Here is a 57,266-nt window from a genome sequence, read left to right on the forward strand (position 1 = left end):
CAGTCGTACGGCCCCGCCGAGGCGCTCCATATGCTTTCGCCCATGACCGACAGCACCGGGATCAGCCCCGAGGACAGCAAGATCATCACGCTGGCGCGCAGCGCCCGGGCCCGCAACGGCGTGCCCGAGGGTGCGGCGGTCCGGGACGAAACGGGCCGCACGTACGTCGCCGGGACCGTGGAGCTCCCCTCCCTCCGGCTGAGCGCGCTCCAGACCGCGGTCGCGATGGCCGTGGCGAGCGGCGCCGAGTCCCTCGAAGCCGCGGCCGTGGTCGGCACGGCCGACGCGGTGGCCGACAGCGACCGCGCCGCGGTACGCGACCTCGGCGGCCCGGACACCCCGGTCCTGCTGGCCGCCCCGGACGGCACGCTCCGCTCGACCACGCCGGCCGGCGCCTGACCCCGGAGCCCGCAAACCCGGCCGCCGGCGTACGCGTCGGCGGCCCGTGCCCGAGTCGGCGGCCCGCGCTGTTGCACAGCGGTGTGCGCGCAAGCCGCCGCCGGCGGGGCATACGGACGGGCCCGGGCCCCGGTTGCGCCCCCCGGCTAGATCGCGGCGGCGGCGTCGGCCGCCGCGGCCGGCCGGCGGCGGATGACCATCGCCATCATGGCGGCCACCGCGCACAGTGCCCCCGACGCGTACCAGACCACGTCGTACGAGCCGAACGCGTCGCGGGCCGCACCGCCCAGGAACGCCACCGCCCCGGCGCCCACCTGGTGGGAAGCCAGCACCCAGCCGAAGACGATCGCACTGTCGTCCCCGTAGTGCTCGCGGCACAGCGCGATCGTCGGCGGGACGGTCGCGACCCAGTCCAGCCCGTAGAAGACGATGAAGAACAGCATCGGCGGGTGCACCGTCGGCGCCAGCAGCACCGGCAGGAACAGCAGCGACACCCCGCGCAGGGCGTAGTAGACCGCCAGCAGGCGCCGCGCCTCGAAGCGGTCGGTGAACCAGCCCGACGCCACGGTGCCGACCACGTCGAAGACACCGATCACCGCCAGTAGCCCGGCGGCCGCGGTCACCGGCATCCCGTGGTCATGGGCGGCCGGTACGAAATGCGTCTTGACCAGGCCGTTCGTCGAGGCGCCGCAGATCGCGAAGGTGCCCGCCAGCAGCCAGAACGGCCCGGTCCTGGCCGCCCGGAACAGGACCGCCACCGCACGCCGCGCCGCGCCCGGTACCGGCGCGGGCTTGGCCGTGTACGGCCCCCCGTACGGGGCGAGGCCCACGTCCGCCGGGTGGTCACGCAGCAGGAGCCAGACGAACGGCACGACGGACAGCGCCGCCAGCGAGACCGTCAAGGCCGCGGGCCGCCAGCCGTGGTGCTCGACCAGCCAGGACAGCAGCGGCAGGAAGACCAGCTGGCCGGAGGCCCCGGCCGCGGTCAGGACCCCGGTGACCAGGCCTCGCCGGGCGGTGAACCAGCGGTTGGTCACAGTGGCCGCGAACGCCAGCGCCATCGAGCCGCTGCCCAGGCCCACCAACACGCCCCAGAACAGCACCAACTGCCAGGCGGCGGTCATCCACACCGTGGCGACCGACCCGGCGGAGATGACGAGCAGGGCCAGTGCCACCACCCGGCGGATGCCGAAACGGTCCATCAGGGCGGCGGCGAACGGCGCGGTGAGCCCGTAGAGGGCGAGGTTGACGGAGACGGCGAAGCCGATCGTGCCCCGCGACCAGTCGAACTCCAGGTGCAGCGGCTCGATGAGCAGCCCGGGCAAGGAGGCGAAGGCGGCGGCGCCGACGATCGTCACGAAGGTGACGGCCGCGACGAACCACGCGCGGTGGACGCGTCCCGGGGCGGCGGGAGGTGGGACGGGTGCGGGGGCGGTCGTGGCACCGGGGCTGGCCGGGGGCGGCGACGAGGGCGAGGGACCGGGCGAGGGGGCGGGGGCTGACTGGTTCACGCCGACAGCCTCCGGCCAGGGCGCCGCCCCGCGACAGTGGCCTGACCGACACCCTTCGATACGATCGGGCCATGGCTGCTGCCCCGCACCGTGTCGTCGTCCTCGCGCTCACCGGGCTGCTCCCCTTCGAGCTGGGCATTCCGCACCGGATCTTCGGCCGCGCCAGGGACGCCTCCGGGGCGCCCCTGTACGAGATCCTGACCTGCGGCCTCACCTCCGGCCCGGTCAGGACGGACGCGGACTTCGCGATCCAGGTGGAGCACGGCCCCGAGCTGCTCGCCACCGCCGACACCGTCGTCGTCCCGGCCGCGTACGAGCTCGGGCCCGTGTACGAGGAGGGCAGGCTGACCGAGGAGCTCGCCGTGGCACTGGCCCGCATCAGGCCCGGCACCCGGCTCGTCTCGATCTGCACCGGTGGCTACGTGCTGGCCGCCGCCGGATACCTCGACGGCCGCCCGGCCACCACGCACTGGTTCCACGCCGAGCACTTCCAGCGCCTCTTCCCGGCCGTACGGGTCGACCCGGGCGTGCTGTACACGGACGACGGGAACGTGCTGACCTCCGCCGGGGTCGCCGCCGGCATCGACCTCTGCCTGCACATCGTGCGCAAGGACCACGGAGCGGCCGTCGCCAACGACGTGGCCCGGCGGACCGTCGTACCGCCGCACCGGGACGGCGGCCAGGCCCAGTTCATCGAACGCCCCGTGCCACAGCCGCAGCTGGCCAGCACCGCGGCGGCCCGGGCCTGGGTGCTGGGACGGCTGCACGAGCCCGTGCGGCTCGCCGACCTGGCCCGGCAGGAGTCCATGTCGGTCCGCACCTTCACACGCCGGTTCCGGGAGGAAGCAGGCACCAGCCCCGGCGAATGGATCACCGGGCAGCGGGTGGAGCGGGCCCGGCGGCTGCTGGAGCAGACGGACCTGCCGGTGGAACGGGTCGCGCGTGAGGCGGGCTTCGGTACGGCCCAGTCGTTGCGCAAGCACGTGCAGGCCGCGCTCGGGGTGAGCCCGACGGCGTACCGACGGACGTTCCGGGCGGCGGGCGGTAACGGCGGCCCGCGCGGTAACGGCGGCCCGCGCGGGAACGGCGGCCCGGGCGGCGCCACGGGCTGAGGGGGGCTGCGCGTAGGCGGGTGGGCGACATCCTGCCGCTTCCTGATGGGCCATCAGGTGCGGGCTGGTGCCGGCATTGACTTGTTGCGCCGCACGCCCGTCAATGGCGCCCTGTCGTGGCCAAGGAACCGGGGAGCGGCCAGTGCGCGCAGCGGCGGGCAGCAGGAGGTGGTCGGCGGCTTTCGGCCTGGCCGTGCTCGCGGCCGTCGCCGGGGGTGCGCTGGGCCCGCCCGCCGCAGCCGAGGAGGAAGGGCCCCCGGGGCGGGTGGAGTTCCCGACGCGGTGCGTACCTCCCCCTGAGGCCGGACTCCCGCCCGTCGACGGGGTCACCGGGGCCCTGATCACCCTCGACCGGCCCGCGCCGCGGATCGGCGACACGGTCACCGTGACCTACCGGGTGGCTCGGACCCCCGCCGCGGGCCCGGCCGGCGCTGCGACCCCCGCCGGTGCGCCCGCTGCGGCCGGGCGCGTCCTGCTGGGCGGCGCGCAGAGCGGGGAGGTCGCGGTCGCGGCGGCACGGGCTCCCGAGGACGCAGGGCCTCCGGACGCGGGTACGGGAGTGGGCGCGCCTCCGGTCGCGGTCGCTGGTGTCGGTGCGGACGCGGATCCGGACGCGGATCCGGGCGCGGATCCGGGCGCTGGCGCGGATGCGGATGCTGTCCCGGAGGCCGCCGAACTGGCCATGACGGGGGCGTTCACCGTCACCGCGCCCGGCGAGATCACCCTCACCCCGGGCGGCTACACCCTGCCCACCGGCACCGTCTGCGCCCCCACCGGGCCGCCGGCGCCGGTCTCCGCACGCCTCGCCGCGCCCCCGCTGCCCCGTCCCAACCTGCGCTCGGTCTCGCTCGCCGCGCACCGAGGCGCCCCGGGTGCCCGGGTCAGGGTCACCGGCATCGGCTTCACCCCGGGCGCGGCCGTGACGGTGGCCGGACGTGCGGGCAGCGACGAGACCGCGGACCGGGCCGCGGCGGCGGCGGATGCGTGGGGCCGGCTCGCCGCCGAACTGCCGGTGGCGGACCGGGCGACCACCGCGGTCGTGGCGTACGAGGGCCCGGCGTGGACGCCGCAGGAGGGCTCGCGCCCGGCGCCGTACACGGTGCTCGACCCCGCTCCCGCCCCGGCGCCCGCGCCGCCCGCCGGGCTGTCCCTGACCCAGGCGGGCGCAGCGATCACCCTGGGTGCGGTCGGGTACGGGGCGGGCGGCGCGGCTCCCGGCCGGATCGGGACGGTCACGGTCACGGACACCCGCGGCGGAGCGGCGGGATGGACCCTGACCGGCAGGATCACGGAGCTCACCGGCCCGGGCGGGATCCGAGTCCCCGGGGCGTCCCTGAGCTGGATCCCGTCCTGCACCGCCGCGCCGCCCGCCCCGCCCGCGCCGCCCGCCCCGCCCGCCCCCGGCGGCTCCCGGAGCCGTTGTACGCCCGGCGCCCCCGGCCCGGTCGGCCAGCAGGGCGCGGTCTTGGCATCCGGGCCCGGTACCCCGGAGGCCGGGGGCGCGGCGGCCTTCACGGTGGACGCAGAGGTCTCCCTGAGCCTCCCGCCGTACACCCCGCCCGGCGCGTACCGGGCGGTCCTCATGCTGACCCTGTCGTGATCCCGGCGGCGGCCCCGGCCGACGGCCTGGTCGGCGCCCCGGGCGGCATCGGGGAGAATGGCCCGTATGAGCGATCGTTCCCCCGAGTCCCACCGCCCGCACCGTGCGGGCTTCGCCTGCTTCGTCGGCCGCCCCAACGCGGGGAAGTCGACCCTGACCAACGCACTCGTGGGCACCAAGGTCGCGATCACCTCCAACCGGCCGCAGACCACCCGCCACACCGTCCGCGGCATCGTGCACCGCCCCGACGCCCAGCTGGTCCTGGTCGACACCCCCGGCCTGCACAAGCCGCGCACCCTGCTCGGCGAGCGGCTGAACGACGTCGTGCGGACCACCTGGGCCGAGGTCGACGTCATCGGCTTCTGCCTGCCCGCGGACCAGAAGCTCGGCCCCGGCGACAAGTTCATCGCCAAGGAGCTCGCGGGGATCAAGAAGACCCCCAAGATCGCCATCGTGACCAAGACCGACCTGGTCGAGTCCAAGCAGCTGGCCGAGCAGCTCATCGCGATCCAGCAGCTCGGTGCCGAGCTCGGCATCGAGTGGGCCGAGATCGTCCCCGTCTCGGCGGTCGGCGACAACCAGGTCCAGCTGCTGGCCGACCTGATCGCGCCGATGCTGCCGGAGAGCCCGCCGCTCTACCCGGAGGGTGACCTCACGGACGAGCCCGAGATGGTGATGGTCGCGGAGCTGATCCGCGAGGCCGCCCTGGAGGGCGTCCGCGACGAGCTCCCCCACTCCATCGCCGTCGTGGTCGAGGAGATGATCCCCCGGGAGAACCGCCCGGCGGACCGGCCGCTGCTCGACATCCACGCCAACGTCTACATCGAGCGGCCCAGTCAGAAGGGCATCATCATCGGCCCCAAGGGCTCCCGGCTGAAGGAGGTCGGGATGAAGTCGCGCAAGCACATCGAGGCGCTGCTGGGCACCCCGGTCTTCTTGGACCTGCACGTGAAGGTCGCCAAGGACTGGCAGCGCGACCCCAAGCAGCTCCGCAAGCTCGGCTTCTAGACCGCCGGACCGCCGGACCGCCTGACCGCCTGACCGCCGGACCGCCGGACCGCCGGGCCGGCGGCTAGGGGAGTCGACGCACCTTCACGGTGTTGTCCGCACGGGTCCCGGCCCGCCCGTCGGGGCTGGCCTGCTCCCGTGCGTACTCCTCCCTGCGCAGGACTTCCCAGGCGCCCTCGGGCAGCTCCAGCTGGGCGAGCACCTCGTCGGGGGTCGGGAAGTCGATCTCCGGGTGCGCCTCGTCCTCCTGCCAGGTCGCCCACCCGCCGTGGCCGACGACCAGCAGGATCCCGCCGGGGGCCACGGCGGCCGCGGCGGTCCGCAGGACCCTGGCGCGCGGGAAGTCCCCGTAGTTGTGCAGGAAGCAGGCGGAGACGAGGTCGAACTCGCCGGAGGGGAAGGACTCGGCGAGGTCGTGCCGCTGGAGGTCGACGCGGTCGGCGACGCCCGCCTCGGCGGCGTGCGCTGCTGCCCGCTCCAGCGCCACGCCCGAGATGTCGGTCCCGGTGACCCGCCAGCCCCGGCGGGCCAGCCACACGGCGTCGGCGCCCTCGCCGCAGCCGAGGTCGAGGGCGCGGCCGGGGGCGAGGTCGGCGGCCTCGCGGACCAGGGCCGCGTTGGGCTTGCCGCTCCAGATGCGGTCGCTCTCGCTGTAACGGGAGTCCCAGAACTCCTGGTCCCCGGTCGGCGGTTCGGACGGGGTCCGGCCGTGGGCGTCGCCATGGTGGTGGCCATGGTGGTGGGAGTGGTCGTGGGCGTGCTGGGGGTGGGGGTTGGCGTGCTCGGGCATGGGGTCCCTTCCATAGGGGGCCACGGGGCCACGGGGCCACGGGGCCGCGGGCCGGGGTGGGGCCGGACGTGCCCGATGCTGCGCCGCCCGCCGCCGCACGGCCAAGCACCTTTGCCGTTTCGGCAAGCCGCCGCGGAGCCGTGCCCCGCTACGCCGCGCCCGTCCCCCCGTCCGCCGGGGGTTCCGCGATCAGGGTCGTGGCCACCGTACGGAAGCCCGCCCGGGCGTAGATACGGGCCACCGCCTCGTCCCCGGCCGACAGGAAGACCGTACGGGCGCCCCGTGCGAGGGCATCGGCGACCAGCGCCGCGGTGACCGCGAGTGCCAGGCCCTGGCGCCGGGCCCACGGCAGGGTGCCGACCCCGGCCACCTCGGCGACGTCGCCGACCGGGTTGCACTGGCCCGCTGCGAGGACCACCCCGTCGCGCACCGCTGCAGCCAGGGCCGTCCGCCCCGACGCCAGCCGCTCGGCCACGGCGCTCCGGTGGGCCGCGACGGCCGGGTCGGCCGTCGCCACGGCCAGCTCGGCCGGGCCCGCGGCGCCCACCGCCGTCCCCGGGGCCGCGAAGGCCATCCGCTGGACGGTGACGGCCGCCGTCAGCAACTCGTCGTCCGCGCCGAGGAGCCGGACCTCCGGATGCACGGGCAGCCGCGGCGCGGACGGCTCCAGCACCATCAGTGGATGCGCATGGACCCGCAGTCCCGCGGCCTCCACCGGGGCTCGAAGCCAGGGGCTGGTTTCGGCCACCCATTCGAAGGCTTCGGGGACGCCCAGTTGCCGCTGCCGGGCGAGGACGCGTTCGACGTCGGTGGCGGCGGCACCCGTGCTGCCGAGTGCGGGCCGCGCGTAGTACGGCCAGCCCGCACCCTCCCGGACGAAGAGGGTCAGCGGGCCGAAGTCCTCGGCCCGCGCGCCCCCGACCCGCGGCACGGCGTCGTAGTACTGCTCCAGCCGGGACAGGAGTGTCGGTGTCATCCGGCCATCCAAGCAAAGACGCCCTGCTCAGGCACCTTCTTTCAGGAGCCGGGTGATCAGTTGGCGCTGTGCTTCCGACAGGTCCGGCTCCTGGCAGGTCACCGTCCGGCCGTCGACCGTGATCCGGTACGAGAACCCGTCCCGGATCCGGTCCGCCCCGGGAGAGGCCGCGACGGGCCGCAGCGCCAGCTGCGCCAGGGCCTGCCACTCGTCCTCGTCCGGCCGGCCCGAGGTATCCACTTCGGCCCGGCGCTCGATGCCCGCGAAACCGCCCGTCCGCACCACCTGAATCCGCATGACCGTCTTCCTACCCCGCGGGGGCCGCCTATCCCAGGCCCACCGCCGACCATGCCTTCTGCAGTGCCTGGTGTTCCGTGCCGCCCTCCCCGTAGCGGGCCGCGGCGGCCGCCGCCGACAGCCGGGCGAAGTCCTTGAAGTCGGCGTCGGGGGCGAGCTCGCCGCCGGTCAGCGTGTCGTACCAGATCTGCCCCGCTCGTTCCCACGCCTTGCCGCCGAGGTCGGTGGCGACCAGGTAGAACGCGTGGTTCGGGATGCCGGAGTTGATGTGGACACCGCCGTTGTCCCGGTTGGTGCGCACGTAGTCGTCCATCGTGGCCGGCTGCGGGTCCTTGCCGAGCTCGTCGTCGTCGTACGCGGTGCCCGGGGCCTTCATCGAGCGCAGCGCGACCCCGGTGACGTCGGGGCCGAGCAGCCCGGCGCCGATCAGCCAGTCCGCCCGGTCGGCCGTCTGGTCCAGGGTGTACTGCTTGATCAGCGAGCCGAAGACGTCGGACATCGACTCGTTGAGCGCGCCCGACTGGCCGTAGTACTCCAGGTTGGCCGTGTACTGGGTGACGCCGTGCGCGAGCTCGTGCCCGATGACGTCCACGGCGACGGTGAAGTCGAGGAAGAGGTCGCCGTCGCCGTCGCCGAAGACCATCTGCTCGCCGTCCCAGAAGGCGTTGTTGTAGTCCTGCCCGTAGTGGACGGAGGCGTTCAGGGGCAGACCGGCATCGTCGATCGAGCGACGCCCGAAGGCCGTCAGCAGGAGCTCGTACGTGGCCCCCAGCCCGGCGTAGGCCCGGTTGACCGTGGCGTCCCCGGACACCGGGTCGCCCTCGCCACGGACCTCCTTCCCGGGCAGCCGGGTGCGGTGCTGGGCGTCGTGGATGGTCCGGCGGGGTCCGTCCGGTACGGGCGCCCCGAGCGCGGGGGGCGTGAACCCGCGGACGGTGGTGATCCGGCGCCGGGTGCGCAGGGAGCCGTCGTGTTCGAGGGTCCGCAGGGCGGCCCCGGCGCGCCGGGAGTCCTCGGACCGGGCGATCCGGTCGAGCAGGTGCGGCGGCACGACGGTGCAGAAGACCGGGTGGCGGGGGGTGCGGCCGTCGGAGTGGTGGTGAACGTGGGAGGCATCCATCCCGGCAATGTGGCAGTGGGTTACGTTGCTGTCACTAGCTGCAACCATGATTCATTCGGTTGTCTGAAAGCTGCCGGGCGGTGTTGACGCTTCGACCGGACCTCGGCGATCGAAGGAGATGTAGCTCACAAAGGGTACAAATCGGACATGGGGGTCCCGCATACTGAAACGGTCCCTCGCGCCACGGCGCGGCTCGGCTAGGCTCGGCCCATCATGCGTTTCGGGCTGCTTCTGCTTAGCTGCCGCGGCGAGGGTCTGTAGTCGTAGGTCGACCCCCTCCCCGCGGAGTCTGGTGTTGCGGTTTACGACCGCCGTCGGCCGTTCCAGCGATACCCACGCGGACACCCGAGGAGCCCTACGCCATGAGTCAGCACACCTTCGTCGGTCGCCCCACGCCCATCACGAACGCGACCCGCACGCAGCAGCCCTCCGGGATGCCGATCCACAAGTACGGCCGTTACGAGCAGGTCGACCTGCCGGACCGCACCTGGCCGGACGCGCGTGTGACCGAGGCGCCCCGCTGGCTGTCCACCGACCTGCGCGACGGCAACCAGTCGCTGATCGACCCGATGACGCCGGCCCGCAAGCGCGAGATGTTCGACCTGCTGGTACGCATGGGATACAAGGAGATCGAGGTCGGCTTCCCGTCCTCCGGCGAGACCGACTTCGCCTTCGTCCGCTCCATCATCGAAGAGGGCGCGATCCCGGACGACGTCACCATCTCCGTGCTGACCCAGGCCCGCGAGGACCTGATCGAGCGGACCGTGGAGTCGCTGGTCGGCGCCAAGCGCGCCACCGTCCACCTGTACAACGCGACCGCCCCGACCTTCCGCCGGGTCGTCTTCCGCGGCTCCAAGGAGCAGATCAAGCAGATCGCCGTCGACGGCACCCGCCTGGTCATGGAGTACGCCGAGAAGCTGCTCGGCCCCGAGACGGTCTTCGGCTACCAGTACAGCCCGGAGATCTTCACCGACACCGAGCTGGACTTCGCCCTGGAGGTCTGCGAGGCCGTCTGCGACGTCTGGCAGCCCGGTCCCGGCCGCGAGATCATCCTGAACCTGCCCGCCACCGTGGAGCGTTCGACGCCGTCCACGCACGCGGACCGCTTCGAGTGGATGGCCCGCAACCTGACCCGCCGCGAGCACATCTGCATCTCCGTGCACCCGCACAACGACCGTGGCACCGCCGTCGCCGCCGCCGAGCTGGCCCTGATGGCCGGCGCCGACCGCATCGAGGGCTGCCTGTTCGGGCAGGGCGAGCGCACCGGCAACGTCGACCTGATCACCCTGGGCATGAACCTGTTCTCGCAGGGCATCGACCCGCAGATCGACTTCTCCCAGATCGACGAGATCCGCCGCACCAGCGAGTACTGCAACCAGATGCCGGTCCACCCGCGCCATCCCTACGCGGGCGACCTGGTGTACACCGCCTTCTCCGGCTCCCACCAGGACGCCATCAAGAAGGGCTTCGACGCGATGGAGGCCGACGCGGCCGCCCAGGGCAAGACGGTGGACGAGATCGAGTGGGCCGTGCCGTACCTGCCGATCGACCCCAAGGACGTCGGCCGCTCCTACGAGGCCGTCATCCGCGTCAACTCGCAGTCCGGCAAGGGCGGTGTCGCCTACGTCCTGAAGAACGACCACAAGCTGGACCTGCCGCGCCGCATGCAGATCGAGTTCTCGAAGATCATCCAGGCCAAGACCGACGCCGAGGGCGGCGAGGTCACGCCGAAGGCGATCTGGGACATCTTCTCCGACGAGTACCTGCCCAACCCCGACAACCCGTGGGGCCGCATCCAGCTGCGCGCCGGCTCGACCGCCACCGACAAGGACGGCACCGACACGCTGACCGTCGAGGCCGTCGTGGACGGCGTGGAGACCGTCCTGAACGGCACCGGCAACGGCCCGATCTCGGCCTTCTTCGATGCGCTGGCCGCCATCGGCATCGACGCCCGCCTGCTGGACTACACCGAGCACACGATGAGCGAGGGCGCCTCCGCCGTGGCCGCCTCGTACATCGAGTGCGCGATCGACGGCCGCGTCCTGTGGGGCATCGGCATCGACGCCAACACCACGCGCGCCTCGCTGAAGGCGGTCGTCTCCGCCGTCAACCGCGCCGGCCGCTGACCCGTCGGCCCGGTCGGCCGAACGCCGGAGAACCGCTGCGCCGCCCCGCCCTCCGACCGGAGGTGCGGGGCAGCGCCGTCCCGGGGCCCACGCTCAGCGGGCGAGGTAGCCGCCGTCCACCGGGAGGACCGCGCCCGTCACGAACGAGGCCGCGTCCGACGCCAGGAACGCGATCACCCGGGCCACCTCGTCCGGCTCCCCGAGCCGCCCCATCGGGTGCGCGGCGGACACCTCCGCGAGGTACTCCGGGCCGCCCGGCTCCTGCGACAGCGCCAGCACCCGCTCCGTCCGGATGGTCCCCGGTGCCACCGCGTTGACGCGGATCCCGTGCGCCGCCCACTCCACCGCCAGGTGCTTGGTCAGCCCAGACGCCACGAACTTCGCCGGCCCGTACGCGGCTTGCCGTGCCTGACCGGCCACCCCGGAAATCGAGGAGACGCAGACCAGCGCACCCCCGGGGTCGGGCTGCGCGAGCATCTCCTCGATCGCGTACTTGCAGGTCAGGAACATGCCGCGGCCATCCACCGCCATGACCCGGTCCCAGTCCTGGGGACTGGTCTCGCGTACGTCCGAAAGGGGGAGCACCCCGGCGTTCGCCACGGCCACGTCGAGTCGCCCGTACGCCGAGACCGCGGCCCCGACCATCGCGCGGTTGTCCTCCGGATCGGCGACGTCACCGGTCACCACGGTGACGCCGAACCCCTCGGCGGCCAGTTCCGTACGCAGGTCCTCCAGCCCGGGGCCATTGGTGTCGGCCGCGGTCACCCGGGCGCCGGAGCGGGCCAGCAGCCGGGCCGTGGCCCGGCCGATCCCGCTCGCGGCTCCCGTGACCAGACAGGATTTCTCGTTCACGCGGGCGAGCGTAGGGACAACGGGCCGGCCGCCGTGGGAGGCGCAGGGGTACGGACCGGCCAAGTGCCGCGGGCGGGGGATGTTGTCTTGTCACACGGCTGACGCATCCTCACCGATGTGGCTAACATCACGCCAACCCGGCGATGCCGCCTGGAGGTCCCGCCCGTGCCCGCACGGCCACGGGGGAGTTACGGAGGTGCGACGTGCTGCCAGTTCGGGGTGGGGACGGCCGGAAGCCGGCGGTCTGGGGCATCCGTACCACGTGGAGCACGGTGGGCGACGGGGAGTTCTTCTGCCCGGGCTGCGGCGGCGACCGCAACTACCGCCGGCGCACCGGACGCCGCCGGTTCACCGTCCTCGGCGTCCCACTGCTGTCGCGCGGCGAGGCCGGACCCGTCGTCGAATGCCAGGGCTGCCGGGAGCGCTTCGACCCCGACGTCCTCGACCAGCTCACCACCACCCGCTTCTCGGCGCTGCTGCGCGACGCCGTGCACACCGTGGCCCTGGCCGTGCTGGCGGCGGGCGGGACCTCCGCGCGCGGCGCACTGGAAGCCGCCGTGTCGACCGTACGGGCAGCCGGCTTCCAGGACTGCACGCAGGAGCAGCTGGAGTCCCTCGTACAGGCACTGGCCAGCGAGGAGGGCCGGCTCGGCCTGTACGACGCCCCCGACTGCTGCGGCGCCGCCCTGGCCATCGAGCTGCACGAGGCGCTGGAACCGCTGGAGCCGCACCTGGCCGGACCCGGACGGGAGTCGATCCTGCTCCAGGGCGCCCGGATCGCCCTCGCGGACGGCCCGTACACCCCCGCCGAGCGCGAGGTGCTCACCAGGGTCGGCGCGGCGTTGCGGATGGGCTCCGACGAGGTGGCGCGCCTGCTGTCGGCCGTGCGCGCCCCCTGACGGGCCCGCCGCGACGCGGCCCGGGCCGCAGCGGCACGGCGGGCCCGGCCGTATACGGAGCGCAACGCCCGGCCGGGCCGGGGTGCCCAGGGTGGTGCTCCAGGCGGCCGAAACGGCCCGGCCGAGGTAACGATCCGGCCTCACGGGGCCGAAATCGCATCGCGGGACGGGTGAACTCCGCCCTCCGCCGGTGCCGGTGGTCCCACCAGGTGGACACCGGAGCGGTCCGCTCTTCTTTGCCGTCCGCACGCCTGTGAAGCGCATCGTCGCACGTCGCGAGGGGAGGCTTCGCGGGTGCGCAGGAGGGGGCGGGTTTCGGCAGCGCGCGGGCCATATCCCGCTACGGGGGCGTACGCCACTGGAGGAACCCACAGATCCGGTCCGCCCATCGATCAACAATTTGTGGAAGTCGACGATATCTGCGAGGCCTCCCACAGGCGTTCAATTCCGGACACACGCCGAGACGCCGCCGGTAACACAGCGGGGCTTCGATTCACGTGAACGCACTGCCAACCCTGGCGAACCAACGGGGTAGCGACCCACTTCGCCCAGGGATAACCAGCTTCCACTCGTTCACCACCTCTTGAAGGGCAAGGTCGATGGCACGTGTCGCCGCCCGGCTCTCCACCGACGGAGAGCAGAGCACCCACCCGGTCGACGAGGTGCTCCCCGTCCCCCAACTCGCCCTCTACGGCTTCCAGCACGTACTCGCCTTCTACGCCGGTGCGGTGATCGTCCCGATCATCGTGGGCGGCGCACTGAAGCTGAGCCCCGAAGAGCTGGTCTACCTGATCAACGCAGACCTGTTCACCTGCGGCATCGCCTCCATCATCCAGGCATGGGGCATCGGCCGGATCGGTGCCCGCCTCCCGCTGATCCAGGGCGTCACCTTCACGGCCGTCTCCCCGATGATCGCCATCGGCCTCGGCGCCGGCGGGGGCACCGCAGCCCTCTTGGTGATCTACGGAGCCGTCATCACGGCCGGCATCGCCACCTTCGCCTTCGCTTGGCTGCCCGCCAAGGCGTTCAGGGCGGTCATGCGGTTGTTCCCGCCGGTCGTCACCGGCACGGTCATCACGGTGCTCGGCATCGTCCTGCTGCCGGTCGGCCTCAACGACGCGGCGGGAGGCCTCGGCAGCCCGGACTTCGGCGACCCCGAGCACTTCGCCTACGCGGGCGGCACCATGCTCTTCATCCTGCTGCTGATGAAGCTGGGCAGGCCCTTCCTCTCCTCGATCGCCATCCTGCTCGGGCTCGTCGGCGGAACGGCCGTCGCCTTCCTCCTGGGGGACGCGAAGTTCGGCAGCGTTGCCGATGCGGACTGGATCGGCATCACGACCCCGTTCCACTTCGGGGCGCCGAAGTTCGAGTGGTTCCCGATCCTCCTCATGCTCATCGTCATGCTGATCACCATGGTCGAGACGACCGGTGACACCTACGCCGTCGGCGACATCGTCGGCAAGGAGGTCGACAGCGAGACCGTGGCCCGCGCCCTGCGGGCCGACGGCGCCGCCACCGCGCTCGGCGGCGTGCTCAACTCCTTCCCGTACGTGGCCTTCGCCGAGAACGTCGGCCTCGTGCGGATGACCAAGGTCAAGAGCCGCTTCGTGGTCGTCGCGGCCGGCGTGTTCATGATCATCCTGGGGCTGCTGCCGAAGGCCGCCGCGATCGTCGCCTCCGTCCCGCACGGGGTCCTCGGCGGAGCCGCGACCGTCATGTTCGCCATGGTCGCCCTGGCCGGTATCCAGACCCTCGCCAAGGTCGACCTCAAGGAGGAGAAGAACGCGCTGGTCGTGGGCGTCTCCCTGGCCTTCGCCCTGCTCCCGGCCACGGTCCCGGTCCTGTTCAAGGACCACATGGACCCGGACCTCTCCTCACTGCTCAACAGCGGTGTGACGCTCGGTGCCACGGCGGCGATCGTGCTCAACCTGGTCTTCAACGGCCTGGCTCGGGATGACGCGCACACCGCCGCCCTCCCGGCGGAGCTACCCGCACAGGCGGGCGCCCCCGTCGTCCCGGCGAGCGCCCCTACAGCGCCGGCCGACCCGGCTGCCCCTGCGGCCCCCGCCCCGGCTCCGGCCGCCCCGTCCGCGGCCGCCCCCGCCGGGCCGGAGGCGGAACCCGACGCCGAGGGCGCGCCCGCACCCGCCTCCTGACCTCCCCACGGGCGGCGGCCCCCGTCCGGACCGGTGTCCGGGCGGGGGCCGTCGCTGCCCCGGCAGCGGGCGACAATGGGCGCATGAGTCTGTTCCGCGACGACGGCATCGTGCTGCGCACCCAGAAGCTCGGGGAGGCGGACCGCATCATCACGCTGCTGACCCGCGGCCACGGACGGGTGCGGGCCGTTGCCCGCGGCGTGCGGCGCACCAAATCGAAGTTCGGCGCCGGGCTGGAACCTTTCTCCCACGCCGACGTGCAGTTCTTCGCCCGCGGCAGCGAACTCGTCGGCCGCAGCCTGCCCCTGTGCACCCAGACCGAGATCATCGCCCCGTACGGCAACGGCATCGTCACCGATTACGCCCGCTACACCGCCGGCACCGTGATGCTGGAGACCGCCGAACGGTTCACCGAGAACGAGGGCGAGCCCGCCGTCCAGCAGTACCTGCTGCTCGTCGGGGCCCTGCGCACGCTTTCCCGCGGCGAGCACGCCCCGAACCTGATCCTGGACGCCTTCCTCCTGCGCTCGCTCGCGGTCAACGGCTACGCGCCCAGCTTCGACGACTGCGCCAAGTGCGGAATCCACGGCCCCAACCGCCACTTCTCCGTCTCCGCGGGCGGGGTAGTCTGCGGCGACTGCCGGGTGGCCGGCAGCGTCGTACCATCTGCTGAGGCCATCGGGTTGCTCAGCGCCCTGCTGACGGGGGACTGGGCGACCGCCGACGCGGCGGAGCCGCGGTACGTGCGCGAGGGGAGCGGACTCGTCTCCGCCTATCTGCACTGGCATCTGGAGCGCGGACTGCGCTCCTTGCGTTACGTAGAGAAGTGACCGAGATCGGAGACCACAGCGCCATGGCAGTACGCGGATTCCTGGGACGCTCCCGCCGCGAGTACACGCTTCCCGAGCCGCACCCCTCCGGTGCCCGGCCGCCGAAGATCCCCGGTGAGCTCGTCCCGGAGCACGTCGCCATCGTGATGGACGGCAACGGCCGCTGGGCCAAGGAGCGCGGCTTGCCGCGCACCGAGGGCCACAAGGTGGGCGCCGAGCGGGTCCTCGACGTCCTCCAGGGGGCCATCGAGATGGGCGTCGGCAACATCTCCCTGTACGCCTTCTCCACCGAGAACTGGAAGCGCTCGCCCGACGAGGTGCGCTTCCTGATGAACTTCAACCGCGACTTCATCCGCAAGACCCGGGACCAGCTCGACGAGCTCGGCATCCGGGTCCGCTGGGTGGGCCGCATGCCCAAGCTGTGGAAGTCGGTGGCCAAGGAGCTCCAGATCGCGCAGGAGCAGACCAAGGGCAACGACAAGCTGACGCTGTACTTCTGCATGAACTACGGCGGCCGCGCCGAGATCGCCGACGCCGCCAAGGCCCTCGCCGAGGACGTGAGGGCCGGCCGGCTGGACCCGTCGAAGGTCAACGAGAAGACCCTCGCCAAGTACCTGTACTACCCGGACATGCCGGACGTGGACCTGTTCCTGCGCCCCAGCGGCGAGCAGCGCACCTCCAACTACCTGATCTGGCAGAGCGCGTACGCCGAGATGGTCTTCCAGGACGTGCTGTGGCCGGACTTCGACCGCCGCCACCTGTGGCAGGCCTGCCTGGAGTACGCCCAGCGCGACCGCCGCTTCGGCGGCGCCGTTCCGAACCAGGTGGAACCCCCCGTCTCCGCGGGCTGACCCTGCACGCCCCGGCTTCCGTGCCGTGACCACGGAAGCCGGGGCTGTGGCGGGACCGGCTGTCCGTTGAGGTGCACCACGGGGCGGCCCGCCGCCATGACCGGGGCCCGCGGGCGGCCGCGGTTGTAGGCTGCTGTCATGTCCATGCAGGGAATGGAACGCCCGGGCGCGCCCGGGGACCGGGAAGCGGCCGTCGAGCTCGTCTACGAGGTGACCACGGCCGATCTGGCGCAGGCGTTCCGGGTCCGGAACACCGCCACGCCGGCGCTGCGCCGGCAGCGCTGGCTCGTGCCCCTCGTCGGGATCGCGCTGGTGGTCCTGGGCGGCGAAGCGCTCGCGGCCGGGCAGCCGGGGCCCAACGGCCTGCCCGTGCTCGCCGGCGGGCTGCTGCTGTGCGGGCTCGCCGTGTGGGGGCCGCGGCTGAGGGCGCGCGCGTTCGCCGGGCTGCTCGCGAAGGCGGGCGCGACCCGCACGGTCGTCGACGGGACCGGGATCCAGGTGACGACGGCGCGCTCCTCGACCCGGATGGAGTGGGGCGCGCAGCCCGTGTACGCCGAGACAGCCGACACCTTCGTGCTGCTGGACGTGGCGAAGGGGGCGGCGGCCATAACGGTGATCCCCAAGCGCGGCGTCCGGGGGCCCGGGGACGTGAACCGGCTGCGGGCGCTCCTGGACGCCCGCCTGCGCCGCCTGTAGCCCTCGCGGACCCACTAGACCGGAGTCAGAACCGGACTGGGCCGTTCAGGACGCTGCGGCGGCCGCGCAGTCGGCGCAGGTGCCGAAGATCTCCACCGTGTGGGCGACGTTCACGAAGCCGTGCTCGGCCGCGATGGACTCCGCCCACTTCTCCACGGCCGGGCCCTCGACCTCCACGGCCTTGCCGCAGCCGCGGCAGACCAGGTGATGGTGGTGGTCGCCGGTGGAGCAGCGCCGGTAGACGGACTCGCCGTCGCTGGTCCGCAGCACGTCGACCTCACCGGCGTCGGCGAGGGACTGGAGGGTCCGGTAGACCGTGGTCAGGCCCACGGAGTCGCCGCGGTGCTTGAGCATGTCGTGCAGCTCCTGGGCGCTGCGGAACTCGTCCACCTCGTCCAGTGCTGCCGCGACGGCTGCCCGCTGCCGGGTGGATCGTCCTCGTACTGGCGCGGTATTCGTCTCGCCAGGCGCAGTCGCCACCGGTTCCTCCTCGTGTCGGCCTCGCGCCCATTGTGCCAGGCTGCGATCCGTCCCCCGCCGTCCTAGACCTTTACGTCGTCCCGGGAGCAGACCGCCTCGGCGGCGCGGGCGGCGTTCGCCCGGCGCCGGGCCAGCGGCGCGGACAGCGCGGTCATCACCATGAAGACGCCGATGGCGAGCAGCACGATGGTGCCGCCGGAAGGGGCGTCGATGTAGTACGTGGTCACCGTCCCGGACAGCGAAACGAGCACGCCGATGGCCATGGCCGTCGCCAGGGTGGCGGTGAACCCGCGGGTGACGCGCTGGGCGGCTGCGACGGGGATCACCATCATCGCGCTGACCAGCAGCAGGCCGACGATCCGCATGGCCACGGTGACGGTGACGGCGGCGGTGACCGCGATCAGCAGGTTCAGCAGGCGCACCGGCAGGCCGGTGACCCGGGCGAACTCCTCGTCCTGGCAGACGGCGAACAGCTGGCGGCGCAGACCCAGGGTCACGGCGACCACGAAGGCCGCGAGGACCACCACGGCGGTGACGTCCTCGGCCGAGACGGTGGTGATGGAGCCGAAGAGGTAACTGGTCAGGTTGGCGGTGGAGCCGCCCGGAGCCAGGTTGATGATCATGACACCGCCGGCCAGGCCGCCGTAGAAGAGCATGGCGAGCGCGATGTCGCCGCTGGTCCTGCCGCGGGAGCGGATGAGCTCCATGCCGACCGCGCCGACGATCGCGACGAGGGTCGCGATCCACACCGGGCTGGCGTTCAGCAGGAAGCCGAGCGCGACACCGGTCATGGCCACGTGCCCGATGCCGTCCCCCATGACGGCCTGGCGGCGCTGGACGAGGTACGTGCCGATGGCGGGCGCGGTGAGGCCGACCAGCACGGCCGCGATCAGGGCCCGCTGCATGAAGGCGTAGGTGAGGAGGTCCATCAGCTCAGCAGTCCCGTCCGCAGGGGCTCGGCGTCGTGCGCCGCGTGGGGGTGTACGTGGTCGTGGCCGGGCAGGGCGTGCTGGCCCACGGCTTCGGGGGGCGGCCCGTCGTGGACGACGCAGCCGTCGCGCAGGACGACGGCGCGGTCGATCAGCGGCTCCAGCGGGCCCAGCTCGTGCAGGACGAGCAGGACGGACGAGCCGGCCGCGACCTGCTCGCGCAGGGCGGTGGCGAGGACCTCCTGGTTGGCGAGGTCGACGCCGGCCATCGGCTCGTCCATGATCAACAATTCGGGTTCGCCGGCGAGCGCCCGGGCGATGAGCACGCGCTGGTGCTGGCCGCCGGAGAGGGCGTTCACGGATGCGTGCCCGTGCGCGTCCATGCCGACCAGGGCCAGGGCCCGCTCGACGGCGGCCTTGTCGGCCTTGCGCAGGAGGCCGAAGCGGGAGCGGGCCAGGCGGCCGGCGGAGACGACCTCGCGGACGGTGGCGGGGACACCGCTGGCGGCGGTCGTGCGCTGCGGGACGTAGCCGATGCGCGACCAGTCCCGGAAGCGCTTGAACTCGGTGCCGAACAGCCACAGCTCACCGCCCGACAGGGGCACCTGGCCGACGACGGCGCGCACGGCCGTGGACTTGCCGGATCCGTTGGCGCCGAGCAGGGCGACGACCTCGCCGCGCCGGACGGTGAGGTCGACCCCGCGCAGCACGGGGCGCGAGCCGAGCGAGGCGACGGCCCCGCGCAGGGATATGACGGGCTGCTCTGCTGCCTCGGCGGGCTGGGACTCCATGGCACGCGCCTCCGTTACTGCCACTACTTGCTCCCGAGCGCCTTCTGCAGGTTCTTGAGGTTGGACCGCATGACCTCGAAGTAGTCAGCGCCCTGGGAGGTGTCGGTGATTCCCTCGAGCGGGTCGAGGACGTCGGTCTTCAGGCCCGTGTCGGCGGCGAGGCTCTTGGCCGTCTTGTCGCTGGCCAGGGTCTCGAAGAACACGGTGGAGACATTCTCCTTCTTCGCGAGCTCCTGGAGCTCCTTCATCCGGGCGGGGCTCGGCTCGGACTCCGGGTCGACGCCGGAGATGCCCTCCTGGTCGAGGCCGTAGCGCTCGGCGAGGTAGCCGAAGGCGGCATGGGTGGTGATGAAGGTCTTGGACCCGGTGTTCTTCAGGCCGTCCTTGAACTCCGTGTCGAGGGCGGTCAGTTTGCCGACGAGCTCGTCGGTGTTCTTCTTGTAGTCCGCCGCGTGACCGGGGTCGGCCTTCTCCAGGGCTGCCCCGACGCCCTTGGCGACCTCGGCGTACTTCGTCGGGTCGAGCCAGATGTGCGGGTCGCCGCCGGCCTCGCCCTTGCCGTGGTCGTGGCCGTGCTCGTCCGCGTGGCCGTGCTCGTCCGCGTGGCCGTGCTCGTCGGTGTGGCCCTGCTCGCCCTCGGGGGCGTGGCCGTGGTCGTGGCCGGCGGAGCCGTGGGCCTCCAGCGTCGTGAGGGAGGCGGCGTCGACGACGTTCTTCACGCCGGACTGGGCGACGGCCTTGTCGACGGCGGGCTGGAGGCCCTTGAGGTAGAGGACCACGTCGGACTCGCCGAGCTGGCCGGTCTGCTTCGGGGTGATCTCCAGGTCGTGCGGCTCGACGCCCGGCTTGGTCAGGGAGGTGACGGTCACGTGGTCCTTGCCGATCTGTTCGGCGAGGAACTGCATCGGGTAGAACGACGCCGTCACGGCGAGCTTGCCGTCCTCGCCGCCGCCCGAGGCGGCCGCTCCGGAACAGGCGGTGAGGGCCGTGGCGCCGAGGGCGACGGCTCCGGCGAGGGCGGCGGTGGGTATGAGGCGGCGTACGTTCATGACATCCATTTTCATCAGGAATGGAAACCGTTGTCAAAAACCCAGGTGGTCGGGGGGCGGGCGGACCGTCAAAGGGGATACCGATTTGAAAGGGAGGGTGCGGGCGCCGCTACTCTGAGGCATTCGCGTTCGTCCTCGTCATGAAGAGAGCACCGTGGCCGCCGACAAGATCGAAACCATCGTCAGCCTGAGCAAGCGCCGTGGCTTCGTTTACCCGTGCAGTGAGATCTACGGTGGCTCCAGGGCTGCCTGGGACTACGGTCCGCTTGGTGTTGAGCTCAAGGAGAACATCAAGCGCCAGTGGTGGAAGGCGATGGTCACCGGCCGTGAGGACATCGTCGGCATCGACTCCTCCGTGATCCTGGCCCCCGAGGTCTGGGTGGCCTCGGGCCACGTCGCCACCTTCTCGGACCCGCTGACCGAGTGCACCTCCTGCCACAAGCGTCACCGCGCCGACCACCTGGAAGAGGCGTACGAGGCCAAGCACGGCCGCCTCCCCGAGAACGGCCTTGCCGACATCAACTGCCCCAACTGTGGTGTGAAGGGCCAGTTCACCGAGCCGAAGCAGTTCTCCGGCATGCTGGAGACCCACCTCGGCCCGACCCAGGACACCGGCTCCAAGGCGTACCTGCGCCCCGAGACCGCCCAGGGCATCTTCACCAACTTCGCCCTCGTCCAGACCTCCTCGCGCAAGAAGCCGCCGTTCGGCATCGCGCAGATGGGCAAGTCCTTCCGCAACGAGATCACGCCCGGCAACTTCATCTTCCGCACCCGCGAGTTCGAGCAGATGGAGATGGAGTTCTTCGTCAAGCCGGGCGAGGACGACCAGTGGCAGGAGTACTGGATGCAGGAGCGGTGGAACTGGTACCGCGACCTGGGCATCCGTGAGGAGAACATCCGCTGGTACGACCACCCGAAGGAGAAGCTCTCCCACTACTCGAAGCGCACCGCCGACATCGAGTACCGCTTCAACTTCGGCGGCAGCGAGTTCTCCGAGCTGGAGGGCATCGCCAACCGCACCGACTACGACCTCAAGGCCCACTCCGCGGCCTCCGGTCAGGACCTCACCTTCTTCGACCAGGAGGCCGGTGAGCGCTACACCCCGTACGTCATCGAGCCGGCGGCCGGCGTCAACCGCGCCATGCTCGCCTTCATGCTCGACGCGTACAACGAGGACGAGGCCCCGAACGCCAAGGGCGTCATGGAGAAGCGCACCGTGATGCGCCTCGACCCGCGCCTGGCCCCGATCAAGGTCGCCGTCCTGCCGCTGTCCCGCAACCCGCAGCTGTCGCCGAAGGCCAAGGGCCTCGCCGCCGACCTGCGCAAGCACTGGAACATCGAGTTCGACGACGCGGGCGCCATCGGCCGCCGCTACCGCCGCCAGGACGAGATCGGTACGCCGTTCTGCGTGACCGTCGACTTCGACACCCTGGACGACAACGCGGTGACCGTGCGCGAGCGCGACACCATGAAGCAGGAGCGGGTCTCCCTGGACCAGATCCAGGCTTACCTCGGCAGCCGCCTGCTCGGCTGCTAGGTTCCGCCGGAACGGCCGGTGGCCCGGTGCGCGTGCTGCGCACCGGGCCACCGTCGTTCCCGGCCGGGTCAGCCCGCGGACGCCCGGGTGGCGGCCGCGGCCGCGGCGCGGCGCTCGCCCTGGGCCTTCGAGCGCTTGCCGTAGAGGGCGGTCCACAGCGCCAGCGCGCCGAGCACCCCGTAGATCAGGATCGGGCTGAGGACGACCATGGTGTCGGTGCTCAGGACGTACGCCAGGGCGATGCGCACGCCCGCCTCCGCGAGGTACGCCACGCCCCACACCGTCGTCATCACGTTCATCGTGCGGCGAAAGCCCTCGAACTGCCACAGGCCGTTCCACCAGGCGGTGCTCTCACGGGTGCCGTCGGTGGCGAACTTGCGGCCGAAGTAGAACATCAGCGGCCGCGGCGCGAGCAGCGTGGCGAGGCAGAGCAGACCGAACAGGCCGGTCACGCAGGAGTCCTTGACCATCAGGGCTCGGGCCGAGTGCGCCCCGACCAGCGAGACGACGGCCGTGATCGCCATGAACACCAGGGTGACGATGGCGAACTCGTCGAGCTTCCGGCGCCAGGCCACGTGGATGGCGCTGTCCAGGACGGGCCAGGCGCCGCTGGCCAGTAGCGCCGCGAACTCGCTCCAGCCGTGGTCGCGCAGCTGGTGGTACGTGATGATCGGCGCCACGACGTTGAGGCCGATCGTCACGATCCAGCCGAGCGCGGCTGCGCCCCCGGACCGGGCCGGAGGCTCCGGTCGTGTCACCTGAGATGTGTCGGCGGACAAGGTTCCCCCTGCAACTGCTTGATGATGTGCGGTAGGGGAACCGTAAAACTTGACGGGGTGTGAGCGAGTGCGGGCCGCTCAAAATGATCATCAAATCGTCCGGAGTGGCCGGTTGGGGCTGAGGCGCCCGAGGTGGGTAGGGGCCGCGTCAGGCGCGCAGGCCCCGGATCACGAGGCGGGTGACCGCCTCGAACTCCTCGGTGATCGTGGGCGAGTTCCACTCGGCCGCGTACTGGGGGTCGTGGAAGCGCCCGGTGGCGTCGAACACCGCGCGGGCGGCGGCCGGGACGTCGGCGGCGGCGAGCGTGCCTGCCTCGACCCCTTCGGCGATGATCCGGCCCAGTTGTGCGATCAACTGGCTCAGGTGGTGGTCGACCACCCCGCTGTTCTCGGCGAGCAGCACCGTGTACGTCGCGAACAGCTCGGGATCGTCACCCGCCTTGTGGCGCTTGGCGTCGAACAGGGCCTCCAGCCATGCCTCCAGCTTGGAAGGGGCGCTCTCGCCGGAAGCGGAGGTGATCCCCTCCAGGCGGTCGACGCTCTTCGCGAGCCAGCGGTCGGTGACGGCCTCCCGTAGCGCCGCCTTCGACGGGAAGTGCCGGTAGACACTTCCGTGGCTGACGCCCAGGGCCCGCGCCACGTCCACCACCGTCGCCTTGGTAGGGCCGTAGCGGCGCAGCACCTCCTCGGTGGTTTCGAGGATGCGCTCGGGGGTCAGGGGCTCGGCGGCAGCGGGTGACATGGGTACGACCGTACAGCCGCCTCAGCGCTCGCTGTCGAGGTGGGCCATCTGGGCCACCGGATAGCGCTCGCCGGCGGCGGCTCCGACCGGGACCGCGTCTTCAATGGCTGTGAGGTCGGCCGGTGTCAGCTCAACGTCCATGGCACCGAGTGCCTCGGCGAGGCGGTCCCGGCGGCGGGCACCCACGAGCGGAACGATGTCCTCACCGCGCGAGAGAACCCAGGCGATGGCGGCCTGGGCCACGCTGATGCCCCTACCGTCGGCGACCTTGCGCAGTGTCTCGACCAGGTCGAGATTGCGCTGGAGGTTCGTGCCCTGGAAGCGGGGACTCATACCGCGGAAGTCCCCCGGAGCCAGCTCGCGGTCGCGCGGGAAGTGGCCGCTGATCAGGCCACGGGAGAGGACCCCGTACGCGGTGATGCCTATGCCGAGCTCGCGGGCGGTCGGCAGGATCTCCTGCTCGATGCCGCGGGAGACCAGTGAGTACTCGATCTGGAGGTCCGCGATGGGCGCCACGGCCGCAGCCCGGCGCAGGGTTTGCGCACCGACCTCGGACAGGCCGATGTGCCGCACGTGCCCCGCCTCGACCGCTTCGGCGATGGCGCCCACCGTCTCCTCGATCGGCACGTCCGGGTCCACGCGGGCGATCCGGTAGATGTCGATGTGGTCCCGGCCCAGCCGCTGGAGCGAGTAGGCCAAGAAGTTCCTCACCGCCTCCGGGCGGCCGTCGTAACCGGTGAATCCGCCCTCGACCGTGCGCAGCGCGCCGAACTTCACGCTGGTCAGCGCCTGCTCGCGGGCGGCGGCCGGCGCGGTGCGCAGGGCCTCGTTGATGAGCAGCTCGTTGTGGCCCATTCCGTAGAAGTCGCCGGTGTCGAGCAGCGTCACGCCGGCGTCCAGCGCCGCATGGATGGTCGCGATCGACTCGTCCCGGTCGGCCTCGCCGTAGAGCGCGGACATCCCCATGCAGCCGAGGCCGAGCGGGAAGACGGCGGGGCCGGTGGCGCCGAGGGTGCGGAGGCGGTGGGGGGAGGTCTGAGTGGTGCTCTGGTTCGTGTCCATGGAACGAGAATGGCATGACGGGTGACAGATTTCAATATCTGTCACCCGTTGGTGTTGGGGGGTGGGCGGGCGAGGGCGTCCACGAGGGGGAACGGGAGGGTGTGTCGATGGTGGGCGCTGTGGCTATGCCGCCGCCCGCTCCAGCCTGCGGGCCGTGCGCCGGGCCGTCGCCATGGCCCAGCGGCCGCTGGTCGCGGCTCCCACGACCAGCACGAGCAGGCCGAAGGCGGTGATGATCCACCAAGCCGGTCCGGCTGCCGAGGCGAACCGCGCGGGGTCCGTCAGGCCACCGGTGCCGCCGTTGCCGCCCGCGCCCCCGGACGCCAGGACGGCGCCGATCACGGCGACGCCCAGCGCGGCGCCGGTCTGCCGGCCCGTCGAGGCGACCGCGGCCGCGACGCCCGCCTGCGCCCGCGGCATCCCGGAGACGGCCGTGTTCGTCACGGGCGCGTTGACCAGGCCGAAGCCGAGCCCGAACAGGGCGTACCCGGTGAACATCAGCGGGTACGAGGCGGCCGCCGGGAACGCCGCGAACAGCAGCCCGCTGGCGGCCATCGCGGCCCCGGCCAGCAGGAGCGGGAGCCGCGGCCCGCGGGAGGCGACCAGCAGGCCGGACAGGGGCGAGCACACCAGGGCCGGCGCGGCCACGGGGAGCATGAACAGCCCGGCGTGGAGCGCGTCCAGCCCCCGCACGTCCTGGAGGTAGAGGGTGTTCAGGAACAGGAACCCGGACAGTGCGGCGAACGCGCTGACCGCGATCACCGTGGCCCCGCTGAAGGGGGCGCTGCGGAAGAACCGCGGGTCGATCAGCGGCTCGGGCCGCCGGCGCTCGTACAGCAGGAGCCCCACCAGCGAGGCTGCGGCGAGGAGGAAGCAGCCGACGATGACCGGGGAGCCCCAGCCCGCGGACGGCGCTTCGATGATCCCGTACGTGACCGATCCGAGCAGGGCGATGACCAGCAGCTGGCCGACCGGGTCCGGGCGGCGTGGCCGGTCCGCCCGCGACTCCGGCACGTAGCGCAGGGTCAGGGCGAGGGCCAGCAGCCCGACCGGGAGGTTGACCCAAAAGACCGACCGCCAGCCGACGGTGTCCACGAGCAGCCCGCCCACCGGGGGCCCGGCCGCCATGGACAGGCCGGCCACCGCGCCCCAGACGCCGATCGCGCGGGCCCGTTCGCGTGCGTCGGTGAAGGTGTTGGTGATGATCGACATGGCGACGGGGTTCAACATCGAGCCGCCCGCGGCCTGCACCATCCGGAAGGGGACGAGCCAGTGCAACCCCGGGGCGAGCGAGCACAGCAGCGATCCGGCCGTGAAGAGGACCAGACCCGCGGCGAACACCCGGCGGCGCCCGATCCGGTCCGCGGTGGAGCCGGCCAGGATCAGCAGGGAGGCCAGGACCACGGCGTAGGCGTCGATCGTCCACTGCAGGCCGGCGACCGAGGCGTCCAGCTCGCGGCGCATCGAGGGCAGCGCGACGTTCAGGACGGTGCTGTCGAGGCTGACCATGAGCAGGCTCATGCAGCAGATCGCCAGCACCAGAATCCTCCGGCGGCGGCTCGGCTCCTGCACGCTTCCGATAGTACGCCTAACTAAAGAGATGTGTGCCGAGGGGCCGCTGGGCGACAATGGGGGGATGACCACGCTCCCCGCGCCCCTCGCGATCGGCCCGCACACCGTGCAGCCCCCGGTGGTGCTCGCGCCCATGGCCGGCATCACCAACGCCCCGTTCCGCACCCTCTGCCGCGAGTTCAGCGGCGGCAAGGGGCTGTTCGTGAGCGAGATGATCACGACTCGCGCGCTGGTCGAGCGCAACGAGAAGACCATGCAGCTGATCCACTTCGACGAGACCGAGAAGCCCCGCTCGATCCAGCTGTACGGGGTCGACCCCGCGACGGTCGGCAAGGCGGTCCGCATGATCGTCGAGGAGGACCGCGCCGACCACATCGACCTCAACTTCGGCTGCCCGGTCCCCAAGGTGACCCGCAAGGGCGGCGGCTCCGCCCTCCCCTACAAGCGGAACCTGCTGCGCGCCATCCTCCGCGAGGCCGTCGCTGGCGCCGGCGACCTGCCGGTGACCATGAAGATGCGCAAGGGCATCGACGACGACCACCTCACGTACCTGGACGCCGGCCGGATCGCGGTGGAGGAGGGCGTCACCGCCATCGCCCTGCACGGACGCACCACCGCCCAGCACTACGGCGGCACCGCGGACTGGGAGGCCATCGCCCGGCTGAAGGAGCACGTCCCGGAGATCCCCGTGCTGGGCAACGGCGACATCTGGTGCGCCGAGGACGCGCTGCGCATGGTCCGCGAGACGGGCTGCGACGGCGTCGTGGTGGGCCGCGGCTGCCTGGGGCGCCCGTGGCTGTTCAACGACCTCGTGGCGGCCTTCGAGGGGCGCCCGGAAGACTTCCACCGCCCCACGCTGCGCGAGGTCGCGGCGACCATGCACCGGCACGCCGAGCTGCTGGGGGAGTGGATCGGCGACGAGGCGCGCGGGGTGATCGACTTCCGTAAGCACGTGGCCTGGTACCTGAAGGGCTTCTCGGTGGGTTCCGAGATGCGCAAGAAGCTGGCGGTCACCTCCTCCCTGGCCGAGCTCGACGCTCATCTGAGCGAGCTGGACCTGGACCAGCCCTGGCCCGAGAGCGCGGACGGCCCCCGCGGCCGGACGTCCGGAAACAACCGGGTTGTCCTCCCGGAGGGCTGGTTGAAGGATCCGTACGACTGCGCCGGAGTGAGCGAGGACGCCGAACTGGACACGTCCGGGGGCTGAGAATCAGCTGACAAATTATGCCGTCGGCGGCGTGACATACGCCACGCATGGGTGGGGTTGCGCTCACATGAGCGCGAGAATCACGGCTAAGACTTCCAAAGGGTGGCACTGGGTGCCACCCTTTGTTTGTTCAACTCTTGAACGCAAATGTATCGATGATCGCTCATTCGAGCGAAGTCAAGCCGGAGTGGGCGTGTCACCCTTCGGGAGGTGAACGGTCTTCGTAGGTTTGGGCTACCCGTGGGTTACTTTCGATCCGGGGGCGCACGAGTGGTTACGGCCGTATGACGGCCAAGTGGACGTACCCAGAAGCCTTCGATCTGGGTATGTTCCTCGCCGTCAGGGCAGCCACCGAGTCCTCGAGGAGTCGAGACCCGTGTCGGAAAACAAGAACCAGAAGTTCGTCTACGACTTCACCGAGGGGAACCGCGACCTCAAGGACCTTCTCGGCGGCAAGGGAGCCAACCTCGCCGAGATGACCAACCTGGGTCTGCCGGTCCCTCCCGGCTTCACCATCACCACCGAGGCCTGCAAGGTCTACCTGGAGAGCGGTGAGGCCCCGGCCGAGCTGCGCGACGAGGTCAGCGCGCACCTCGCCGCCCTCGAAGCGAAGATGGGCAAGAAGCTCGGACAGTCGGACGACCCGCTCCTGGTCTCCGTCCGCTCCGGCGCCAAGTTCTCCATGCCCGGCATGATGGACACCGTCCTCAACATCGGCCTCTCCGACGCCTCCGTGGTCGGCCTCGCCGCCCAGGCCGACAACGAGCGCTTCGCGTGGGACTCGTACCGCCGCCTCATCCAGATGTTCGGCAAGACCGTCCTCGGCGTCGAGGGCGAGCTCTTCGAGGACGCCCTCGACGCGGCGAAGGAAGCCAAGAAGGTCACCGTCGACACCGACCTCGACGCCGCCGACCTGAAGAAGCTGGTCAAGGTCTTCAAGAAGATCGTCGCGAAGGAGGCCGGCCGCGAGTTCCCGCAGGACGCCCGCGAGCAGCTCGACCTCGCCGTCGAGGCGGTCTTCAACTCCTGGAACACCGACCGCGCCAAGCTCTACCGCCGCCAGGAGCGCATCCCCGGCGACCTGGGCACCGCGGTCAACGTCTGCTCGATGGTCTTCGGCAACCTCGGCCCCGACTCCGGCACCGGCGTCGCCTTCACCCGCGACCCCGCCAGCGGCCACCAGGGCGTCTACGGCGACTACCTGCAGAACGCGCAGGGCGAGGACGTCGTCGCCGGCATCCGCAACACGGTGCCCCTCTCCGACCTGGAGCAGCTGGACAAGAAGTCCTACGACCAGCTGATGCAGATCATGGAGACGCTGGAGACCCACTACAAGGACCTCTGCGACATCGAGTTCACGATCGAGCGCGGCCAGCTGTGGATGCTCCAGACCCGGGTCGGCAAGCGCACGGCCGGCGCCGCGTTCCGCATCGCCACCCAGCTCGTCGACCAGGGCCTGATCGACGAGGCCGAGGCCCTCCAGCGGGTCACCGGCCACCAGCTCGCACAGCTGATGTTCCCGCGCTTCGACGAGGACGCGAAGACCGAGCTGCTCGGCCGCGGCATCGCCGCCTCCCCGGGCGCGGCGGTCGGCAAGGCCGTCTTCGACTCGTACACGGCCGTCAAGTGGTCCCGCTCCGGCGAGAAGGTCATCCTCATCCGCCGCGAGACCAACCCCGACGACCTCGACGGCATGATCGCCTCCGAGGGCATCCTGACCTCCCGCGGCGGCAAGACCTCGCACGCCGCCGTCGTCGCCCGCGGCATGGGCAAGACCTGCGTCTGCGGCGCCGAGGAGCTCGACGTCGACACCAAGCGCCGCCGCATGACGGTCGGCGACCGGGTCATCGAGGAGGGCGACGTCGTCTCCATCGACGGCTCCACCGGCAAGGTGTACCTGGGCGAGGTGCCCGTCGTACCGTCCCCGGTCGTCGAGTACTTCGAGGGCCGTATGCACGCCGGCGCCGACGACGCCGACGAACTGGTCCAGGCCGTCCACCGGATCATGGCCTACGCGGACCGCGTCCGCCGGCTGCGGGTGCGCGCCAACGCCGACAACGCCGAGGACGCGCTGCGCGCCCGCCGGTTCGGCGCCCAGGGCATCGGCCTGTGCCGCACCGAGCACATGTTCCTCGGTGAGCGCCGCGAGATGGTCGAGCGCCTGATCCTCGCGGACACCGAGAGCGAGCGCGAGGCCGCCCTCGCCGAGCTCCTGCCGCTGCAGAAGAAGGACTTCATCGAGCTGTTCGAGGCGATGGACGGCCTGCCCGTCACCGTCCGCCTGCTCGACCCGCCGCTGCACGAGTTCCTGCCCGACATCACCGAGCTGTCGGTGCGCGTCGCCCTCGCCGAGGCCCGCAAGGACCACAACGAGAACGACCTGCGCCTGCTCCAGGCCGTGCACAAGCTGCACGAGCAGAACCCGATGCTGGGCCTGCGCGGTGTCCGTCTCGGCCTGGTCATCCCCGGCCTGTTCGCCATGCAGGTCCGGGCGATCGCCGAGGCCGCGGCCGTGCGCAAGGACGCCAAGGGCGACCCGCGCGCCGAGATCATGATCCCGCTCGTCGGCACCGTCCAGGAGCTGGAGATCGTCCGCGAGGAGGCCGACGCCATCATCGCCGAGGTGGAGGCCGCCACCGGCGCCAACCTCAAGCTGACCATCGGCACGATGATCGAGCTGCCCCGCGCCGCCCTGACCGCCGGCCAGATCGCCGAGGCCGCGCAGTTCTTCTCCTTCGGTACGAACGACCTGACCCAGACCGTGTGGGGCTTCTCCCGCGACGACGTCGAGGCCAGCTTCTTCACCGCGTACCTGGAGAAGGGCATCTTCGGGGTCTCGCCCTTCGAGACCATCGACAAGGACGGTGTCGGCGCCCTCGTCCGCAGCGCGGTCCAGGCCGGCCGGGCCACCCGCCCCGAGCTCAAGCTCGGCATCTGTGGCGAGCACGGCGGTGACCCCGAGTCCGTCCACTTCTTCCACGAGGTCGGCCTCGACTACGTCTCCTGCTCGCCCTTCCGGATTCCGGTGGCGCGCCTGGAGGCCGGCCGTGCCGCCGCCGAGGCGACGGGCAGCGACAGCCGCTGAACCCCGCCTGAGGCCCGCTGAGGGCCCCTGACAGTCCGCCTGCCCCCGGGTTCCCTGACGCCCGAGGGCAGGCGGACAATTCTTTGTGGTTCAACAAATCTTTACGCCAGCAGGCGGTGGACGGATCCCCACCCGTCCACCGCCTGCTGTCAATCCGCCAGGCACGTCGGCGCATCCCGGTGCGACCGACCGCCAGGCCCCGCAAAGCCCCCCACGGCCTTCACGGAGCGTTTCGGTCGCACTGGAGTGTCCCTGGCGGAGTACAGCATTTCGGTTGTCACGCCCCCGCCGAAAGGGGTTTCAACTGTGGCCGAAAGGGCGTGGTGACGTCGTGTGACGGCGTGCATACTCATGGGGCGGGGGGATTGCGGTTGCACAGGTGGGGGTTCGGTGCTGCGTATCCATTTCACTGGAGTGGACCTGGCACGCGTGCGGATGGCAGGGCGTCCCGATGCGTTGTGGGAAACGATTCTGAGTTTTCACCGCTTAAGAGACCGGCGTGATGCCCGGCTCTTCGGTGAATGGCGTACGGAAGCCCGCAGTAGGTTGAATGGTGAAACACGCTTGCTCGGCGCGCTCATACCGAGTCGTGGCTATTTCCCCGATTTCCTGACCCCTGTGGAGGGGCAGTACGGGTGGGACGTGGGCCTCGACGCGCTGCGCGGGCTGCACCCGGAGCGGATCCGGCGGGAGCTGGCCCTGCTCGGGACGGGAGCGCGGGTGGGTGCCGCGTTCGGCATGCCCGCAGGCACGGGCGGCGGTGCCGAAACGGCGGTGCCGCGGCGGCTGCGGGAGTTCATGGACGGCGGCACGAAGCACCTGCCGAGACTCCTGGCCGAGCTGCGCGGGTACCACCGGGCGGCCGTGGCCCCGTACTGGAACCACATCCAGGCGCAGATCGAGGCCGAGCGGGCCGCGCGCGGCCGGGCCCTGCTGGACGGGGGCGCGGACGAGCTGCTGGCCTCGCTGCCGCCCATGTTGCGTTGGCGCGCCCCGGTCCTGGAGTGCGACTACCCCGTGGACCGCGACGTGTGGCTGCGTGGGCGGGGGCTGCTGCTCCAGCCGTCGTTCTTCTGCCGGCGCACCGCCGTGACGCTGCACGACCCGGAGCTGCCGCCGGTGCTGGTCTACCCGGCCGCGGCGCAGCTGGCCTCGGCGCCCACCGGAAGCGAATCGATTCGCCCCCTGGAGGAACAGCGCCAGCGCACTTTGGGCAAGCTCGTCGGGCACACCCGCTCGGTGGTGCTGCGGGCCATCGGCGACGGGGCCACCACCAGCGAGCTCGCCCGCCGGGCCGGGGTCTCGCTGGCCTCCGCCAGCCAGCACGCCTGCGTGATGCGCGAGGCCGGGCTGGTGACCACCCTGCGCCGGGGGAACGCCGTCCTGCACACGGTGACGCCGCTGGGGGCCGCGCTCCTCAAGGGCGGCGCGGTGGCCTCATAGTCGTACGCCGGAGCCCCGTACCCGGGTCGGCACGGCCCGGGTACGGCGGGTGCGGCGGCCGGTACGGGAGCGGGGCGGCCCGGTGCGGTTCCCGTTCGAAGCCGCGTCGGGGCTGTCGTGCGCACCGATATCCGGTCTTCCGCGTTCGGAATCCGGCACGAGATCCGTCCTCCAGCGGCGATTTCAAGCCACTCGGGCGCCCGTTCGAGCGGGCCCCGTACGCGGCCGCGGCCACCCGCGGCGCGAGCTTTGCGTGACCGGGCGCCCGAGCGATGTGACGCATCCCGGACGGATCCGGGACTTCGGGCCCTGGTCGGCCCCCGCGTCGGCGAGGATGCTGGAGCCATGGACCCCTCCGCTGCCGAGCACGACATCCGGGGCCGCGCCGACCTGGAGGTCGTGCTGCGGCGCTTCTACACGGCTGCCTTCGCCGACGGGCGGATCGGCCCGTTCTTCACGGAGATCGCCGGCACGGACCTCGGCGCCCACCTGCCCCGGATCACCGACTTCTGGGAGCGGGCCCTGTTCCGCAGCGCCTCCTACGACCGTGACCCCTTCGCCCCGCACGCCGCGCTGCACGCGGCGCGGGCCATGACCGCCGAGGACTTCGGCCGCTGGGTCCAGCTCTGGCGCGCCGCCGTGGACGGGCTGTACCGGGGGCCCGTGGCGGAGGGGGCCAAGGCGATGGGCGAGCGGATCGCCCTGGCCCTGCACCGGCGGCTGGCCGGAGCGGAGGCCCCGCCGCACCGCGAGGGCGGCACGGGCTTCGTCCCGCTGGCCGCGCTGCGGCTCCGCTCGGCCGCCTGACGGGGCGGCTCCGCCCCGCGGGGACCGGAGTAAGCCGGGCCGGGCATCGCAGTGACCCCGGGGCCCTGCCCCGTGCTCCCGTACGCCGGGGACCGCCTGGAGGGACCACGCCCCCGGCGGGGTAGTCACGCGGCAGCGAGGCCCGCTGCCCGCCCCTGCCGCCGTGGAGTGCCCCATGCGTCGTGGTCCCCTGTGCTCCCGCACTCCCGCGGCCGGCCCTGCCGCCCCGGCCCCGGTCCCGGTCCGTGTCCGGGTCCGTGTCCCGGTCCCGGTCCGCGTCCGCGCCCCCGCCTTCGCTCCGGTCCTCGTGCTCGTGCTCGCCCTGGCCATCGCGTTCGCCGGGGCGGCGGCCTTCGCGGGGCCCGCCCGCGCCGACACGGTCACCCCCGAGACCGCCCCCGCCCTCCGCTTCGTCAGCTACAACATCTGCGGCAACGTCTGCGGCGCGGCCCCGTACGACGACCAGCGGCGGATCGACACCGTCGTCGCCCAGGCCGTCGCCAGCACCTGGAACGCCGACCAGGTCTTCCTCCAGGAGGTCTGCCGCCCCCAGTACGACGAGATCCTCCGCCAGCTCGCCCCGCTCGGCTTCCACGGCTCCTACGGCGCCACCCTGGCCGGCAGGCCGTCCGTCTGCGGCGGCGCCGACTACGGCAACGCGGTCCTGGTCAAGGGGCCGGTCACGGACAGCGCGGAGCTCGACCTCACCGTCGGGGGCGAGACCGAGCCCATCACCGTGCCGTGCGTGCGCACCCTGCTCCAGGGCCGGACCACCTGGGCCTGCTCCGTCCACCTGTACTGGGACGACGGCACGCTCGCCGCCCCGGAGGCGGAGGAGCTCGCCTCCCGGGCCGAGGCCTGGGTGGCCCGGGGCTTACCCGTGGTGCTCGGCGGAGACTTCAACCACTCGCCCCGCACCAGCACCCTCACGCCGTTCTACGACCCGGCCGTCGGCGACGACGGGCAGGGCGTCTTCATCGAGGCGGACGAGACGGACACCGAGTTCTTCGACCCCGCGGTCTGCGCGGCGGGGACGGGCCCGCTCTGCCGCTCCGGGGAACCCACCTGGAACGAGAAGAAGATCGACTACGTCTTCTTCTCCGCCTGCCACTTCACGTCCCCCCGGGGCGACTCCCTGCCGCCCGACCCCGCGGTCTCCGACCACCGGATGCTGCGCGGCGCCGCGGCCTGGGCGGAATGCGGCCCCTCCGGCGCGGCCACGGCCGCCCACCTGCTGCGCGGGCCGCTCCCCGGGACCGGTGCTAGGCCACCGCGGCCGGTGCCGCCTCGGCCGAGGTCACCGCGGTGCGCACCGGGTAGGTCCGGACCGACACCTCCTCGTCGTCCAGGCAGCGGCCCGTCGCCAGGTCGAAGCGCTGCTTGAGCAGCGGCGAGGCCACGAACGGCTTGCCCTCCACGCACCCCACCAGCCCCCGCGAGAGCACCGCCGCGCCCGTGAAGGGGTCCCGGTTGTCGATGGCGTACGTCCATCCCGAGCGGCCGAGGAACACCGCGGCCTGCCCGCCGTCGGGCAGCAGCACCGCCACCCCCCGACCCGGGATCATGTCGGACAGCTCGCACACCGTCAGCCAGCCTTCGTCCACCTGCAGTTCCACGGTCATCGGGTGCCTCCCACGGCTTCCAGCGGCTGCCGGCCGGTCAGGATCGCCAGGTCGGGCTTGACCTGGTCGCGTTCGGGCACGAACCGGACCGTCGGGTCCGGGGCCCCGGGAGCGTTGACGAAGGAGACGAACCGGCGCAGCCGTTCCGGGTCCTCCAAGGTCTCGGCCCATTCGTCGCGGTAGTTCGCGACGTGGTCCGCCATCAGCGACTCCAGCTCATCGCACAGCCCGAGGGAATCGTGGACGACGACGTCCCGCAGGTGGTCCAGGCCGCCCTCCAGCCGGTCCAGCCAGGTGGAGGTCCGCTCCAGGCGGTCCGCGGTGCGGATGTAGAACATCAGGAACCGGTCGATGAGCCGGACCAGTTCGGCGTCGGACAGGTCCTGGGCGAGGAGGTCGGCGTGGCGCGGGGTGGCCCCGCCGTTCCCGCCGACGTACAGGTTCCAGCCGTTCGCGGTCGCGATCACGCCGAAGTCCTTGCTCTGTGCCTCCGCGCACTCGCGGGTGCAGCCGGACACCGCCGACTTGAGCTTGTGCGGGGCGCGCAGGCCCCGGTAGCGCAACTCCAGCTCGATGGCCATCCGTACGCTGTCCTGGACCCCGTAGCGGCACCAGGTCTGTCCCACGCAGGACTTCACGGTCCGCAGCGCCTTGCCGTACGCGTGCCCCGACTCGAAGCCGGCTTCGACGAGGCGGGCCCAGATCCTCGGGAGCTGGTCCACGCTCGCCCCGAAGAGGTCGATGCGCTGCCCGCCGGTGATCTTCGTGTAGAGGCCGAAGTCGCGGGCGACCTCACCGATCACGATGAGTTTGTCCGGGGTGATCTCGCCGCCGGGGATGCGCGGGACGACCGAGTACGAGCCGTTGCGCTGCAGGTTCGCGAGGAAGTGGTCGTTGGTGTCCTGGAGGGAGGCCTGCTCCCCGTCGAGGACGTATCCGCTCGCGCCGAGGGTGGGGGCGAGCGAGGCGATGATCGAGCCGACCGCCGGCTTGCAGACCTCGCAGCCGTCGCCGCCGCGGGCCGTCTCCCGGCCGTGGCCGTCGAGGAGCTGCTCGTACGAGGTCAGCCGGCGGGTGCGGACGATCTCGTACAGCTCGGCGCGGGTGAACGGGAAGCAGCCGCACAGCCCCTTGTCGGCGCGGGCGGGCAGCAGTTGCTCGATCACCTTGATGCAGCCGCCGCAGCCGGTGCCCGCCTTGGTGCACTTCTTGACCTCGGGGAGGGTGGTGCAGGCGGTGATCGCCTTCTTGGTGACGTTGTGGCAGGAGCAGATGACCGCCGTGTCGGGGAGCGCGGACGGGCCGAGCTGCGCGGCGGGGGACAGGCCCGCGGGGAGCACCAGCTGGTCCGGGCTGACGGGCGGGACGCTGCCGGTGAGCGGGCGCAGCAGCCCGTACGCGTCGGCGTCGCCGACGAGGACCCCGCCGAGCAGTACCCCGTCGGGGGAGACGACCAGCTTCTTGTAGACGCCCGAGCGGGAGTCGGAGTAGACGACGTCGAGGCTGTTCTCGGTGGTGCCGTGCGCGTCGCCGAAGGAGGCCACGTCCACGCCGAGCAGCTTCAGCTTGGTGGACAGGTCCGCTCCGGTGAACTCCTTCTCCCGGCCGAGCAGGTCCTCGGCGGCGGTCTCGGCCATCTCGTAGCCGGGGGCGACGAGGCCGTACACCCGTCCGTCGGAGGCGAGGGCGCACTCGCCGACGGCGTAGACGCGCGGGTCGGAGGTGCGGCAGCGGGAGTCCACGGCGATGCCGCCGCGCTCGCCGACCGTCAGGCCCGACTCGCGGGCGAGCTGGTCGCGGGGGCGGACGCCGGCGGAGAAGACGACGATCCCGGTGTCGACGGTGGAGCCGTCGGAGAGCAGCATTCCGCTGACGCGGCCGTCCTCGCCGGTGAGGATCTCCTGGGTGCCGACGCCGGTGTGCACGGTCAGGCCCATGCCCTCGATGGTGCGCAGCAGGGCCGCACCGCCGCCCTCGTCGACCTGCACGGGCATCAGGCGGGGGGCGAACTCCACGATCCGGGTGGGGAGCCCGAGCCCGTTGAGGGCGCCGGCGGCCTCCAGGCCGAGGAGACCACCGCCGACGACGGCGCCGGAGGTGCAGGTCGCGGCGTACTCCTCGATGGCGAGGAGGTCCTCGATGGTGCGGTAGACGAAGCAGCCGGGGGCGTCCTTGCCGGGCACGGGCGGCACGAAGGGGTAGCTGCCGGTCGCCAGGACGAGGACGTCGTACGGGAACACCCGCCCCGAGCGGGAGGTGACGGTACGGGCCTCCCGGTCGATGCTTTCGGCGGGGTCGCCGACGTGCAGGTCGATCCCGTGCTGCTCCATGAAGCCGGCGGGGGTGAGGGAGAGCTCCTCGGGGCTGCTGCCGGAGAAGTACGAGGTGAGGTGGACGCGGTCGTAGGCGGGCCGGGGCTCTTCGCACAGGACGGTGATCCGGTGCGTGGCGGTGGCCCCGCGCTCGGCGAGGGCCTCCAGGTAGCGCTGGCCGACCATGCCGTGGCCGATGAGCACGATGGCGGGGGTGGGCGTGGATGCGGCCATGATCAGGAGCCTCCGTCGTCGGTGAGCAGGTGGAACAGATCGGTCAGGACTTCCTCGTCCTCCCAGCTGCGGGCGAGGGCGCCGACGCTGGAGAGCTCGCCGAGGAGGACGCCGCCGACGAGGCGGTCGCCGCGGACGACGACCTTCCGGTAGGTCCGGCGGGTGGCGTCCGAGAGGCGGACCACGTCGTCGCCGGGGAGCGGGGTGGTCTCGCCGAAGGCGGCCAGGTCGAGCGGGCCGGTGCCGCCGGCAGCGAGGGTCAGGCGGGTCAGGGCGCGGGTTCCGGTGTAGCCGGGGGGCGGGACGGTGGCCCCGCCGCCGGTCGCGGACCCGCCGGCCGGGGGCTCGCCGGCCGGGAGCCCGCCGGTCATGAGGCCGTCGGTCAGGACGGCGGCGAGGGAGTCGGCCTGCTCCAGGGCGGCGCCGGCCAGGCCGTACACCCGGCCGGCGTGCTCGGCGCAGTCGCCGATGGCGTGGATGTGCGGGTCGTCGGTCCGCAGCCGGTCGTCCACCACGATGCCGGTGCGGACGGTGAGCCCGGCGGCGCGGGCCAGGCGGGTGCGGGGGCGGACGCCGCAGGCCAGGACGACGAGGTCGGCATCGAGGCGGTAGCCGTCGGCGAGTTCGACGCCGGTGACGCGGCGGCCGGAGCTGGCGCCGGGGCCGGTGCCGGCACCCGTTCCCGTGCCGGGGTCGGCGGAGGTGCTCAGCCCGCGGACCCGGCACTCGGTGTGGATCTCGATGCCGAGGGCGGTCAGATGGGCGTGCAGCAGCGCCGAGGCCTCCGCGTCGAGCTGGCGCTCCATCAGGCGCTCGCCCTGCTGGGTCAGGACCACCTGCGCGCCCCGCTCGGCCAGCGCGCGGGCCGCGGAGACGCCGAGCAGGCCGCCGCCGATCACCACCGCGCGCACGGCCGGCCCGGCCGCTACGGCCGTCGACAGCGCCAGGCAGTCGTCCATGGTCCGGAACGCGTGGACCCCGTCCGGGAGTTCCCGGTCCGCCAGGGAGGCCGCTGCGGCCCCGGCGGGGCCGAGGCCGCCGGGCTCGAAGAGTCCGCGCAGCGGCGGCAGTACGGCGTTGGAGCCCGTGGCCAGGACCAGGGCGTCGTACCGCTGCGTGCTGCCGTCGTCGCAGTGCACCGTCCGGTCGGCACGGTCGATCCGGACCGCCCGCACTCCCCGCCGCAGCACGGGGCCGGGGTCCGGAAGGGCGGCGACCTCCGGCGCGTACCGGCCGGCGAGGACCTCGGCGAGCAGCACCCGGTTGTACGGGACGTGCGACTCCTCGCCGAGCACGGTGACCCGCGCGGCCGGGCAAGCACCCAGCCGCTGTGCGAGCCTGACGCCTGCGAGGCCGCCGCCGATCACCACCACACGCTGCTGTTCCGAGGTCATGACACGAGCGTGCGCGGCGGCTGTTTCCCCTCGACATCGCGCTTGTTACCCGAACGGAACGCCCACCTCAGCGCGGTGGCCGGGGGGCGGTGAGGCCTCCCCGGCCCGGTACGGGCCGTCAGTACGTGCCCGTGAGGTGGGCGAAGACGACCACGTTGCCCTGGTATCCGGTCCGGGGCGAGAAGTCGCCGCCGCACGTGATCACCCGCAGCTCGGCGCGCTGCGAGGGCCCGTACACGCGCGCGTCCGGGAAGTGCTCCGCGTCGTACACCTCGACCGCGTGGACGGTGAACACGGCCGTACGCCCGTCCGCGCGCCGCACCTCGACGGCGTCCCCGCGGCGCAGCGCGCCCAGCCGGTAGAAGACCGCCGGCCCGGAGGCGTGGTCGACGTGGCCGACGACGACGGCCGTGCCCACGGCTCCCGGGGTGGTGCCCTCCCGGTACCAGCCCGCCAGGTCGCGGCGGGCCGGCGGCGGCACGTCGAGGCTTCCGTCGCGGGCCAGGCCGAGGCCGGTCAGCGGAGCGTCCACGCGGATGGACGGGATCCGGATCCGGGTCGGCGGGGATCCGGGAAGCGGGTCGATGCTGCCCGGGTACCGGGCCTGCCCGCTGCCGCTCAGGGCCTCGGCGGGGGAGGGGAGCGGGGGCCGCACCGGTTCGCCGGAGCCGGTGCCGACGAGCCAGATGCCGATGCAGGCGGTGAGCGCGACGAGCCCGCCGCGGCCGGCCTGGCTGGCGCCCATGCGATGCCCCCTTGGTGTACGGCGTGCTCTGCGTGTGACGGGCCGTCGCCCGGCCCCGCGAACGGGGGGACCTCGCGGGGCGGGCGACGGGGGGCGGTACCGGTCGGGACCGCGGCCGCAGCCGCGGTGGGCGCCCGTCAGCTCCGCGTGCCGCTCGCCCGGCGACGCAGGAGCCAGGTACCGCCGACGGCGGCCGCGGCCAGCACTGCCGCTCCCGCCGTGATCCGGACGGGGCTCGCGGTGGTGGTCGTCCCACCACCCACCCCGGTGCGAACGTGGCCCTGCGGGCCGCGCTCGGTGATGACCAGGTCCCCGGTGGCGTACTTTCCGTCGGCGCAGGTCGCGCCGATGCTGTACCTGCCCGGGCGGGTGTCGCGGGCGACCTGGAACTGCCCGACGACCACCTCCTCGTGCGTACCGGGCACCAGCTTGAAGCGGCCGCCGCCGACCATGGTGGCGTCGCCGTCGGCGTGCCCGTCCGGCCCGCAGGCCGTGGTGTTCGCGGTGACCGTGGCCCCGGGTGCGGCCGACGCGGGCCAGACCTCCAGCACGGCGAAGTCGCCCGGGGCGGCGTCGGCCCTGCTGTGGTGCGCGGCGGCGGCCCGGCCCGCGGCCCCACCCGCGACCGCACCGGCGACCGGGCCGGCGAACGCGGCGGCGGTCAGCGCGGTGGCGGTGAGCACATGGGCGGTGCGACGGCGCATGGTGGCTCCTGGAGACACGGGGTCGTGCTCCCGTGGTAACCCCTCCCCGCGATCCCCCGCCTGCTGATGGCATGTCAGCTCGGGTCGTGCGGTCGGCATTCCCGCAGGTCACGGCCGCCCATTAGGCCATATGGGGGACTCCGTCCGTCCGGGGGACCGGCTGCGGCTCCCCGCCCGGGGCCGGGTGCCGCCAGATCCCGCCCGCAACGACGCGTACGGTGGAGGGCCCGGGGAGCCCCGGCCCGGGTCCGGGAGAACGAGAGGGAGGGCCCGTGACATCAGCGACCGGCGGAGGCGGCGGGCCGGCGACCGCCGCGCTGCCCTTCTTCGTGTACGGGACCCTGCGGCCCGGCGAGGTCAACCACGCCCTGTTCCTGCGCGGTCGGACCTCGGCCGAGGAGCCCGCCCGGCTCCCCGGCGCGCTCCTGTACGACGGCCCCGGCTACCCGTACGCCGTCCGGCGGGCGGGGTCGGAGATCGTGGGTGAGCTGATCACCGCCGCGCCGGGCGCGTACGAGACGCTGCTGGCCCAACTGGACCGCCTGGAGGAGTACCACGGCCCCGGCATGCCGCTGAACGTCTACGACCGGGTTCGGTGCGACGCGGTCCGCCCGGACGGCACGCGCTCCCCCGCGTGGGTCTACCTGGCGGCCCCGCCGCTGGCCCGCAGGCTGCGCGAGTCGGGCAGGGAGATACCCGGCGGCGACTGGCTGGGCCGCCGGACGCCGCGCCGGACCCTCCCCGAACAGAACGGCTAGCTAGCCGTTCCCGCGGCCGCTACAGCCCTTCGGCGCCGCGGTTGCGCAGCCGCTGGCCGTACTGCTGGAGGACCCACAGCTCCTCCTGGATCGCCGCCAGCTGTTCCGGCGGCGCATGCGGGCCCAGCCGGGCCATCGTGCCGGTGATCTCGTGGACCCGGCGGTCGACCGCGCGCAACCGGACCTGGACCAGCTGGACCCCGGCGTATCCCTCGTCGACCGTCCGGGAGCGGATGGCTTCCACGGCCAGCTCGGTGACCAGCGCGCGGACCGTGTCGTTCGGCGCCGCCTCACGGACCCGGGCCAGGTAGTCGTCGCCGCCGGGCGAGACCCCGCCCGCGTCCTGGATCGCCTGGCGGACGGCCGCGTACGGCGGGGCGGTGAATTCGTCCACCCCGTAGGCGTCGAAGGCCGGTGAGACCAGCTCGGGCCGCTGCAGCGCCAGCTTCAGCAGTTCGCGCTCCGTCACGTGGACCGGGTTGCGCAGGTTGAGCGCGGGACCCCCCGCGGGGGCGGCCGGCGCCGGCACGGCCTCGTACGTGCGGCCCGGGGCGGCCGGAGGCCGGTCCCCGGCGCCGGGCCTGCCGCCGCGCTCGCGCGCCCAGCGGGCCAGCTGCGCGACCCGCTTGACCACGAACTGCTCGTCGCGGATGCCGAGCATGCCCGCCAGCTGGACCGCCGACTCGTGCTGGATCGCGATGTTCTTGATGCCGGCGACGACCGGGGCGGCCTCGTCGAGCGCGGCCGCCCGGCCCGCCGGGTTCTCCAGGTTGTGCCGGGACACGATGTGCCGCAGCGCGAACTCGAACAGCGGAGTGCGCGAGTCCACGAGCGAGGCCACGGCCTCGTCGCCCTGGGCCAGGCGCAGGTCGCAGGGGTCCATGCCGCCGGGGGTGATGGCGATGGAGGTCTCGGCGGCGAACTTCTGGTCGTCCTCGAAGGCACGCAGGGCGGCCTTCTGCCCTGCGGCGTCGCCGTCGAAGGTGAAGATCACCTCGGCGGTGGCGTTGTCCATCAGCAGCCGGCGCAGGATCTTGACGTGCTCACCACCGAAGGCGGTGCCGCAGGTCGCGATCGCGGTGGTGACCCCGGCCAGGTGGCAGGCCATCACGTCGGTGTACCCCTCGACGACCACCGCCCGCGAGGTCTTCGCGATCTCCTTCTTCGCCAGGTCGATTCCGTACAGCACCTGGGACTTCTTGTAGATCGCCGTCTCGGGCGTGTTCAGGTACTTCGGGCCGTTGTCGTCCTCGCGCAGCTTGCGCGCGCCGAAGCCGACCACCTCGCCGCTGATGTCGCGGATCGGCCACATGAGCCGACCGCGGAAGCGGTCGATGGGCTTGCCGCTGCGGCTGTCCTGGGCCAGGCCCGAGGTGATCAGCTCCCGGTCGGTGAAGCCCTTGCCGCGCAGGAAGCGGGTCAGGTGGTCCCAGCCGGCCGGGCTGTAGCCGACGCTGAAGTACGTGGCCGCGGCCTGGTCGAAACCGCGCTCGGCCAGGAACCTGCGGGCGATCTCCGCCTCGGGGCCGTTCAGCTGGTCGATGTAGAACTGGGCGGCCGCCTTGTGCGCCTCGACCAGGCGGATCCGCTCGCCGCGGCCGCTGGTGCCCGCGGTGTAGCCGCCCTCTTCGTAACGCAGGGTGATGCCCGCCTGGGCGGCCAGCCGCTCGACCGCCTCGGAGAACGACAGGTGGTCGATCTTCATGACGAAGTCGAGGGTGTCCCCGCCCGCCTGGCAGCCGAAGCAGTGGTAGAGGCCCTTGCTGGGGCTGACCTGGAAGGACGGGGACTTCTCGTCGTGGAAGGGGCACAGGCCCTTGAGGTTGCCGCCTCCGGCGTTGCGCAGCTGCAGGTAGTCGGAGACCACGGCGTCGATCGGGACCGCGTCCCGCACTGCCTTCACGTCGTCGTCGTTGATCCGTCCTGCCACCCGTGAAGTCTACGGCCGGACGCGGGGAAACCCTCAGGCGCCCCGGCCCGCCACGAGCGAGCTGAGCGGAACCCCCGGGTCCGCCAGGGCCTCGCGGTTGACCTGCTCCTTCGACCTGATCAGGGCCTGGATGTCGTTCGTGACGTCCCACACGTTCACGTTCATACCGGCCAGCACCCGCCCGTCCGACAGCCAGAAGGCGATGAACTCCCGCTTGGCCGCGTCACCGCGGATCAAGACCTGGTCGTAGCCGCCCGCCGGCGCGTACCCCGAGTACTCCAGGCCCACGTCGTACTGGTCCGAGAAGAAGTACGGCACCCGGTCGTAGCTGATCTCCTGCCCCAGCATGGACCGCGCGGCGGCCGGACCGCCGTTGAGGGCGTTCGCCCAGTGCTCGACGCGCAGCCGGGTTCCCAGCAGCGGGTGGTGGGCGGCGGCCACGTCCCCGGCCGCGTAGACGTCCGGGTCCGAGGTGCGCAGCGAGGCGTCCACCGCGATACCGCCGCCGTGCTCCCGGTCGACCAGGGCCAGTCCGGAGGTCTCGGCCAGCGCCGTCCGCGGGGCGGCGCCGATCGCGGCGAGCACCGCGTGCGCCGGAAGCTCCTCCCCGGTGTCCGTGCGGGCGGCGAGCACCATGCCGTCGTGCCCGACGATCTCGGTGAGGCGGGTCTCGAAGTGGAAGCGGACCCCGTGCTCGGCGTGCAGGTCGGCGAAGAGCCGGCCGATCTCAGGGCCGAGCACCCCGTGCAGCGGAGTGGCCAGCGGCTCGACCACGGTGACCTCCGCCCCGTACTCGCGGGCCGCGGCGGCGACCTCCAGGCCGATCCAGCCCGCGCCGGCGATCAGGAGGTGGCCGTTGTCCCGGCCGAGGCCGGCCAGGACGGCTCGCAGCCGTTCGGCGTGCGCGAGCCGGCGCAGGTGGTGTACCCCGGCCAGCCCGGTGCCCGGGATGTCCATGCGGCGCGGCTCGGCCCCGGTGGCCAGGAGCAGCTTGTCGTAGTGCAGCGCGGTGCCGTCGCCGAGGACGACCTTCTTCGACTCCCGGTCCAGGTGCACCGCGGGCTGGCCGAGGTGCAGCTCGATGTCGGCGCGGGCGTACCAGGACGCCTCGTGGACGAAGACGCTGTCGCGCTCCTCCTTGCCCTGGAGGTAGCCCTTGGACAGCGGGGGCCGTTCGTAGGGGTGGTCGCGCTCGTCTCCGATCAGGATCACCCGCCCCGTGAACCCCTCGGACCTCAGCGTCTCCGCCGCCTTGGCCCCAGCCAGACCTGCGCCGACGATGACGAACGTCCGGTGTGCGTCGACCACCTGATGCCTCCTCATAACCTCACCGCCACTTGCGACCACATGCGAGCGTCCCGCACCGAGCCTGCCGCGTGAAGGGGGAGTGGCCCGATCGGATCACCCTTCGGCGCGGCTGGTGCGGCTGGTGCGGCGGGTGAGCCGGGCGTGCAGGGAGCGCGCCGATGCGTCCGTCAGACACGCGATCTGGTCGATGACCGCGCGTTTGCGCGCCTTGTCGTCCGTGGCCGCGTCGAAGATCGCACGGAACTGCGGGTCCAGGCCCTCGGGCGCGCGGACGAGCAGCGCCTCGGCGAGTTCGGCCAGGACGATGCGCTGGTCGGCGCGGAGCCGCTCCTGCTCGTCGCGCTGCATCACGTACAGGTCGGCGACCGCCTTGAGGACGGCGCACTCGTTGCGCGTCTCGCGCGGGACGACCAGCTCCGCCGCGTACCGGGTCAGCCGGCCGGAGCCGTACGCCTCGCGGGTGGCACCCTCGGCGGCCAGGCAGAACCGGCCGATCAGCTGGCTGGTGGCGTCCTTCAGGCGGGCCTGGGCGACGGCCGAGCCGTCGTAGCCGTGCGGCCACCACTCCTGCTCCATCAGCCGGTCGAGGGCCTCGCGGAGCTCCTCCGGGTCGGTGCCGGCGGGGACGTACCGGCCGATCGCGACCTGCCGGATCGCGGCGCGCTCGGGCTCGGCGAACAGGAGGTTGGGGTCGATGTGCCCTGCGTGCAGGCCGTCCTCGAAGTCGTGGACGGAGTAGGCGACGTCGTCCGACCAGTCCATGACCTGCGCCTCGAAGCACTTGCGGTCGGCGGGCGCGCCGCGCCGCAGCCACGCGAAGACGGGCAGGTCGTCCTCGTACGCGCCGAACTTGACCGAGTCGGGGTCGGTGGGGTGGCCGCCGCGGGGCCAGGGGTACTTGGTGGCGGCGTCGAGGCAGGCCCGGGTGAGGTTGAGGCCGACGCTGAGGGGGCCGCCGGTCGCCGGATCGGCCGTGAACCGTTTCGGCTCCAGGCGGGTCAGCAGGCGCAGCGACTGGGCGTTGCCCTCGAAGCCGCCGCAGTCCTTGGCGAACTCGTTCAGCGCCTCCTCGCCGTTGTGTCCGAAGGGCGGGTGGCCCATGTCGTGCGAGAGGCAGGCGGCCTCGACCAGGTCGGGGTCGCAGCCGAGGGCCGCGCCGAGCTCGCGGCCGACCTGGGCGCACTCCAGGGAGTGCGTCAGGCGGGTGCGGGGGCTGGCGTCCCAGTCGTACGAGCGGCTGCCCGGGGTGACGACCTGGGTCTTCCCGGCGAGGCGGCGCAGCGCGGCCGAGTGCAGCACGCGGGCCCGGTCGCGCTGGAAGGCGGTCCGGCCGGGGCGCTTGTCGGGCTCGGGGGCCCAGCGCTCGGTGTCGGCAGGGGAGTAGTGGCCTCCGGGGCCGCCGGGAGCACCGGGGCCTGCTGGGCCCCCGACGCCTCCGGGGTCGGCGGGGCCGTGCGGACGGACGGGTGCGGTGCCTGCCATGCCTTCCATGGTCCGACGGTAACCGGCGGCACCGACAATCCGAGCAAACCGAACCCGCGCGGCCCTCAGGCGGTGGCGAGTTCCAGCGGGGTCCGGGCCCGGCGGGCGGCCAGGGCCTCGTCGTAGCGCCGCAGCACGAGCCGGGCCAGCGCAGGGTGGTCGCCGAGCGGAGCGGCCGCCGGGCCGGTCGCGGCGGCCGCGCTCTGCACGGAGAAACGTCCCGGGGCGGTGAAGTACGAGGCCACGGCCACCCGGTGGTGGCCGCGGGCGGCCAGGGCCCGGACCGCGTCGGACACGGCGGGCGCCGCGGCGGAGGCGTAGGCCGCGACGACGGCCGTCCCGCCGAGGCGCTCGGAGAGCAGGGCGGCGGTGCGCCGGGTGTCGGCCGCTGCGTCGGGGTCGCGCGAGCCGGCGGCGGCGAGCACGACGGCGGTGTGGGCGTCCGGGCTCCAGCCCGCCTCCAGGAGGCGCTCGCGGAGGGCCTCGACGAGCAGCGGGTGCGGGCCGAGCGGCGCGGCGACCCGGGCGTCGGCGTGCCGGGCCGCGGCTGCGGGGATGTCCCGCTTGACGTGGTACCCGCGGCCGAGGAGCAGGGGGACCAGCACGGCCGGGCCGGGGGTGCGCCGCAGGGTGTCGGCGAGCAGGGGCCGGTTCAGCTCGATGTGGCCGAGACGGACGTCGAGGCGGGGGCGGAGCTCGCGGATCCGGTCGAGCAGGGCCTGCACGGTGGGCAGGGCGCGCGGGTCGCGGCTGCCGTGGGCGACGGCGACGAGGGTGGGCTGCATGCGTGGACTCCGTGGGACGGGGCCCCCGGCGGGCGCAGTCCGCGCAGCTGCGTGCCGAGTTGGACGGTGATCCGGGACAGCAGCTCAGCGGCCGTGGCGGCGGGAAGCGGGAGGGAAGGGGACTCGGGAGGGTGCACCGGCTCCGTCATGAACCGATCCTGCGGGGTGCAGGTTGCAGGGGCGTTGCGCAGGGATGACGGGTGTTTGCAAGGTGCTCACTCGGTCATTCGTCCGAGTGAAAGAGCGGGGGTGGGGAACCCGGGCCGCCGGCTTGATCGTCAATGTGTGCGAACGACGCGTACGAACGGCGCGTGCGAACGACGCGTACGAACGGCCTGTGCACCACGGTGCGTGCGAGGCGCGGGCATCCGGACGGGCGGGTCGGCTGGGCAAGCCGGCAGGGCACGTCGGCTGCGTGCGCGGACGGGGCGGCCGAGGTGAGCGGAGGGGGGATCGGGCATGAGGACCACGGGCCACACGAGGACCACGGGGAGCAGGGGCATGCGGGACCGGGCGAGGAAGACGGCAGCGGCGTTGTGGTCGCGGCTGCCGCGCGGAGTGCGGGGTCGACGGGGTGCGGTGCAGGCGGTGATGGCGGGCTGCGTGCTGGCGCTGCTGCCGTCGGCGTGGACGCACGCGGTGGCCGCGGACCGGCTGCACGGCACGGCCGACGCACCGCCCGCCGAGGTGGCGGTGGTGTTCGGGGCGGGGCTGTGGCACGGCCAGCCCACCCCGTACCTGGCCCGCCGGCTCGACGCGGCGGTGGAGCTGTACCGCACCGGCAAGGTGAAGGTCGTCCTCGTCACGGGGGACAACAGCCGCACCGAGTACGACGAGCCGAGCTCGATGCGGACGTACCTCACGGCGCACGGGGTGCCGGACGCGCACATCGTCAGCGACTACGCGGGCTTCGACACGTGGGACTCGTGCGTCAGGGCCCGGGAGATATTCGGGGTCGAGCGGGCGGTGCTGATCAGCCAGGGCTTCCACATACGCCGGGCCGTCGCCCTGTGCCAGGCGGCGGGCGTGGAGTCGCACGGGGTCGGTGTGGACGACGAGCACGACGCGACCTGGTACTACGGCGGCACCCGCGAGGTGTTCGCGGCGAGCAAGGCGGCTCTGGACGCGGCCTTCAAGCCGCAGCCGCACTTCCTCGGGCCTAAGGAGCAGGGGGTGTCCCGGGCCCTGGGCGCTCTGCGAGACTGACGCGGCGCTGCCGGGCGGGCCGCTGCCGGCGGTCCTCGCTGCGGAGCCGCGCCGGGTAGCCGCGGACCGGTCGCGTGCGAAGGCAGGGGTGGGTAAGCGTGGACCGGTCGGGTGCGAAGGCAGGGGTGGGTAAGCGTGGCAGTGGTGGATCTGAGCGGCAAGGCCGTGGTCGTCACCGGCGGGGCCCGGGGGCTGGGCGCGGCGGCGGCGCGGGCCGTCGCGGACGGCGGGGGCCGGGTGCTGATCACCGACGTGCTGGAGGCGGAGGGCGCACGGACGGCCGCCGAGCTCGGCAGCGCGGCGCGGTTCCTGCGGCACGACGTCACCAGCGAGTCCGACTGGCAGGCCGCCCTCGACCACGCCGTGGCCGAGTTCGGCCGGCTCGACGGACTGGTCAACAACGCGGGCATAGCCGCCGGCACGCTCCTGGAAGAGGAGAGTGTCGAGCACTTCCGCCGGGTCGTGGAGACCAACCTGGTCGGCGTGTTCATCGGCATCCGGACCGCGATCCCGCTGCTGCGGGCGAACGGCGGCGGCTCCATCGTCAACATCTCCTCGGCGGCCGGCCTCACCGGCATGGCCCTCACCGCCGGGTACGGCGCCTCCAAATGGGGCGTGCGCGGCCTGTCCAGGATCGGCGCGGTGGAGCTCGCCGAGGCGGGGATCCGGGTCAACTCCGTACACCCCGGGATGACGCTGACCCCGATGACGGCGCAGATCGGCATCCGGCCCGGCGCGGGCAACTTCCCCGGTGCCCCCTTGGGCCGGGTCGGAGCCCCCGAGGAGACGGCCGCCGCGGTCGCCTTCCTGCTCTCCGACGCCGCCGCGTACGTCACCGGCGCCGAGCTGGCGGTCGACGGCGGCTGGACGGCCGGCCTGACCGTGCGGGACTTGACCGGCCGGTAACGGCCCGGGCGGTCCCGGCGGCCCGGGGGGATCCGGGCCCGGACGGCCGGCCGGGGCGCCGGGTAACGCGGCGACGCCCGGGCCGGGCTCCAGGGACCGCCGGGCCTCGGGGACCGGGGCCCTCACCGGGCGGCGGGGGCCGCGCTGAGGCGCCCGTACAGCAGGTTTAACCGTGGGGCGCGGCCCCGTGTAACACCGCCGCCGCACGCTGGCTCCATGCACACGCCCGACACCGCCACCGCCACGCACTGCCCGTACTGCGCGCTGCAGTGCGGCATGAAGCTCCGCCCCACGCCGGACGGGGCGGTCCCGGCAGCGGTGGAGGAGCGGGCCGACTTCCCCGTGAACCGGGGCGCGCTGTGCGGCAAGGGCCGCACCGCCCCCGCGGTGCTCTCCTCCCGGGTGCGCCTGACCGGGCCGCTCGTCCGCACCCACGCCGGACGGCTGGAGCCGGCCACCTGGGAGGAGGCCCTCGACGCCGTCGCCGCGGGCCTCGCCCGCACCCGGCGCACCCACGGCGCGGACGCGGTCGGCGTCTTCGGCGGCGGCGGGCTCACGAACGAGAAGGCGTACGCGCTCGGCAAGTTCGCCCGCGTCGCCCTCGGCACCTCGCAGATCGACTACAACGGCCGGTTCTGCATGTCCTCGGCCGCCGCCGCCCACCAGCGGGCGTTCGGCCTGGACCGCGGGCTGCCCTTCCCGCTGGAGGACGTCCCGCGCACCGGGTGCGTGATCCTCGTCGGCTCCAACCTCGCCGAGACGATGCCGCCCGCCCTGCGCTACCTCACCGAACTGAAGGCCAACGGCGGCACCCTGATCGTCGTCGACCCGCGCCGCACCCGCACCGCGGAGCAGGCCGACCTCCACCTGGCGCCCCGCCCGGGCACGGACCTCGCCCTCGCGCTGGGCCTGCTGCACCTGGTCGTCGCCGAGGGCCGCACCGACGAGGAGTTCATCGCCGGGCGCACCACCGGCTGGGAGGAGGCCCGCGCAGCGGCGATGGCGCACTGGCCGGAACTGGTCGAGCGGATCACCGGCGTCCCCGTGCCGAAGCTGCGCGAGGCCGTCTCGCTGTTCTGCGCCCCGTCCTCCGCGATGGTCCTCACCGCCCGCGGTCCCGAGCAGCAGTCCAAGGGCACCGACACCGTCGGCGCGTGGATCAACCTGTGCCTGGCCACCGGTCGCGCCGGCCGCCCGCTCTCCGGCTACGGCTGCCTCACCGGCCAGGGCAACGGCCAGGGCGGCCGCGAGCACGGTCAGAAGGCCGACCAGCTCCCCGGCTACCGCAAACTGGCCGACCCGGCGGCCCGGGCCCACGTCGCCGGGGTGTGGGGCGTGGACCCCGACACCCTCCCGGGTCCGGGCCGCAGCGCGTACGAACTCCTCGACGTCCTCGGCACGGACGTCAGGGCCCTGCTCCTCATGGGCTCCAACCCGGTGGTCTCGGCCCCCCGCGCCGCCCACATCGAGGACCGCATCCGCGCCTTGGACTTCCTGGCCGTCGCGGACGTCGTCCTCTCCGAGACCGCGGCCCTCGCCGACGTGGTCCTGCCCGTCACCCAGTGGGCGGAGGAGACCGGCACCACCACCAACCTGGAGGGCCGCGTCCTGCTGCGCCGCCGGGCCCTGACCCCGCCGCCGGGCGTCCGCAGCGACCTGGAGGTCCTGCACGGCCTGGCGGGCCGCCTCGGCGTCGACAAGGGCTTCCCCACCGCCCCCGAGGAGGTCTTCGAGGAGCTCCGCCGCGCCTCGGCCGGCGGCCCCGCCGACTACTCGGGCATCTCCTACACCCGCATCGAGACCGAGCAGGGCGTCTTCTGGCCCTGCCCCGAGGGCTCCCCGGGGCAGCCGAGGCTCTTCCTGGACCGCTTCGCCACCGACGACGGTCGGGCCCGCTTCGTCCCCGTCTCCCACCGCGAAGCGGCCGAGGCCCCGGACGCCGACTACCCGATCCTGCTCACCACCGGCCGGGTCGTCGCCCAGTACCAGTCGGGGGCCCAGACCCGCCGTGTCGACGAGCTGAACGCGGCCGCCCCCGGCGCGTTCGTGGAACTCCACCCGCGCCTCGCGGCCCGTATCGGGGTGGCCGACGGCGACCCGCTCGCCGTCACCTCGCGCCGCGGCCGCGCCGTCGCCCCGGCCCGCATCACGGACGCCATCCGCGCCGACACGGTCTTCATGCCGTTCCACTGGCCGGGCGAGGGCCGCGCCAACACCCTCACGAACCCGGCCCTTGACCCCGTCTCCCGCATGCCGGAGTTCAAGGTCTGCGCGGTCCGCGTGGAACCGGTGCGCTAGCCGCGCGGGCCGGTGCACCCGCCACGCGGGTCGGGTGCCGGCCCGTGGCGCCGGGCTCCGGCCGGTGGCCCTACGGCTGGAACGTCGGCCGCAGGGCGGCCACGAGCCGTCTGGCGTACGCCTTCTCATCGGGCTCGGCCAGGTGCGGGTACTCCGCCTCGAAGTGGTCCCATTCCGTGCTGTAGTACGGCTCGACGGTCAGGGCCTCGAAGTCCTGGAGCTGCACCTGCCGGTTCGGTAGCGGCCACTCGCCGGCCTGCAGGAACACCTGGTGCAGCAGCTCGCGGGGCAGCGGGTACCGCTCGGCCAGCAGGACGGCGTCGTACAGGTCCTTGCCCTGGGGATGCCCGTCGCTGATGATCCACAACAGCTTCCAGGCCAGGGAGAGGGCCGGCGAAGCGGCCAGCACGACCGCCCCGCAAGCGAGTTCCGTCGGCTCCGGTCCGACCGGCAGCCGCTCGTTGAACACGAAGTCCAGCTGCACCTGCCCGCCCGGTAGGCCCGGCGCCGACCACGGGAGCACCATGCGGCGCCCCGGCACCCGGTCGTACGTCCAGATGTCCTCCCACACCATGCCGGAGGCCTTGATGCCGGCCCGCCCGTCCGCCGTCCGCGCGATGCCCTCCAGCATCCGGCCCGTCCGGCCGTCCTCCTTCCGCCAGGACTCCGGGACCACCACGAAGTCGAGGTCGCCCGGCTCCCGGGCCTGCTCCCCGAACCAGTGCGCGAGGAGCGCACTGCCCCGCAGCACGAGCGAGTCCGCCCACTCGGTCTCCGACACCGCCAGCAGGACGGCGTCCAGGGCCGCCCTGCGGGCCCGCACCCAGGCGACGGTCCGCTCCGGATCGTCGAAGACCGGGTCACTGCCCCGGTAGGCCCGCCGGAGGTGCTTCAGCGACGGGTCGAACACGGCCCGCTGGCGCACGGCGTCGCCGGTGACGGGGCGCAGCGTCTTCGGCAGTTCGCGCAGCTCCCGCGTGCGCTCGTCCAGCGGCTCGCGCGGTAGATCCGTGCTGTGGGAGTCGAACTCCCGCCACGTCCCGCTCATGCGGCGACCTCCTCCTCGATCCATCCGTCGTCCACCGACAGATCACTGTCGTACAGCACGAACTCCCGCTCCTCCGAGCGGATTTCGTACCCGGCGGCCACCAGCTCGGCGACCAGCGCGTCGCACGCCCGGGCCGCCCCCGCCGCCCCTGCGGGGCCCCGGTACCGCTGGGTGACGAACCGCTCGTGGCTCCTGCCGTCCTGCGCCGCGCGCCGGGCGTTCCACGACAGGTGCGCCCCGTGCGGGGTGACGAGGGCCTCCAGGCCGGTCCGGTCGAACCCGGCGGGGAGCAGGAGTTTGAGGTGGTGCTCGAAGTAGCCGCCGCCCGGGCCCGGCCGGTCCGTGGTCCAGGGGACGGTCTCCACCTTGACCCGGACGGGGTCGAAGCCGTCGGCCCGCAGGAGCGGCACCAGCGTCTCGTGGCCGTCGCGGTCGGGCAGGGTCAGCATGGGCTGCGACACCGTGCGGCCGCGGGCCAGCACGATGTGGGTCACCTTCAGGCCGCGGGCGGCGGCCCACGCGTGAAGTCGTGCCAGTTCCGCCGCGTCCGGGCAGCGCAGCGTGACATGGGTTTCGTACTCGGACATGTCGCCGATCTTGTCGCACATGCGTCCGGTCCGCATCGGGGTCTCCGCAGCGGGTAACCATCCGGTCACGCACCGGACTCAGAAAGTGCCCGCACGCCCCTCGTGGCGGCGATGTGCCGTACCCCACACTGAGGTGCGGTGCCACCGTCCTCGGAGCCCTGGAGGTCGCCCCCGTGCAGACCCGGATCCTGACCGTCAACGTGAGCCCGCCCGTCCAGGCCGTCGCGGCCCGGGCTGCGGAGGGCGGGGAGCCCGAGGCGGGCCCCGAGCCCGGGACGGACCCGGGGATGGAGGCCGAGCCCGGCGGCGGGCCGGCCGCCGGGGACGAGGACGGCGACGAGCCCGAGGTGCTGGAGCTGATCGAGCAGGTGCCCGAGCAGCGCTGGCGCGGCGACAGCGCCGGAACGGGGCCCTCCGCCGACCTGTTCCGCCAGTACCTCCGGGAGATCGGCAGGATCCCGCTACTCACCGCGGCCGAGGAGGTCGAGCTCGCGCGGCGCGTCGAGGCCGGGCTGTTCGCCGAGGAGAAGCTGGGCAGCACCCCCGATCTCGACCTTCGGCTGACCCTCGACCTGGACAAGCTCGTCGTCATGGGGCGGATGGCCAAGCGGCGCCTGATCGAGTCGAACCTCCGGCTGGTCGTCTCCGTCGCGAAGCGCTACGTCGGCCGCGGGCTCACCATGCTCGACCTCGTACAGGAGGGGAACCTCGGTCTGATCCGGGCCGTTGAGAAGTTCGACTACACCCGTGGTTTCAAGTTCTCCACCTACGCCACCTGGTGGATACGGCAGGCGATGTCGCGGGCCCTCGCCGACCAGGCCCGCACCATCCGGGTCCCCGTCCACGTGGTGGAGCTCATCAACCGTGTCGTGCGCGTGCAGCGGCGCATGCTCCAGGAGCGGGGCTACGAGCCCACGGCCGAAGAGGTGGCCGTCCACCTGGAACTGACGCCGGAACGGGTGCTGGAAGTGCTGCGCCTGGCGCAGGAGCCGGTCTCGCTGCACGCGCCGGTCGGCGAGGAGGAGGACGTCGCCCTCGGCGACCTGATCGAGGACGGCGACGCGGCCTCGCCCATGGAGTCCGCCGCCTTTTTCCTCCTGCGCGAACACCTGGAGGCGGTCCTGTCGACCCTTGGTGAGCGCGAGCGCAAGGTCGTCCAACTGCGGTACGGGCTGGCCGACGGCAGGCCCCGCACCCTGGAGGAGATAGGGCGCATCTTCGGCGTGACCCGCGAGCGCATCCGCCAGATCGAGTCCAAGACCCTGGGCAAGCTGCGCGACCACGCCTTCGCCGACCAGCTCCGCGGCTACCTCGACTAGCGGACGGCCCGGCGCACGGCGAGGGCGGGACAGGTCCGGCATCGCCGGACTCCGCCCCGCCCCCGCGCGAGCGCCGCGATCCGCGTCAGCGATTCCGTGTCCGCGACTCGTTTCCCGCGTCGCGTCGCGTCGTATCGCTTCCGGCGTCCGGCGTCCGGCGTCCGGCGTCCCGCATCTCGCGGTCAGTCGACCTCGGCGACCGCCTGCGCGAACTGCGCCGCGTACAGCCGCGCGTACGCGCCCTGCGCCGTCAGCAGTTCCTCGTGCGTGCCCTGCTCCACGATGGAGCCGTTCTCCATCACCAGGATCACGTCCGCGTCCCGGATCGTGGAGAGCCGGTGCGCGATCACGAACGACGTACGGCCGTGCGCGAGCCGCGCCATCGCCTTCTGGATCAGCACCTCGGTACGGGTGTCCACGGAGCTCGTCGCCTCGTCGAGCACCAGGATCACCGGGTCCGACAGGAACGCCCGGGCGATGGTGATCAGCTGCTTCTCGCCGGCGCTGACCCCCGCGCCCTCGTCGTCCAGGACGGTGTCGTAGCCGTCCGGCAGGGTGCGGACGAACCGGTCGGCGTGCGCGGCGCGCGCCGCCGCCTCCACCTCGGCGCGTGTGACCTCGCGCGAGGCCCCGTACGCGATGTTCTCCGCGATGGTGCCGCCGAACAGCCAGGTGTCCTGGAGCACCATGCCGATGCCGCCGCGCAGCTCCTCGCGGGTCATCTTCGCGATGTCCACGCCGTCGAGCGCGATCCGGCCGCCGGTGACCTCGTAGAAGCGCATCAGCAGGTTCACCAGCGTGGTCTTGCCGGCGCCCGTCGGGCCGACGATGGCGACCGTCTGGCCGGGCTCCACGGTCAGCGACAGGTCCTCGATCAGCGGCTTGTCCGGCTCGTAGCGGAACGCCACCTTCTCCAGCGTGACCTGCCCGCGCACCGCCTCCGGACGCTCCGGCACGTCGACGTCCGGCTCCTGTTCCTCCGCGTCGAGCACCTCGTACACCCGCTCCGCCGAGGCCACGCCCGACTGCACCAGGTTCGCCATCGACGCGACCTGCGTCAGCGGCATCGAGAACTGGCGCGAGTACTGGATGAAGGCCTGCACGTCACCGATCGACAGGCTGCCGGAGGCCACCCGCAGACCGCCCACGACCGCCACCAGCACGTAGTTGATGTTCGATATGAAGAACATCACCGGCTGCATGATGCCGCTGACCAGCTGCGCCTTGAACGAGGCCCGGAACAGTGCTTCGTTCTGCTCGGCGAAGACCGCCGCGGACTCCTTCTGCCGGCCGAACACCTTCACCAGCGTGTGGCCCGAGTACATCTCCTCGATGTGCGCGTTGAGCGCACCCGTGGACTTCCACTGCGCCACGAACTGCGGCTGCGACTTCTTGCCGATCTTCGCGGCGACGGCGACGGACACGGGGATGGTCACCAGGGCGACCAGGGCCAGCAGCGGCGAGATCCAGAACATCATCGCGAGCACGCCGACGATCGTCAGCAGCGAGTTGAGCAGCTGCCCCATCGTCTGCTGGAGCGTCTGTCCCACGTTGTCGATGTCGTTGGTGGCCCGGCTGAGCACCTCGCCGCGCTTCTGCCGGTCGAAGTACGACAGCGGCAGTCGCGCCAGCTTGTCCTGGAGCTCCTCGCGCATCCGGTACACGGTGCCGTTCATGATGTGGTTCGACAGCCGCGTCGCCACCAGCATCAGCAGGCCCGCCAGTACGAACACCGCCAGCGCCCAGAGCGCCACCACCCCGACGGCACCGAAGTCGATGCCCTCGCCCGGGGTGAAGTCGGTGCCCGACAGCATGTCCGCCGTGCCGTCCCCACCCTCGGCGCGCAGCCCGTCCAGCGCCTGCTCCTTGGTGAGCCCGGCCGGCATCTGCCGGCCGACGATCCCCGCGAAGACCAGGTCGGTGGCGTGCCCGAGGATCTTGGGTCCGATCACCGTGCAGACGACGCTGCCGAAGACCGCGGCGACCATCCCCCACAACTTGGCCCGGTCCTGTGCGAGCTGCCGCAGCAGCCGCTTGCCCGAGCCCTTGAAGTCCAGGGACCGCTGGGCCGGTCCCGCCATCATCCGTCCTCCGGGCCCGCTCATGCGGCCTCCGCCTCCGTCAGCTGGGAGAGCACGATCTCCCGGTAGGTCTCGTTGCCGGCCATCAACTCGTGGTGGCGTCCCTCGCCCACGACCCTGCCCCCGTCGAGCACGATGATCCGGTCGGCGTCACGGATCGTCGCGACCCGCTGGGCGACGATGACCACCGTCGCGTCCTCGGTCTCGCGGGCGAGCGCCGCGCGCAGTGCCGCGTCCGTGGCGTAGTCCAGGGCCGAGAAGGAGTCGTCGAAGAGGTAGATCTCCGGCTGCTGGACCAGCGTGCGGGCGATGGCCAGGCGCTGGCGCTGGCCGCCGGAGACGTTGGTCCCGCCCTGGGTGATGGGCGCGTCCAGGCCTCCGTCGAGCGCGGAGACGAACTCCTTGGCCTGCGCGACCTCCAGGGCCTGCCACAGTTCCTCGTCGCTGGCGTCGGGGCGCCCGTAGCGCAGGTTCGAGGCGATCGTCCCGGAGAACAGGTACGGCTTCTGCGGCACCAGGCCGACCGTCCCGGCCAGCAGCTCGGGATCGAGCCGGCGCACGTCCTCGCCGTTGACCAGTACGTGGCCGCCGGTCGCGTCGAACAGTCGAGGGACCAGGCCCAGCAGCGTGGACTTGCCGCTGCCCGTGGAGCCGATCACCGCGGTCGTCTCACCGGGCCGGGCCACGAGGTCCACCCCGTGCAGCACCGCGGACTCGGCACCCGGGTAGCGGAAGTCGGCGCCGCGCAGTTCGAGCACGCCCCGTCGGGAGACCCGGGTCACCGGGGAGGCGGGCGGGACCACGCTGGAGTCGGTGTCGAGGACCTCCTGGATGCGCTCCGCACAGACCTCGGCGCGCGGCACCATCATGAACATGAACGTGGCCATCATGACGGACATGACGATCTGCATCAGGTAGGCGAGGAAGGCCGTGAGCTGGCCGATCTCCATGCCGCCGCTGTCGATGCGCATCGCGCCGAACCAGATCACGCCGACGCTGGAGATGTTCACGACCACGATCACGGTGGGGAACATCAGTGCGAGCAGCCGGCCGGAGGCGAGCGCGACGTCGGTCAGCTCGGTGTTGGCGCCGCGGAAGCGTTCCTTCTCGTAGCCGTCGCGGACGAAGGCGCGGATGACCCGGTTGCCGGTGATCTGCTCGCGCAGCACCCGGTTCACGACGTCCAGGCGCTCCTGCATGGAGCGGAACAGCGGGCGCGTCCGCCACACGATCGTGCCGACGGACAGGCCGAGGACGGGCACCACGGCCAGCAGCACCCCCGACAGCTTCACGTCGAGCGAGAGCGCCATGGCGATGCCGCCGATGCACATGATCGGCGCCGAGACCATCAGGGTGAAGGTCATCAACACCAGCATCTGGACCTGCTGGACGTCGTTCGTCGTACGGGTGATCAACGACGGGGCGCCGAACTGGCCGAGCTCCCGCGCGGAGAAGCCCTGCACCCGGTCGAAGACGGCGGCGCGGACGTCGCGGCCGACGGCCGCGGAGGTGCGGGCGCCGTAATAGACGGCACCGATGTTGCAGCCCAGCTGGATGAGGGAGACGCCGAGCATCAGCGCACCGAAGCGCAGGATGTAGCCGGTGTCGCCGTGGACGACACCCTTGTCGATGATGTCCGCGTTCAGCGTGGGGAGGTAGAGGCTCGCACTGGTCTGGAGCAGTTGCAGCAGGACCAGCAGGGCGATGGGTTTCCGGTATGGGCCCAGATGGGTCCGCAGAAGTCGTATGAGCACGCGAAGGCTCCGGTCGGCAAGATCGAGGGGGTCGACCCATCTTCGGCCACGTGTGCGTGCAAACCCCACCCGTTTTCGCAAAGGCCG

Annotated in this window: 47 protein-coding genes and 1 pseudogene; 21 read left to right on the forward strand and 27 right to left on the reverse strand. The window is 72.7% G+C overall.

Going from position 1 to position 57,266, the window contains the following annotated elements:
* Positions 1 to 42: 42 nt before the first annotated feature.
* Positions 43 to 399 carry a cytidine deaminase gene (locus tag ACFV7Q_RS03925; RefSeq protein WP_385423273.1) on the forward strand — a complete coding sequence of 119 codons (357 nt, stop codon included), beginning with the start codon at positions 43 to 45 and terminating at the stop codon, positions 397 to 399.
* A 146-nt stretch (positions 400 to 545) separates the two neighbouring features.
* Here ACFV7Q_RS03925 and ACFV7Q_RS03930 read toward each other — a convergent pair whose 3' ends face one another.
* Positions 546 to 1,910 (reverse strand): MFS transporter, encoded by a 1,365-nt coding sequence (locus ACFV7Q_RS03930; RefSeq protein ID WP_385423275.1) that lies wholly within the window; start codon positions 1,908 to 1,910, stop codon positions 546 to 548.
* Positions 1,911 to 1,981: 71 nt separating this feature from the next.
* Between ACFV7Q_RS03930 and ACFV7Q_RS03935 the strand changes: the two genes are divergently transcribed.
* The 3 genes from ACFV7Q_RS03935 (at position 1,982) to era (ending at position 5,630) form a co-directional block, all read left to right on the forward strand.
* Positions 1,982 to 3,022, forward strand: coding sequence for a GlxA family transcriptional regulator (locus ACFV7Q_RS03935; RefSeq protein ID WP_385423277.1), 1,041 nt, complete (start codon positions 1,982 to 1,984; stop codon positions 3,020 to 3,022).
* Between the two features lie 142 nt (positions 3,023 to 3,164).
* Entirely contained in the window at positions 3,165 to 4,622 is a 1,458-nt protein-coding gene (locus tag ACFV7Q_RS03940; protein ID WP_385423279.1) for a beta-xylosidase, read from the forward strand.
* 57 nt (positions 4,623 to 4,679) lie between these two features.
* Positions 4,680 to 5,630, forward strand: a complete 951-nt coding sequence (gene era / locus ACFV7Q_RS03945) for a GTPase Era (protein WP_385423281.1) — start codon at positions 4,680 to 4,682, stop codon at positions 5,628 to 5,630.
* Positions 5,631 to 5,694: 64 nt separating this feature from the next.
* On the opposite strand, the gene ACFV7Q_RS03950 is transcribed toward era, so the two are convergent.
* From ACFV7Q_RS03950 to ACFV7Q_RS03965, 4 genes are all read right to left on the reverse strand, one after another.
* Positions 5,695 to 6,420: a class I SAM-dependent methyltransferase gene (locus tag ACFV7Q_RS03950; protein ID WP_385423283.1), complete on the reverse strand. Its 726-nt coding sequence runs from the start codon at positions 6,418 to 6,420 to the stop codon at positions 5,695 to 5,697.
* A 148-nt stretch (positions 6,421 to 6,568) separates the two neighbouring features.
* Positions 6,569 to 7,396, reverse strand: a complete 828-nt coding sequence (locus ACFV7Q_RS03955) for a GNAT family N-acetyltransferase (protein ID WP_385423285.1) — start codon at positions 7,394 to 7,396, stop codon at positions 6,569 to 6,571.
* A gap of 27 nt (positions 7,397 to 7,423) precedes the next feature.
* Positions 7,424 to 7,693, reverse strand: a complete 270-nt coding sequence (locus ACFV7Q_RS03960) for a protealysin inhibitor emfourin (RefSeq protein WP_385423287.1) — start codon at positions 7,691 to 7,693, stop codon at positions 7,424 to 7,426.
* A gap of 28 nt (positions 7,694 to 7,721) precedes the next feature.
* Positions 7,722 to 8,813, reverse strand: coding sequence for a M4 family metallopeptidase (locus tag ACFV7Q_RS03965; protein ID WP_385423289.1), 1,092 nt, complete (start codon positions 8,811 to 8,813; stop codon positions 7,722 to 7,724).
* Positions 8,814 to 9,175: 362 nt separating this feature from the next.
* On the opposite strand from ACFV7Q_RS03965, the gene leuA reads away from it, so the two are divergent.
* The gene (gene leuA / locus ACFV7Q_RS03970) at positions 9,176 to 10,939 is read left to right on the forward strand and encodes a 2-isopropylmalate synthase (protein WP_385423291.1); all 1,764 of its coding nucleotides are present in this window, start codon (positions 9,176 to 9,178) and stop codon (positions 10,937 to 10,939) included.
* Between the two features lie 93 nt (positions 10,940 to 11,032).
* Here the strand turns inward: leuA and ACFV7Q_RS03975 are convergent, their stop codons facing one another.
* The gene (locus ACFV7Q_RS03975; protein ID WP_385423293.1) at positions 11,033 to 11,791 is read right to left on the reverse strand and encodes an SDR family NAD(P)-dependent oxidoreductase; all 759 of its coding nucleotides are present in this window, start codon (positions 11,789 to 11,791) and stop codon (positions 11,033 to 11,035) included.
* Between the two features lie 203 nt (positions 11,792 to 11,994).
* Between ACFV7Q_RS03975 and ACFV7Q_RS03980 the strand changes: the two genes are divergently transcribed.
* From ACFV7Q_RS03980 to ACFV7Q_RS04000, 5 genes are all read left to right on the forward strand, one after another.
* Positions 11,995 to 12,690, forward strand: a complete 696-nt coding sequence (locus tag ACFV7Q_RS03980; RefSeq protein WP_385423295.1) for a TerB family tellurite resistance protein — start codon at positions 11,995 to 11,997, stop codon at positions 12,688 to 12,690.
* Between the two features lie 599 nt (positions 12,691 to 13,289).
* Entirely contained in the window at positions 13,290 to 14,846 is a 1,557-nt protein-coding gene (locus tag ACFV7Q_RS03985) for a nucleobase:cation symporter-2 family protein (protein ID WP_385423297.1), read from the forward strand.
* Between the two features lie 83 nt (positions 14,847 to 14,929).
* Positions 14,930 to 15,676 carry a DNA repair protein RecO gene (gene recO, locus ACFV7Q_RS03990; RefSeq protein ID WP_385423299.1) on the forward strand — a complete coding sequence of 249 codons (747 nt, stop codon included), beginning with the start codon at positions 14,930 to 14,932 and terminating at the stop codon, positions 15,674 to 15,676.
* 23 nt (positions 15,677 to 15,699) lie between these two features.
* On the forward strand, positions 15,700 to 16,527 hold the full coding sequence (locus ACFV7Q_RS03995; RefSeq protein ID WP_385423458.1) for an isoprenyl transferase: 828 nt from the start codon (positions 15,700 to 15,702) through the stop codon (positions 16,525 to 16,527).
* 138 nt (positions 16,528 to 16,665) lie between these two features.
* A complete protein-coding gene (locus tag ACFV7Q_RS04000) occupies positions 16,666 to 17,223 on the forward strand; it encodes a YcxB family protein (RefSeq protein ID WP_385423301.1) in 558 nt (185 codons plus the stop codon).
* A gap of 45 nt (positions 17,224 to 17,268) precedes the next feature.
* Here the strand turns inward: ACFV7Q_RS04000 and ACFV7Q_RS04005 are convergent, their stop codons facing one another.
* The 4 genes from ACFV7Q_RS04005 to ACFV7Q_RS04020 form a co-directional block, all read right to left on the reverse strand.
* A complete protein-coding gene (locus tag ACFV7Q_RS04005; protein ID WP_385423303.1) occupies positions 17,269 to 17,703 on the reverse strand; it encodes a Fur family transcriptional regulator in 435 nt (144 codons plus the stop codon).
* Between the two features lie 62 nt (positions 17,704 to 17,765).
* Positions 17,766 to 18,632: a metal ABC transporter permease gene (locus ACFV7Q_RS04010; protein ID WP_385423305.1), complete on the reverse strand. Its 867-nt coding sequence runs from the start codon at positions 18,630 to 18,632 to the stop codon at positions 17,766 to 17,768.
* A complete protein-coding gene (locus ACFV7Q_RS04015) occupies positions 18,632 to 19,423 on the reverse strand; it encodes a metal ABC transporter ATP-binding protein (protein ID WP_385423306.1) in 792 nt (263 codons plus the stop codon). The genes ACFV7Q_RS04010 and ACFV7Q_RS04015 overlap by 1 nt, the downstream gene beginning before the upstream one ends.
* Before the next feature lie 23 nt (positions 19,424 to 19,446).
* Complete coding sequence (locus tag ACFV7Q_RS04020) at positions 19,447 to 20,472, reverse strand: metal ABC transporter substrate-binding protein (RefSeq protein ID WP_385423308.1); 1,026 nt, start codon at positions 20,470 to 20,472, stop codon at positions 19,447 to 19,449.
* A gap of 154 nt (positions 20,473 to 20,626) precedes the next feature.
* Between ACFV7Q_RS04020 and ACFV7Q_RS04025 the strand changes: the two genes are divergently transcribed.
* Positions 20,627 to 22,009, forward strand: coding sequence for a glycine--tRNA ligase (locus ACFV7Q_RS04025; protein ID WP_385423310.1), 1,383 nt, complete (start codon positions 20,627 to 20,629; stop codon positions 22,007 to 22,009).
* A gap of 68 nt (positions 22,010 to 22,077) precedes the next feature.
* On the opposite strand, the gene ACFV7Q_RS04030 is transcribed toward ACFV7Q_RS04025, so the two are convergent.
* From ACFV7Q_RS04030 to ACFV7Q_RS04045, 4 genes are all read right to left on the reverse strand, one after another.
* The gene (locus tag ACFV7Q_RS04030) at positions 22,078 to 22,767 is read right to left on the reverse strand and encodes a VC0807 family protein (protein WP_385423312.1); all 690 of its coding nucleotides are present in this window, start codon (positions 22,765 to 22,767) and stop codon (positions 22,078 to 22,080) included.
* A gap of 169 nt (positions 22,768 to 22,936) precedes the next feature.
* A complete protein-coding gene (locus tag ACFV7Q_RS04035; RefSeq protein ID WP_385423314.1) occupies positions 22,937 to 23,530 on the reverse strand; it encodes a TetR/AcrR family transcriptional regulator in 594 nt (197 codons plus the stop codon).
* A 21-nt stretch (positions 23,531 to 23,551) separates the two neighbouring features.
* Positions 23,552 to 24,592: an aldo/keto reductase gene (locus ACFV7Q_RS04040; protein ID WP_385423316.1), complete on the reverse strand. Its 1,041-nt coding sequence runs from the start codon at positions 24,590 to 24,592 to the stop codon at positions 23,552 to 23,554.
* A 123-nt stretch (positions 24,593 to 24,715) separates the two neighbouring features.
* Complete coding sequence (locus tag ACFV7Q_RS04045; protein WP_385423318.1) at positions 24,716 to 26,164, reverse strand: MFS transporter; 1,449 nt, start codon at positions 26,162 to 26,164, stop codon at positions 24,716 to 24,718.
* A gap of 64 nt (positions 26,165 to 26,228) precedes the next feature.
* Here ACFV7Q_RS04045 and dusB point away from each other — a divergent pair, with 64 nt between their 5' ends.
* The 5 genes and pseudogenes from dusB to ACFV7Q_RS04070 all read left to right on the forward strand — a co-directional run.
* A complete protein-coding gene (gene dusB, locus ACFV7Q_RS04050; RefSeq protein ID WP_385423320.1) occupies positions 26,229 to 27,371 on the forward strand; it encodes a tRNA dihydrouridine synthase DusB in 1,143 nt (380 codons plus the stop codon).
* 376 nt (positions 27,372 to 27,747) lie between these two features.
* Positions 27,748 to 30,456, forward strand: coding sequence for a pyruvate, phosphate dikinase (ppdK, locus tag ACFV7Q_RS04055; RefSeq protein WP_385423322.1), 2,709 nt, complete (start codon positions 27,748 to 27,750; stop codon positions 30,454 to 30,456).
* A gap of 390 nt (positions 30,457 to 30,846) precedes the next feature.
* Complete coding sequence (locus tag ACFV7Q_RS04060) at positions 30,847 to 31,899, forward strand: helix-turn-helix domain-containing protein (protein WP_385423324.1); 1,053 nt, start codon at positions 30,847 to 30,849, stop codon at positions 31,897 to 31,899.
* 345 nt (positions 31,900 to 32,244) lie between these two features.
* Entirely contained in the window at positions 32,245 to 32,706 is a 462-nt protein-coding gene (locus ACFV7Q_RS04065; RefSeq protein ID WP_385423326.1) for a group III truncated hemoglobin, read from the forward strand.
* Between the two features lie 175 nt (positions 32,707 to 32,881).
* A pseudogene (locus ACFV7Q_RS04070) lies at positions 32,882 to 33,859 on the forward strand (endonuclease/exonuclease/phosphatase family protein); the annotation flags it as partial.
* 109 nt (positions 33,860 to 33,968) lie between these two features.
* Here ACFV7Q_RS04070 and nirD read toward each other — a convergent pair.
* From nirD to ACFV7Q_RS04095, 5 genes are all read right to left on the reverse strand, one after another.
* Entirely contained in the window at positions 33,969 to 34,328 is a 360-nt protein-coding gene (gene nirD / locus ACFV7Q_RS04075; protein WP_385423328.1) for a nitrite reductase small subunit NirD, read from the reverse strand.
* Positions 34,325 to 36,874 (reverse strand): nitrite reductase large subunit NirB, encoded by a 2,550-nt coding sequence (gene nirB, locus ACFV7Q_RS04080; protein ID WP_385423330.1) that lies wholly within the window; start codon positions 36,872 to 36,874, stop codon positions 34,325 to 34,327. The genes nirD and nirB overlap by 4 nt, the downstream gene beginning before the upstream one ends.
* Positions 36,875 to 36,876: 2 nt before the next feature.
* Entirely contained in the window at positions 36,877 to 38,268 is a 1,392-nt protein-coding gene (locus ACFV7Q_RS04085) for an NAD(P)/FAD-dependent oxidoreductase (protein WP_385423332.1), read from the reverse strand.
* A 118-nt stretch (positions 38,269 to 38,386) separates the two neighbouring features.
* Positions 38,387 to 39,013, reverse strand: coding sequence for a class F sortase (locus tag ACFV7Q_RS04090; RefSeq protein WP_385423334.1), 627 nt, complete (start codon positions 39,011 to 39,013; stop codon positions 38,387 to 38,389).
* A gap of 137 nt (positions 39,014 to 39,150) precedes the next feature.
* A complete protein-coding gene (locus tag ACFV7Q_RS04095; protein ID WP_385423336.1) occupies positions 39,151 to 39,717 on the reverse strand; it encodes a hypothetical protein in 567 nt (188 codons plus the stop codon).
* Positions 39,718 to 39,989: 272 nt separating this feature from the next.
* On the opposite strand from ACFV7Q_RS04095, the gene ACFV7Q_RS04100 reads away from it, so the two are divergent.
* Entirely contained in the window at positions 39,990 to 40,475 is a 486-nt protein-coding gene (locus tag ACFV7Q_RS04100) for a gamma-glutamylcyclotransferase family protein (protein WP_385423338.1), read from the forward strand.
* Between the two features lie 19 nt (positions 40,476 to 40,494).
* On the opposite strand, the gene dnaG is transcribed toward ACFV7Q_RS04100, so the two are convergent.
* The 4 genes from dnaG to ACFV7Q_RS04120 all read right to left on the reverse strand — a co-directional run bounded on the left by dnaG (position 40,495) and on the right by ACFV7Q_RS04120 (position 45,980).
* On the reverse strand, positions 40,495 to 42,405 hold the full coding sequence (dnaG, locus tag ACFV7Q_RS04105; RefSeq protein WP_385423340.1) for a DNA primase: 1,911 nt from the start codon (positions 42,403 to 42,405) through the stop codon (positions 40,495 to 40,497).
* Positions 42,406 to 42,438: 33 nt separating this feature from the next.
* A complete protein-coding gene (locus ACFV7Q_RS04110) occupies positions 42,439 to 43,713 on the reverse strand; it encodes an NAD(P)/FAD-dependent oxidoreductase (RefSeq protein ID WP_385423342.1) in 1,275 nt (424 codons plus the stop codon).
* A 93-nt stretch (positions 43,714 to 43,806) separates the two neighbouring features.
* Positions 43,807 to 45,204, reverse strand: coding sequence for a deoxyguanosinetriphosphate triphosphohydrolase (locus tag ACFV7Q_RS04115; protein WP_385423344.1), 1,398 nt, complete (start codon positions 45,202 to 45,204; stop codon positions 43,807 to 43,809).
* 56 nt (positions 45,205 to 45,260) lie between these two features.
* On the reverse strand, positions 45,261 to 45,980 hold the full coding sequence (locus ACFV7Q_RS04120) for a sirohydrochlorin chelatase (RefSeq protein ID WP_385423346.1): 720 nt from the start codon (positions 45,978 to 45,980) through the stop codon (positions 45,261 to 45,263).
* A 501-nt stretch (positions 45,981 to 46,481) separates the two neighbouring features.
* Here ACFV7Q_RS04120 and ACFV7Q_RS04125 point away from each other — a divergent pair.
* The 3 genes from ACFV7Q_RS04125 to ACFV7Q_RS04135 all read left to right on the forward strand — a co-directional run bounded on the left by ACFV7Q_RS04125 (position 46,482) and on the right by ACFV7Q_RS04135 (position 50,390).
* Complete coding sequence (locus ACFV7Q_RS04125) at positions 46,482 to 47,186, forward strand: vancomycin high temperature exclusion protein (protein ID WP_385423348.1); 705 nt, start codon at positions 46,482 to 46,484, stop codon at positions 47,184 to 47,186.
* A 141-nt stretch (positions 47,187 to 47,327) separates the two neighbouring features.
* Positions 47,328 to 48,092 carry a glucose 1-dehydrogenase gene (locus tag ACFV7Q_RS04130; RefSeq protein WP_385423460.1) on the forward strand — a complete coding sequence of 255 codons (765 nt, stop codon included), beginning with the start codon at positions 47,328 to 47,330 and terminating at the stop codon, positions 48,090 to 48,092.
* 216 nt (positions 48,093 to 48,308) lie between these two features.
* Positions 48,309 to 50,390, forward strand: coding sequence for a molybdopterin oxidoreductase family protein (locus ACFV7Q_RS04135; RefSeq protein ID WP_385423350.1), 2,082 nt, complete (start codon positions 48,309 to 48,311; stop codon positions 50,388 to 50,390).
* A gap of 70 nt (positions 50,391 to 50,460) precedes the next feature.
* Here the strand turns inward: ACFV7Q_RS04135 and ACFV7Q_RS04140 are convergent, their stop codons facing one another.
* Positions 50,461 to 51,438, reverse strand: a complete 978-nt coding sequence (locus tag ACFV7Q_RS04140) for a nucleotidyl transferase AbiEii/AbiGii toxin family protein (RefSeq protein WP_385423352.1) — start codon at positions 51,436 to 51,438, stop codon at positions 50,461 to 50,463.
* Complete coding sequence (locus ACFV7Q_RS04145; RefSeq protein WP_385423354.1) at positions 51,435 to 52,061, reverse strand: hypothetical protein; 627 nt, start codon at positions 52,059 to 52,061, stop codon at positions 51,435 to 51,437. Before ACFV7Q_RS04145 ends, ACFV7Q_RS04140 begins: the two co-directional genes overlap by 4 nt.
* Positions 52,062 to 52,198: 137 nt before the next feature.
* On the opposite strand from ACFV7Q_RS04145, the gene ACFV7Q_RS04150 reads away from it, so the two are divergent.
* Positions 52,199 to 53,344 (forward strand): RNA polymerase sigma factor, encoded by a 1,146-nt coding sequence (locus ACFV7Q_RS04150; RefSeq protein ID WP_385423462.1) that lies wholly within the window; start codon positions 52,199 to 52,201, stop codon positions 53,342 to 53,344.
* 182 nt (positions 53,345 to 53,526) lie between these two features.
* Here the strand turns inward: ACFV7Q_RS04150 and ACFV7Q_RS04155 are convergent, their stop codons facing one another.
* Entirely contained in the window at positions 53,527 to 55,449 is a 1,923-nt protein-coding gene (locus ACFV7Q_RS04155) for an ABC transporter ATP-binding protein (RefSeq protein WP_385423356.1), read from the reverse strand.
* The gene (locus ACFV7Q_RS04160; RefSeq protein WP_385423358.1) at positions 55,446 to 57,179 is read right to left on the reverse strand and encodes an ABC transporter ATP-binding protein; all 1,734 of its coding nucleotides are present in this window, start codon (positions 57,177 to 57,179) and stop codon (positions 55,446 to 55,448) included. The genes ACFV7Q_RS04155 and ACFV7Q_RS04160 overlap by 4 nt, the downstream gene beginning before the upstream one ends.
* Positions 57,180 to 57,266: the final 87 nt, after the last annotated feature.

The organism is Streptomyces sp. NPDC059851 (assembly GCF_042732005.1).
Taxonomy (GTDB): Bacteria; Actinomycetota; Actinomycetes; order Streptomycetales; family Streptomycetaceae; genus Streptomyces.

Bases quoted from the DNA above. Each gene is read 5' to 3' on its own strand.
- ACFV7Q_RS03925 (WP_385423273.1), top strand. From the start codon at position 43: ATGACCGACAGCACCGGGATCAGCCCCGAGGACAGCAAGATCATCACG.
- ACFV7Q_RS03935 (WP_385423277.1), top strand. From the start codon at position 1,982: ATGGCTGCTGCCCCGCACCGTGTCGTCGTCCTCGCGCTCACCGGGCTG.
- era (WP_385423281.1), top strand. From the start codon at position 4,680: ATGGCCCGTATGAGCGATCGTTCCCCCGAGTCCCACCGCCCGCACCGT.
- ACFV7Q_RS03950 (WP_385423283.1), bottom strand. From the start codon at position 6,420: ATGCCCGAGCACGCCAACCCCCACCCCCAGCACGCCCACGACCACTCC.
- ACFV7Q_RS03955 (WP_385423285.1), bottom strand. From the start codon at position 7,396: ATGACACCGACACTCCTGTCCCGGCTGGAGCAGTACTACGACGCCGTG.
- ACFV7Q_RS03960 (WP_385423287.1), bottom strand. From the start codon at position 7,693: ATGCGGATTCAGGTGGTGCGGACGGGCGGTTTCGCGGGCATCGAGCGC.
- ACFV7Q_RS03965 (WP_385423289.1), bottom strand. From the start codon at position 8,813: ATGGATGCCTCCCACGTTCACCACCACTCCGACGGCCGCACCCCCCGC.
- leuA (WP_385423291.1), top strand. From the start codon at position 9,176: ATGAGTCAGCACACCTTCGTCGGTCGCCCCACGCCCATCACGAACGCG.
- ACFV7Q_RS03985 (WP_385423297.1), top strand. From the start codon at position 13,290: ATGGCACGTGTCGCCGCCCGGCTCTCCACCGACGGAGAGCAGAGCACC.
- recO (WP_385423299.1), top strand. From the start codon at position 14,930: ATGAGTCTGTTCCGCGACGACGGCATCGTGCTGCGCACCCAGAAGCTC.
- ACFV7Q_RS03995 (WP_385423458.1), top strand. From the start codon at position 15,700: ATGGCAGTACGCGGATTCCTGGGACGCTCCCGCCGCGAGTACACGCTT.
- ACFV7Q_RS04000 (WP_385423301.1), top strand. From the start codon at position 16,666: ATGTCCATGCAGGGAATGGAACGCCCGGGCGCGCCCGGGGACCGGGAA.
- ACFV7Q_RS04010 (WP_385423305.1), bottom strand. From the start codon at position 18,632: ATGGACCTCCTCACCTACGCCTTCATGCAGCGGGCCCTGATCGCGGCC.
- ACFV7Q_RS04015 (WP_385423306.1), bottom strand. From the start codon at position 19,423: ATGGAGTCCCAGCCCGCCGAGGCAGCAGAGCAGCCCGTCATATCCCTG.
- ACFV7Q_RS04020 (WP_385423308.1), bottom strand. From the start codon at position 20,472: ATGAACGTACGCCGCCTCATACCCACCGCCGCCCTCGCCGGAGCCGTC.
- ACFV7Q_RS04035 (WP_385423314.1), bottom strand. From the start codon at position 23,530: ATGTCACCCGCTGCCGCCGAGCCCCTGACCCCCGAGCGCATCCTCGAA.
- ACFV7Q_RS04040 (WP_385423316.1), bottom strand. From the start codon at position 24,592: ATGGACACGAACCAGAGCACCACTCAGACCTCCCCCCACCGCCTCCGC.
- dusB (WP_385423320.1), top strand. From the start codon at position 26,229: ATGACCACGCTCCCCGCGCCCCTCGCGATCGGCCCGCACACCGTGCAG.
- ACFV7Q_RS04065 (WP_385423326.1), top strand. From the start codon at position 32,245: ATGGACCCCTCCGCTGCCGAGCACGACATCCGGGGCCGCGCCGACCTG.
- nirD (WP_385423328.1), bottom strand. From the start codon at position 34,328: ATGACCGTGGAACTGCAGGTGGACGAAGGCTGGCTGACGGTGTGCGAG.
- nirB (WP_385423330.1), bottom strand. From the start codon at position 36,874: ATGGCCGCATCCACGCCCACCCCCGCCATCGTGCTCATCGGCCACGGC.
- ACFV7Q_RS04085 (WP_385423332.1), bottom strand. From the start codon at position 38,268: ATGACCTCGGAACAGCAGCGTGTGGTGGTGATCGGCGGCGGCCTCGCA.
- ACFV7Q_RS04090 (WP_385423334.1), bottom strand. From the start codon at position 39,013: ATGGGCGCCAGCCAGGCCGGCCGCGGCGGGCTCGTCGCGCTCACCGCC.
- ACFV7Q_RS04095 (WP_385423336.1), bottom strand. From the start codon at position 39,717: ATGCGCCGTCGCACCGCCCATGTGCTCACCGCCACCGCGCTGACCGCC.
- ACFV7Q_RS04115 (WP_385423344.1), bottom strand. From the start codon at position 45,204: ATGGAAGGCATGGCAGGCACCGCACCCGTCCGTCCGCACGGCCCCGCC.
- ACFV7Q_RS04120 (WP_385423346.1), bottom strand. From the start codon at position 45,980: ATGCAGCCCACCCTCGTCGCCGTCGCCCACGGCAGCCGCGACCCGCGC.
- ACFV7Q_RS04125 (WP_385423348.1), top strand. From the start codon at position 46,482: ATGCGGGACCGGGCGAGGAAGACGGCAGCGGCGTTGTGGTCGCGGCTG.
- ACFV7Q_RS04135 (WP_385423350.1), top strand. From the start codon at position 48,309: ATGCACACGCCCGACACCGCCACCGCCACGCACTGCCCGTACTGCGCG.
- ACFV7Q_RS04140 (WP_385423352.1), bottom strand. From the start codon at position 51,438: ATGAGCGGGACGTGGCGGGAGTTCGACTCCCACAGCACGGATCTACCG.
- ACFV7Q_RS04145 (WP_385423354.1), bottom strand. From the start codon at position 52,061: ATGCGGACCGGACGCATGTGCGACAAGATCGGCGACATGTCCGAGTAC.
- ACFV7Q_RS04155 (WP_385423356.1), bottom strand. From the start codon at position 55,449: ATGAGCGGGCCCGGAGGACGGATGATGGCGGGACCGGCCCAGCGGTCC.